General features: G+C 72.3%; 43 protein-coding genes, 3 pseudogenes and 1 riboswitch (2 of these 47 running past the window's edge). Of the genes and pseudogenes, 13 read left to right on the forward strand and 33 right to left on the reverse strand.

Features of this window, described 5'->3' with window-relative positions; all coding sequences use genetic code 11:
* The 8 genes from ABZ154_RS00665 to ABZ154_RS00700 form a co-directional block, all read right to left on the reverse strand.
* Positions 1-973: the 5' portion of an ABC transporter ATP-binding protein gene (locus tag ABZ154_RS00665; RefSeq protein WP_356827658.1), read on the reverse strand. It extends 731 nt beyond the left edge of the window; only the first 973 of its 1,704 coding nucleotides appear in the window; the start codon lies at positions 971-973; its stop codon lies off the left edge, out of view.
* Entirely contained in the window at positions 973-11,910 is a 10,938-nt protein-coding gene (locus tag ABZ154_RS00670) for an amino acid adenylation domain-containing protein (RefSeq protein ID WP_356827660.1), read from the reverse strand. The genes ABZ154_RS00665 and ABZ154_RS00670 overlap by 1 nt, the downstream gene beginning before the upstream one ends.
* A gap of 57 nt (positions 11,911-11,967) precedes the next feature.
* Entirely contained in the window at positions 11,968-13,755 is a 1,788-nt protein-coding gene (locus ABZ154_RS00675; RefSeq protein WP_356827662.1) for an ABC transporter ATP-binding protein, read from the reverse strand.
* A gap of 46 nt (positions 13,756-13,801) precedes the next feature.
* Positions 13,802-14,857, reverse strand: a complete 1,056-nt coding sequence (locus tag ABZ154_RS00680) for an iron-siderophore ABC transporter substrate-binding protein (protein ID WP_356827664.1) — start codon at positions 14,855-14,857, stop codon at positions 13,802-13,804.
* A gap of 152 nt (positions 14,858-15,009) precedes the next feature.
* Positions 15,010-15,873, reverse strand: coding sequence for an ABC transporter ATP-binding protein (locus ABZ154_RS00685; protein WP_356827877.1), 864 nt, complete (start codon positions 15,871-15,873; stop codon positions 15,010-15,012).
* Between the two features lie 64 nt (positions 15,874-15,937).
* Complete coding sequence (locus tag ABZ154_RS00690; protein ID WP_356827666.1) at positions 15,938-17,041, reverse strand: iron chelate uptake ABC transporter family permease subunit; 1,104 nt, start codon at positions 17,039-17,041, stop codon at positions 15,938-15,940.
* A 32-nt stretch (positions 17,042-17,073) separates the two neighbouring features.
* Positions 17,074-18,132: an iron ABC transporter permease gene (locus ABZ154_RS00695; protein ID WP_356827668.1), complete on the reverse strand. Its 1,059-nt coding sequence runs from the start codon at positions 18,130-18,132 to the stop codon at positions 17,074-17,076.
* 88 nt (positions 18,133-18,220) lie between these two features.
* Positions 18,221-19,576, reverse strand: coding sequence for a lysine N(6)-hydroxylase/L-ornithine N(5)-oxygenase family protein (locus tag ABZ154_RS00700; RefSeq protein WP_356827670.1), 1,356 nt, complete (start codon positions 19,574-19,576; stop codon positions 18,221-18,223).
* A gap of 845 nt (positions 19,577-20,421) precedes the next feature.
* On the opposite strand from ABZ154_RS00700, the gene ABZ154_RS00705 reads away from it, so the two are divergent.
* Both ABZ154_RS00705 and ABZ154_RS00710 read left to right on the forward strand, forming a co-directional pair.
* Entirely contained in the window at positions 20,422-20,814 is a 393-nt protein-coding gene (locus ABZ154_RS00705; protein ID WP_356827672.1) for a tyrosinase cofactor, read from the forward strand.
* 52 nt (positions 20,815-20,866) lie between these two features.
* Entirely contained in the window at positions 20,867-21,694 is an 828-nt protein-coding gene (locus tag ABZ154_RS00710; protein ID WP_356827674.1) for a tyrosinase family protein, read from the forward strand.
* A 291-nt stretch (positions 21,695-21,985) separates the two neighbouring features.
* On the opposite strand, the gene ABZ154_RS00715 is transcribed toward ABZ154_RS00710, so the two are convergent.
* On the reverse strand, positions 21,986-23,467 hold the full coding sequence (locus tag ABZ154_RS00715) for an amidase family protein (RefSeq protein WP_356827676.1): 1,482 nt from the start codon (positions 23,465-23,467) through the stop codon (positions 21,986-21,988).
* A gap of 264 nt (positions 23,468-23,731) precedes the next feature.
* Here ABZ154_RS00715 and dhaK point away from each other — a divergent pair, with 264 nt between their 5' ends.
* From dhaK to ABZ154_RS00735, 4 genes are all read left to right on the forward strand, one after another.
* Positions 23,732-24,724, forward strand: a complete 993-nt coding sequence (dhaK, locus tag ABZ154_RS00720; RefSeq protein ID WP_356827678.1) for a dihydroxyacetone kinase subunit DhaK — start codon at positions 23,732-23,734, stop codon at positions 24,722-24,724.
* Positions 24,725-24,785: 61 nt separating this feature from the next.
* Positions 24,786-25,400: a dihydroxyacetone kinase subunit DhaL gene (dhaL, locus tag ABZ154_RS00725; RefSeq protein WP_356827680.1), complete on the forward strand. Its 615-nt coding sequence runs from the start codon at positions 24,786-24,788 to the stop codon at positions 25,398-25,400.
* Positions 25,397-25,807 (forward strand): PTS fructose transporter subunit IIA, encoded by a 411-nt coding sequence (locus ABZ154_RS00730; RefSeq protein ID WP_356827682.1) that lies wholly within the window; start codon positions 25,397-25,399, stop codon positions 25,805-25,807. The genes dhaL and ABZ154_RS00730 overlap by 4 nt, the downstream gene beginning before the upstream one ends.
* Before the next feature lie 108 nt (positions 25,808-25,915).
* Positions 25,916-26,419: an NUDIX domain-containing protein gene (locus tag ABZ154_RS00735; protein ID WP_356827684.1), complete on the forward strand. Its 504-nt coding sequence runs from the start codon at positions 25,916-25,918 to the stop codon at positions 26,417-26,419.
* 34 nt (positions 26,420-26,453) lie between these two features.
* Here ABZ154_RS00735 and ABZ154_RS00740 read toward each other — a convergent pair whose 3' ends face one another.
* The 4 genes and pseudogenes from ABZ154_RS00740 to ABZ154_RS00755 all read right to left on the reverse strand — a co-directional run.
* Positions 26,454-27,227 (reverse strand): SDR family NAD(P)-dependent oxidoreductase, encoded by a 774-nt coding sequence (locus tag ABZ154_RS00740; RefSeq protein ID WP_356827686.1) that lies wholly within the window; start codon positions 27,225-27,227, stop codon positions 26,454-26,456.
* Complete coding sequence (locus ABZ154_RS00745) at positions 27,224-27,922, reverse strand: TetR family transcriptional regulator (protein ID WP_356827688.1); 699 nt, start codon at positions 27,920-27,922, stop codon at positions 27,224-27,226. Before ABZ154_RS00745 ends, ABZ154_RS00740 begins: the two co-directional genes overlap by 4 nt.
* An 86-nt stretch (positions 27,923-28,008) precedes the next feature.
* Positions 28,009-29,208, reverse strand: a complete 1,200-nt coding sequence (locus tag ABZ154_RS00750) for a SpoIIE family protein phosphatase (RefSeq protein ID WP_356827690.1) — start codon at positions 29,206-29,208, stop codon at positions 28,009-28,011.
* Between the two features lie 211 nt (positions 29,209-29,419).
* Positions 29,420-29,700: pseudogene (locus ABZ154_RS00755) on the reverse strand (GNAT family N-acetyltransferase); the annotation flags it as partial.
* Between the two features lie 621 nt (positions 29,701-30,321).
* On the opposite strand from ABZ154_RS00755, the gene ABZ154_RS00760 reads away from it, so the two are divergent.
* Together ABZ154_RS00760 and ABZ154_RS00765 are read left to right on the forward strand one after the other, a co-directional pair.
* A complete protein-coding gene (locus ABZ154_RS00760) occupies positions 30,322-31,197 on the forward strand; it encodes an RNA polymerase sigma factor SigF (protein WP_356827692.1) in 876 nt (291 codons plus the stop codon).
* Between the two features lie 4 nt (positions 31,198-31,201).
* Positions 31,202-31,768: pseudogene (locus ABZ154_RS00765) on the forward strand (TetR/AcrR family transcriptional regulator); the annotation flags it as partial.
* Between the two features lie 69 nt (positions 31,769-31,837).
* Here the strand turns inward: ABZ154_RS00765 and ABZ154_RS00770 are convergent.
* Complete coding sequence (locus tag ABZ154_RS00770) at positions 31,838-32,518, reverse strand: adenosylcobinamide amidohydrolase (protein WP_356827879.1); 681 nt, start codon at positions 32,516-32,518, stop codon at positions 31,838-31,840.
* Positions 32,519-32,850: 332 nt separating this feature from the next.
* On the opposite strand from ABZ154_RS00770, the gene ABZ154_RS00775 reads away from it, so the two are divergent.
* Positions 32,851-33,861: a PRC and DUF2382 domain-containing protein gene (locus tag ABZ154_RS00775; RefSeq protein WP_356827694.1), complete on the forward strand. Its 1,011-nt coding sequence runs from the start codon at positions 32,851-32,853 to the stop codon at positions 33,859-33,861.
* A gap of 115 nt (positions 33,862-33,976) precedes the next feature.
* On the opposite strand, the gene ABZ154_RS00780 is transcribed toward ABZ154_RS00775, so the two are convergent.
* The 12 genes from ABZ154_RS00780 to ABZ154_RS00835 all read right to left on the reverse strand — a co-directional run bounded on the left by ABZ154_RS00780 (position 33,977) and on the right by ABZ154_RS00835 (position 47,068).
* A complete protein-coding gene (locus tag ABZ154_RS00780) occupies positions 33,977-34,756 on the reverse strand; it encodes an ABC transporter ATP-binding protein (protein WP_356827696.1) in 780 nt (259 codons plus the stop codon).
* Positions 34,753-35,796, reverse strand: a complete 1,044-nt coding sequence (locus ABZ154_RS00785) for an iron chelate uptake ABC transporter family permease subunit (protein WP_356827881.1) — start codon at positions 35,794-35,796, stop codon at positions 34,753-34,755. Before ABZ154_RS00785 ends, ABZ154_RS00780 begins: the two co-directional genes overlap by 4 nt.
* 17 nt (positions 35,797-35,813) lie before the next feature.
* Positions 35,814-36,866, reverse strand: coding sequence for an ABC transporter substrate-binding protein (locus ABZ154_RS00790; RefSeq protein ID WP_356827698.1), 1,053 nt, complete (start codon positions 36,864-36,866; stop codon positions 35,814-35,816).
* 60 nt (positions 36,867-36,926) lie between these two features.
* Positions 36,927-37,114: riboswitch (cobalamin riboswitch) on the reverse strand.
* A gap of 97 nt (positions 37,115-37,211) precedes the next feature.
* Positions 37,212-38,435 carry a beta-ketoacyl-[acyl-carrier-protein] synthase family protein gene (locus ABZ154_RS00795; RefSeq protein WP_356827700.1) on the reverse strand — a complete coding sequence of 408 codons (1,224 nt, stop codon included), beginning with the start codon at positions 38,433-38,435 and terminating at the stop codon, positions 37,212-37,214.
* A complete protein-coding gene (locus tag ABZ154_RS00800; protein WP_356827702.1) occupies positions 38,432-38,713 on the reverse strand; it encodes an acyl carrier protein in 282 nt (93 codons plus the stop codon). Before ABZ154_RS00800 ends, ABZ154_RS00795 begins: the two co-directional genes overlap by 4 nt.
* An 88-nt stretch (positions 38,714-38,801) precedes the next feature.
* Positions 38,802-40,829 (reverse strand): acyl-CoA dehydrogenase, encoded by a 2,028-nt coding sequence (locus ABZ154_RS00805; RefSeq protein ID WP_356827704.1) that lies wholly within the window; start codon positions 40,827-40,829, stop codon positions 38,802-38,804.
* Between the two features lie 63 nt (positions 40,830-40,892).
* Complete coding sequence (locus ABZ154_RS00810; RefSeq protein ID WP_356827706.1) at positions 40,893-42,149, reverse strand: beta-ketoacyl-[acyl-carrier-protein] synthase family protein; 1,257 nt, start codon at positions 42,147-42,149, stop codon at positions 40,893-40,895.
* A complete protein-coding gene (locus ABZ154_RS00815; protein ID WP_356827883.1) occupies positions 42,133-43,167 on the reverse strand; it encodes a beta-ketoacyl-ACP synthase 3 in 1,035 nt (344 codons plus the stop codon). The genes ABZ154_RS00810 and ABZ154_RS00815 overlap by 17 nt, the downstream gene beginning before the upstream one ends.
* 193 nt (positions 43,168-43,360) lie before the next feature.
* The gene (locus ABZ154_RS00820) at positions 43,361-44,293 is read right to left on the reverse strand and encodes a carbohydrate kinase (protein WP_356827708.1); all 933 of its coding nucleotides are present in this window, start codon (positions 44,291-44,293) and stop codon (positions 43,361-43,363) included.
* Between the two features lie 112 nt (positions 44,294-44,405).
* The gene (locus ABZ154_RS00825) at positions 44,406-45,821 is read right to left on the reverse strand and encodes an MFS transporter (protein WP_356827710.1); all 1,416 of its coding nucleotides are present in this window, start codon (positions 45,819-45,821) and stop codon (positions 44,406-44,408) included.
* Positions 45,818-46,432, reverse strand: coding sequence for a helix-turn-helix domain-containing protein (locus ABZ154_RS00830; protein ID WP_356827712.1), 615 nt, complete (start codon positions 46,430-46,432; stop codon positions 45,818-45,820). The genes ABZ154_RS00825 and ABZ154_RS00830 overlap by 4 nt, the downstream gene beginning before the upstream one ends.
* Positions 46,433-46,513: 81 nt before the next feature.
* Complete coding sequence (locus ABZ154_RS00835) at positions 46,514-47,068, reverse strand: PadR family transcriptional regulator (RefSeq protein WP_356827714.1); 555 nt, start codon at positions 47,066-47,068, stop codon at positions 46,514-46,516.
* Positions 47,069-47,191: 123 nt separating this feature from the next.
* On the opposite strand from ABZ154_RS00835, the gene ABZ154_RS00840 reads away from it, so the two are divergent.
* Entirely contained in the window at positions 47,192-47,617 is a 426-nt protein-coding gene (locus ABZ154_RS00840; protein WP_356827716.1) for a nuclear transport factor 2 family protein, read from the forward strand.
* Between the two features lie 7 nt (positions 47,618-47,624).
* Here the strand turns inward: ABZ154_RS00840 and ABZ154_RS00845 are convergent, their stop codons facing one another.
* Positions 47,625-48,479 carry an ABC transporter substrate-binding protein gene (locus ABZ154_RS00845; RefSeq protein ID WP_356827718.1) on the reverse strand — a complete coding sequence of 285 codons (855 nt, stop codon included), beginning with the start codon at positions 48,477-48,479 and terminating at the stop codon, positions 47,625-47,627.
* A 226-nt stretch (positions 48,480-48,705) separates the two neighbouring features.
* Here ABZ154_RS00845 and ABZ154_RS00850 point away from each other — a divergent pair, with 226 nt between their 5' ends.
* Both ABZ154_RS00850 and ABZ154_RS00855 read left to right on the forward strand, forming a co-directional pair.
* Entirely contained in the window at positions 48,706-49,551 is an 846-nt protein-coding gene (locus ABZ154_RS00850) for a M12 family metallo-peptidase (protein ID WP_356827720.1), read from the forward strand.
* A 60-nt stretch (positions 49,552-49,611) separates the two neighbouring features.
* Positions 49,612-50,622 carry a zinc-binding dehydrogenase gene (locus tag ABZ154_RS00855; RefSeq protein ID WP_356827722.1) on the forward strand — a complete coding sequence of 337 codons (1,011 nt, stop codon included), beginning with the start codon at positions 49,612-49,614 and terminating at the stop codon, positions 50,620-50,622.
* Here the strand turns inward: ABZ154_RS00855 and ABZ154_RS00860 are convergent.
* The 6 genes and pseudogenes from ABZ154_RS00860 to ABZ154_RS00885 all read right to left on the reverse strand — a co-directional run bounded on the left by ABZ154_RS00860 (position 50,606) and on the right by ABZ154_RS00885 (position 56,560).
* On the reverse strand, positions 50,606-51,526 hold the full coding sequence (locus tag ABZ154_RS00860; RefSeq protein ID WP_356827724.1) for a YihY/virulence factor BrkB family protein: 921 nt from the start codon (positions 51,524-51,526) through the stop codon (positions 50,606-50,608). The genes ABZ154_RS00855 and ABZ154_RS00860 overlap by 17 nt on opposite strands.
* Positions 51,527-51,711: 185 nt before the next feature.
* Positions 51,712-52,029, reverse strand: a complete 318-nt coding sequence (locus ABZ154_RS00865) for a cupin (RefSeq protein WP_356827726.1) — start codon at positions 52,027-52,029, stop codon at positions 51,712-51,714.
* 172 nt (positions 52,030-52,201) lie between these two features.
* A pseudogene (locus ABZ154_RS00870) lies at positions 52,202-52,729 on the reverse strand (substrate-binding domain-containing protein); the annotation flags it as partial.
* Between the two features lie 160 nt (positions 52,730-52,889).
* The gene (locus ABZ154_RS00875) at positions 52,890-54,080 is read right to left on the reverse strand and encodes a S8 family peptidase (RefSeq protein ID WP_356827728.1); all 1,191 of its coding nucleotides are present in this window, start codon (positions 54,078-54,080) and stop codon (positions 52,890-52,892) included.
* A 106-nt stretch (positions 54,081-54,186) separates the two neighbouring features.
* On the reverse strand, positions 54,187-55,320 hold the full coding sequence (locus ABZ154_RS00880; RefSeq protein ID WP_356827885.1) for a type III polyketide synthase: 1,134 nt from the start codon (positions 55,318-55,320) through the stop codon (positions 54,187-54,189).
* 19 nt (positions 55,321-55,339) lie between these two features.
* A complete protein-coding gene (locus tag ABZ154_RS00885; protein ID WP_356827887.1) occupies positions 55,340-56,560 on the reverse strand; it encodes a cytochrome P450 in 1,221 nt (406 codons plus the stop codon).
* 309 nt (positions 56,561-56,869) lie between these two features.
* On the opposite strand from ABZ154_RS00885, the gene ABZ154_RS00890 reads away from it, so the two are divergent.
* Positions 56,870-57,671 carry the 5' portion of a Dyp-type peroxidase gene (locus ABZ154_RS00890; RefSeq protein WP_356827730.1) on the forward strand. The gene runs 416 nt beyond the window's last position, so only the first 802 of its 1,218 coding nucleotides appear in the window; its start codon is at positions 56,870-56,872; its stop codon lies beyond the right edge, outside the window.

A 57,671-nucleotide genomic window follows, 5' to 3' on the forward strand; every position in this document is an offset into this window, starting at 1 on the left:
GCGGGGCCGAGAGCACCAGCGCCATGCGCTCGGCGGAGGCGCGGGCGATCATCACGTACTTGGGCATCTCCGAGAACATCTTCAGCGGTTCCATGATGAACTGCGCGAGGCCCACGGCCATCACCAGTTCACCGATGGAGATCTGGCCGCCGAACGCCAGCCAGCCCGCCGTCAGGGAGACGGCGGCGGCGAGGACGGCGTTCAGGGCCAGAGCGGTGCCCGCGTACGCGCCGTTCACCCGGGCTACGGTGATCGCCTGACGCTTGGCGTCGGTGCTGACCCTGCGGTAGGAGCCGAACGCCGCGTGGTTGCCGCCGAAGCCGTGGAGCGGGCGCAGACCGATGATGAGGTCGGCGACCTTGGCGCCGGCCCGCGCCACCTTGGCCTGCTGCTCCTGGGTGCTGGAGCCGATCCGTTTGGACATCACCGCCAGGATCGACAGGATGCCGACGGTCCCGACGATCACCAGCAGGCCGAGCCGCAGGTCGGCCAGGCTCAGCGCGACCGCCGCGACGACCACGGCGACCAGGGAGCTGATCAGCAGCGGCACCACCTCGATGATGTCCGCTGTCTGGTCGGCGTCCTCGGTGGCGATGGTGAGGATCTCGCCGGACTTCAGGCCGTCCACATCGTCCCTGGCCACCGGCTGGAGCCCGCAGGCGGCCACCTGGACCCGCCAGCGGTGTGCCTCGGTCGTGTTGGCCTTCTGGAGCACCCGCATGCCGAACCGCCACGACAGGGAGACCGTCGTGATGATCACGGCGAGCGAGCCGATCGACACCCCGAGCGAGCCGAGGCTGCGGTCCTGCATCGTGTGTTCGACGATCAGCCCGAGCGCGATGGGGAACGCGGTCTCCGCCGCCTGGTACAGGCCCATCAGGACGGTGCCCGCGATCATGGCGCCGATGTTGCGGCGAAGGGCGGTCCGCAGGATGGCGGCTCCCGGGCGGGGCCGCTGCGTGTCAGTTTTCATCAGTCGTGTCGGTTCTCATCAAGATGGCGGGCGATCGCTTCCGGGGTTCGCAGGGTGAACAGATCACGGATCGTGATCACAGGACCGTACGCGCGGCGGAGCAGCCCGATCAGCCGGACCGCCAGCATGGAGTGTCCTCCGAGGGACACGAAGTCGCTCACCGCGCTCACCTCGTCGTCGTCCAGGTCCAGTGCCTCGGCGAAGAACTCGCAGACCACGGTCTCGGTCTCCGTGGCCGGGCCGCGCTCCCCCGCGGTGGTCAGCGCGCCGAGCGGCCGGGCCTCCGGCAGCGCCTTGGTGTCAGCCTTCCCGTTCACGGTCAGCGGGATGCTGTCGACCTGCGCGAAGTGTGTCGGGCGCAGGAAGTCCGGCAGCGCTGCGCTGACTTCACCAGCCACCGTCGCCAACTCCGCTCCTTCCAGCACGAGATAGGCGGCCAGCCGGTAGGCGCCGTCGACCTGCGGGTCCGGCTGGGCGACGGCGGCGACGAACCGCACCGCCGGGTGGGCCGCGAACACGGATTCCACCTCGCCCAGTTCCACCCGGTGGCCACGGATCTTGACCTGCTGGTCGGTGCGGCCGAGGTAGGTGATGTTCCCGTCGGGCCGGCGGGCCACCAGGTCCCCGGTGCGGTACATGCGTTCGCCGGGCGCGCCGAACGGGCAGGCGACGAAGCGGTGCGCGGTCTGGGCGCTCTGGCCCAGGTAGCCGCGGGCGATGCCGATGCCCGCCACGTACAGCTCGCCGGGGGCCCCGTCGGGCAGCGGCCGCAGCCAGGGGTCGAGGACGTACACCTCGGTGTTGTCGATCGCCACGCCCACCACCGGGTCAAGGCATTCGAAGGTGCCGACGCCCAGGGTGTTGATGGTGTACTCGGTGGGCCCGTACAGGTTGTAGCCGACCGTGCCCTCGGTCCCGGCGAGCCGCTGCCACAGCGCCGGGGTGACGGCCTCACCGCCCAGCAGCACGAGTGGGGGCCGCCGTTGCGGGTTGTCCAGCAGTCCTTCGGCGATCAGCTGCTGTGCGTAGGTCGGGGTCACGTTGATGACGTCGATCGCGTGCTCGCCGCAGTATTCGACGAGCCGGGGTGCGTCGCGGCGCAACTCCTCATCACAGATGTGGACTTCGTGTCCGTCCGCGAGCCAGAGCAGCTCCTCCCACGACATGTCGAACGCGAACGACACGGTGTGTGCGATTCGGAAGGTGCGGTGGCCGTGCTCGGCGAGGACCGGCTCGAAGATCCGGCGCTGATGGTTGATCAGCATGTTGGTGAGCCCCGCGTACTCGGTCACCACGCCCTTGGGCCTGCCGGTCGATCCGGAGGTGTAGATCGTGTACGCGGGGTGCCTCAGCCGGCCCGGATCGTCCGGGGCGAACGTCACGTACGGCTCGGCGGCCGGCAGCGGACGGTCCAGCTCGATCAGCTCGCCGGTCAGCCGGGGCGACACGCCGCTGACGGTGAGGATGACCTCGGGCTTCGCGTCCTCGACGATGGCCGCGATCCGCTCGTCCGGGTGGTCCAGCTCCAGCGGAACGTATGCGGCACCGACCCGCAGTACGGCGAACAGCGCCGCGATCCAGTCGAGCGAGCGTGGGATCGCCAGGCCCACGGTCGTCTCCGGGCCGATCCCCCGCTGGGCGAGCACACCCGCCACATCCCGGCTGCGGTCGCGGAGTTGGGCGAAGGTCATGGTCGCGCCGTCGGCGACGAGGGCGACGCGCTGCGGATGACGGTCGGCCGCGAGGTCGAAGCGGTCGACGACGGTGTCCGTACCGACCTCCGTACGCTCGACGGGCTCGGGGTCCGGTCCCAGGCCGCGCAACGCGCCCATCCGCCCCGTCGTCGAACGCGCCACGTCCTCCAGCACGCGCAGGTAGTCGTCCAGCAGCCGGCGGGCGGATTCGGAGTCGCCGTGGCGGTGTTCCAGCTTGACGGTGAGCCGGTCGCCGGGCGTGACGACCCAGGTGTACGGGTAGTGCGTGGAGTCGTCCGCCCGGACGGAGGTGATGCCGTGGCGGGCGTTCATCGCGGCGAAGGCGTCCAGGTCGAGGAAGTTCTGGAGCACGAAGAGGTTGTCGAACAGGGCGTCGTGGCCACTGGCCCGCTGGATCTCGCCGAGCCCCAGGTGCTCGTGCTCCATCGCCGCCACTCGGGCCGCCTGTACGGCGGACAGGTACGCGCCGACGCTTTCCTCGGGGCGGGCCCGCGTCCACATGGGCACGGTGTTGAGGAGTACGCCGACGATGTCGCCGTGTCCCTCGCCCTCCCGGCCCGAGACGGTGACGCCGAAGACGGCGTCGCTGCGGCCGGTCCGGGCGCCGAGCAGAAGGCCGAAGGCGCCGGTCAGCACCGAGTTCAGGGTGACGCCGTGGACGCGGGCAGCCTCTCGCAGCAGGTCCGTCAGCTCGGCGGAGAGCGTCTGCACGAGCGGCTCGGGCAGCTCCTCGCTGAGGGCCGGGGCGGGTCCCGCCAGCAGCGTCGGCCCCGGAAGGCCCGCCAGGTGGTCCGCCCAGAAGCGTTCCGATACGGCGGGGTCCTTGGCGGCGAGCGCCCGGGCGTACTCCTCGAAGCCCGGCACCGCCGGGGCCGCGTCCCACCGCTCGCCGGCGACGACGGCCTCGTACGCGTCGAACAGGTCGCGCAGCACGATCTCGCGGGACCAGCCGTCCCAGAGCAGCAGGTGGTAGCTGAGCAGCAGCCCGTCCCGGCCGTCCGGCAGCCGCACGACGGTCACCCGGATGAGTGGCGGCTCCCCGGGGTCGAAGCCGCTCTCACGGTCCCGGGTGCGCAGCTCTTCGACTTCGGCGTCCGTCGTCAGCTCGGCCGTGCGGACGTCGACCCGGCGGCCCGCCTTGAGGAGCTGGACCGGGTTTCCGTCGTCGTCGGTGGTGAACCCCGCGCCGACGACCGGGTGACGCGCGATGACGTACGCCATCGCCTCGGCCAGGGCGTCGGTGTCCAGGCGCCGGTCGAAGGTGAAGTAGCTCTGCGCGACATAGTGTCCGGCCGCGCCCGCCATCTGGGCCTGGAAGAAGAGGCCGCGCTGGAGGGGGGTGACCGGTGCCGTGCGCTCGGCGGTGGCGGAGGCGTCCACGATCTGCGCCAGGGCGGTGAGCCAGTGGTCGGTGAGCGCGTCGGGTATGCCCGCGGCGAGGGTGAAGGCGGCGTGCAGGCTGCCGGTGGCGTCGTCGGTCCAGGCGTTGACCTCGACGGCGTACGGGCTGTCGCTGTGGCCGCTGCCGGTGATGTTCAGGGCATTCGATTCGCCGCCCCGGCCGAGGTAGTTGAAGAGGACCTGGGGGCGGGCGGTGAGGAGGGGGGCCGTCTGCGGGTTGAGGTACCTGAGCCGCCCGTAGGCGGCGTGCCCCTCCTCGTCCGGCTGGCGGCCGGCGATCTCGCGGGCCGCGGCGACGGGGTCCGTCTGCGGGCTGAGCCGGACGGGGGCGATGGAGGTGAACCAGCCGACGGTACGGGCGTAGTCGTGGTGCTCCTCGGCCGGGACCCGGCCGTGGCGCTCCAGATCGACCGCCAGGTCGGTGGGGGCGGCCTGGATGTGGGTCAGCGCGGTGCGCAGGGCGCCGCAGAGCAGCTCGGTGAGGCCGACGCCGAGGGCGGCGGGGGCGGTGCGCGTCACGACGTCGCTGGCGTCGGGCGGGAAGACGACGGTGGTCTCGCGCAGGTCGGCGGGGGCGGTCGTGTCCGTGGAAGCGGTCGTGTCCGTGGGCGCGGGCAGCAGGAGCGGGGCCTGGAGGGTGGTGATCCAGTCGCCGAGGCCGTCGGCCGACTTTGCCGACCGTACGGCGAGGGCTTCGGCGTACTCGGCGTAGGGCGTGGTCGGCGGCGGGAGGGCGGATCCGCCCAGGGCGGTGGTCAGGTCGTCCAGGAGGATCAGCCAGGACACCGCGTCGACGGCGAGGTGGTGCACGGTGACGACCAGGGTGCGTCTCGCCGCCAGCCAGGAGAACGCGATGACCTCTCCGGCCTCGGGGGCGAGCCGCCCGGCCGCCTCGTTCGCCGCGGCCGATGCGTCGGCGGTGTCCGAAGTGACGACGGCGGCCTCGCGGGCGGGTTCGGTGCGCAGGGTCCAGACGCCGTGCTCGACGTGCAGCCGCAGCCGGAGGGCCGGGTGCGCGGCCACGACGGCGTTCGCGGCGCGCCGGACGTCGGCGAGGCCGGTGCCGTCGGCCACCACCAGTGTCCTGGCCTGGGCGAACCGGGTCAGCGAGCCGCCCAGCTCCCGTTGGCGCAGGATGATCGGCGTGAGCGGCAGCGGGCCGTCCTCGCGCCGGGTGGGCGGTGTCGGCGCGGCCTGCGGGGCGCGCGTGGCCAGGTGGGCGGCGAGGGCGCGCGGGGTCTTGAGGAGGAAGACGTCCCGGGGCGCGATCGGCAGGCCGAGTGCGCGGGCCCGGTTGATCAGGGTGATGGCGACGATGCTGTCGCCCCCGGCACCGAAGAAGTCGGTGCCGGCGTCCACGGCGGCGCCGGGCAGCGTCTCGGTGAAGATGTCGATGAGGGCGGTCAGGGCGTCGGAGCCGCTCGCGGCCACCGGAGCGTCCTGCTGTGCGGCGCGCTCGGTGAGGGCCTTGCGGTCCAGCTTGCCGTTGACCGTCAGCGGCAGCGCGTCGACCGGCAGCACCCGGCCCGGCACCATGTGGACGGGCAGCTTCGCCAAGAGCAGGGCGGTGAGGTCGGCCGGCGCCTCGCCCACGACGTGCGCGACGAGGTGGTCGCCGCTGTCCGCCACGGTGACGGCCACATCGACGACGCCGCCCAACCCTCGTATCGCTCCCTCGACTTCGCCGAGCTCGACCCGGAACCCCTTCAGCTGCACCTGGTCGTCGGCGCGCCCCGCGAATACCAGCTCCCCGTCGAGCGTCCGGCGGGCGAGGTCGCCCGTGTGGTACATCCGGGAGCCGTCGTCCGCGAACGGGTTCGCCACGAAGCGGCTCGCGGTGAGTCCGGGGCGCCCCAGGTAGCCGAGGGACACCTGATCGCCCGCGACGTAGATGGCGCCCGCCCGCCCCGGCGGCACCGGCCGGAGCCGGTCGTCGAGCAGATAGGTGGCCAGACCGGGGATCGGGCCGCCGATCGGGCTGATGTCCGTGGAGCGGGCGAAGTCCTCGTCGGTCAGCACCCGGTGGGTGACGTGGACGGTGGTCTCGGTGATGCCGTACATGTTGACCAGCTCGGGCGCACCGGTGCCGTGCCGCTCGACCCAGCCGCGCAGCCGCCCGAGGTCCAGCGCCTCGCCGCCGAAGATGACGCGGCGCAGTGCCGTGACCGGCCGCTCGGCGTGCAGGTCGGCCTCGATGAACTGGTAGAAGGCCGAGGGGGTCTGGTTGAGCACGGTGACGCCGCGCTCGCGGACCAGCCGGTGGAGGTCGACGGGCGAGCGGGTCAGCCCGTACTCCGGCACCAGCAGCTCGCCGCCGTGCGCGAGGGCGCCCCACAGCTCCCATACGGCGAAGTCGAAGGAGAAGGAGTGGAACTGGACCCATACGTCATGCGGCCCGAACGCCATGTCCGGCCGGGTGTTGGCGAGGAGCGTCACCACCGCGGAGTGCGGGACGACGACCCCCTTGGGCCGGCCGGTCGAGCCGGATGTGTAGATGACGTACGCGGGGTCCTGCGGGTTCACCACGGGCGCGGCGGTGTCGGCGGGGGGCGGGCCCTCCTCCCCCTGGACCAGCACCCGCGCCTGCACGCCCGCCCTCTCCAGCAGCCGGGTGAAGCGGTCGCGCTGCTCCCGGTCCACGAGGACGACCTGCGGGGCGGCGTCGCCGAGGATGTACTCCAGCCGTTCGTCCGGGTAGGCGAGGTCGAGCGGGACGTACGCGCCTGCGGCGGTGACGACGGCGACCAGCGCGACGACCTGCTCCAGGGAGCGCGGGACGGCGACGGCGACCCGCTGCCCGGAACGGACACCGGCCGCGCGCAGGGCGGCAGCCAGCGCGTCCTTGGCGGTGGCCAGTTCGCCGTACGTCAGGGACCGGTCGGTTCCGTCCAGAGCGCACTGGGTCACGGCCGTGGCCGCCGGGTCGCGGCGCGCGGCGGCGTCGAACAGCTCGCCCAGGGTGGTCGGGCCGGTCCGCTCCGCGACCCGGTCCGCTTCGCGGACCAGCTCGTCGACCCGGGCGTCCGGGCGGCTCAGCAGCTCGGTGAGGGCCCGGGTGAACGTGTGCAGGATCGCCTGGGCGCTCTCGCGGCGCAGCAACTCCCCGTCGTAGATCAGGTTGAAGCGGGGGCGGCCGTCGCGGGATCGCTCGACGACCAGCGTCAAAGGGTAGTGCGGGGCACCCTCGTTGACGATGTCGGTGATGGTGAGGGTGTCGTCCGGGCCACGCAGGGCCTCCACGTCGGTCGCGACGTCGAACACCACCAGGGTGTCGAAGAGCGAGCCCGCGCCGGCCTGCCGGCTGATCCTCGCCAGCGACACGTGCTGGTGTGCCAGCACCGCGCTCTGGTGCTCCTTCACTGCTGTGAGCAGGTCGTACGCGGTGTCGGCGACGCCCCAACGGGCGCGCACGGGAATGGTGTTGATGAACAGGCCCACCATGTCCCGGATGCCGGGGACCTCTGCGTCCCGCCCGGAGACGGTGGAGCCGAAAACGACGTCCCGGCCGTGCAGGACGCCTGCCAGTGTCACCGCCCACGCGCTGTGCACGGCCACGCTCACGGGTACGCCCGCCGACCGTGCGGCGATGCCGATGTCGTCGGCGGGCTCCACCGCGACGTCGGCGTACCGCTCGGAGGGGGTGTGCCCTTCGGCGACCAGCGAGGGGCCGGGCAGGTCCGCGAGCTCGTCGCGCCACACCCGGTCGCTCTCGTCCTGGTCCTGATCGGCCAGCCACCCGACGTAGTCGCGGTAGCCGCCGAGCGGGTGCACGGAGCCCGGTGCGTGGTACTCGGCCAGCAGGGCGCGGAGCATCGGCGGGACGGACCAGCCGTCGGCGATGATGTGGTGCACGGTCTGCACCAGGACCGCGCGGCCGGCTCCGGCGCGGATGAGGGTGTAGCGCATCAGGGGGCCGGTGGCGAGGTCGAACCCTGTGCGGCGGTCCCGTTCGGCCAGGTCGCGGATCTCGTCGTCGGTGATGGCGGGGCGGTCCAGTGTGGTGAAGGGCGCCCGGATGCCGCTCTCGACGACGGAGACGACCCGGCCGTCGGCGAGGGCCGTGAAGCGGGCGGCCAGGTTGGGGTAGAGCGTGAGCAGCCGGGTGGCAGCCGCCGCGAGCCGGCCGGCGTCCACCTCGCCCTCCAGCGTGAGCAGTTGCTGCTCAACGTAGCTGCCCGTGGCCTCGTCGTCGAAGACCGAGTGGAAGTAGAGGCCCTCCTGCAACGGCGTCAGCGGCAGGACGTCACGCAGGCCCGTACCGTCCAGGTCGTCGACGTCGGCCTGGGTGAGCGGCACCAGCGGGAAGTCGCTGGGGGTGTGGCCGCCCTCCTCCAGCTCGGCGAGGGCGGACAGGGCCGAGCCGAAGTACGCGCCGAGGGTGGCGATGTCCTCGTCGGTGAACACACCCTCGGGCCAGGAAAGGGTGGTGACCAGCTGGAACGCGCCGTTGGCGCCCGGTTCGGCGATCGCGTTGAACTCCAGGGCACGCGTAAGGCGCATTCTCGGGTCGCGCTTTTCGCCCAACTGCCCTGTGGAGGCGGCGAGCTGCCACTCCCCGGCGGCGTCGGCGTCGAAGCGGCCCAGGTAGTTGAAGAGCACCTGGGGTGCGGGCCCGGCCAGCTCGGTGTCGGTGAGGTAGCGCAGGGCGCCGTAGGAGACGCCGTTGCCCGGCACCCGGGCGAGGTCCTCCTTGACCGCCTTGAGGGCGGCGGCGAGATAGGCGGGTGCGGTGAGGTCGGATGCCGCGCCCGGGTCCACGGTCACCGGGAACAGGGTGGTGAACCATCCGACCGTACGCGACAGTTCGGGTTCGAACCCGGCCGCGTCCGCCACGAACCGCCCCTCGCGGCCGTGCCCTTCCAGCTCGATGTGGGCGAAGGTCTGCTCCTGCCCCCGGTCGCGGCGCCACCGGGCGAGGGCGACAGCCAGGGCGGTCAGCAGGACGTCGTTGACGCCCGCGTGGAACTTGGCGGGGATCTCCCCGAGCAGGGCGGCCGTCTCCTTCGGGCCGGCGGAGAAGGTCCGGGTCCGTTCCCGGGCCACGGTGTCGGCCTCGGTGAGGGCACGCCTGCCGATCGGGGCGTCCTCTCCGGGCAGGGCGCGCTGGAAGTACGTGCGGTCGGCGTCGAAGGGCGCGTGCGCCAGGAGCTGGGTCCAGCGCCTGAACGACGTACCGACGGGCGGGAGTTCGATGGGTGCGCCGGTGACGTGCTGCCGCCAGGCCGTGGCCAGGTCGTCCATCAGGATCCGCCAGGACACGCCGTCGATCACCACATGGTGGGCGACCAGGACCAGTTGGCGTGCCGCGCGCCGCCAGACGGCACGCAGCATCTCCCCGTTGTCCGGGTCGAGTCCCTCGGTGGCGCGTTGGACGCACTCCTGCACCGGCGCGTCACTCTCCTGCCATCCCACGGTGGCCTGCCCGGCCGGCGGGATGTCGAAGCTCCAGCGCTCGCCGCGTACCAGTCGGGCGCGGAGCATGTCGTGGCGGTCGAGGACGGCGGTGAGGACGGTGTCGAGAGCACCGGCGGTCAGCTCCGGCGGAGTGTTCAGGACGACCGACTGCACGAAGCCGTCGACCGCGTCGGTGGTCTCGCCGAGCCACTGCACGACGGGCGATCCCACGACGGTGCCGGTCGCGGTGTCCGCGTGGTCCACGGTGGAGACGTCGTCACGGCTCGCCACCGCCGCCAGTGCCCCGACGGCGCTGTGGGTGAAGATCTGACGTGCCGTCACATGGAGGCCCACCTCCCGCAGGGCGCTGAGCAGGGAGATCGCCAGGATGCTGTCGCCGCCGAGCTGGAAGAAGTCCTGGTCGACGCCGACGTCGGTCAGCCGCAGCACGGTGGCGACCGCCGCGCACACCAGGCGCTCGTTCTCGGTGGCGGGCGCCACGAGGCCGCCGGTGGGCCGGGAGGGTTCCGGCAGGGCGGCCCGGTCGATCTTGCCGTTCGCGGTGAGCGGGAACGCCGTCAGCACGACGAGGTGGGCGGGGACCATGTACTCGACCATATGGGCGGTGGCCCAGGCCGTGACCTCTTCTGCCGTGAGCTTGCCTCCGCCGGCGGAGGGGATGACGTACCCCACGAGGTAGGTGCCGCCCGCGCTGTTCTTCCGGGCGACGACGCAGGTGTGCCGGACGCGGGGGTGCTCGGCGAGTGAGGCCTCGACGTCCTCGAGCTCCAGGCGCATGCCGCGGATCTTGATCTGGTTGTCGGCGCGGCCGAGGAAGTCCAGCGATCCGTCGGGGGCGTACCGGGCCAGGTCGCCGGTCCGGTACAGCCGGGATCCGTCGGAGGCGAAGGGGTTGGCGACGAACCGCGAGGCGGTGAGGCCGGGGGCCCCGGCGTATCCGCGCCCCAGGAGGAGTCCGCCCACGTACAGTTCGCCGCCGACGCCGACCGGGACCGGGCGCAGTTCGTCGTCCAGCACGTAGAGCTGGGTGTTGGGGTTGGCCCTGCCGATCGAGGTCGACAGGCGTTCGGCCTCGCCCCGGTAGATGACGTGGGAGACGCCGATGGTCGTCTCGGCGGGGCCGTAGCCGTGGTACATGGGGATGTCGAGCCGGGTGCGGAACCGCTCGTACAACTCCGGGGTCAGGACCTCGCCGCCGCACCAGACATGGCGCAGGCTGTCGAGGCGGCCGGAGCCGGCCTCGATCTCCAGCAGGACGTCGAGCATGGAGGAGACCAGGTAGGTGAAGGTGACGCGCTGCTCGGCGATCACGCTGAGCAGGTGGTGGGGGTCGCGTTCGCCGCCGGGCCGCAGGATCACCAGCCTGCCGCCGGACACCAGCGGCAGGAAGATCTCGTTGATGGAGATGTCGAAGGACAGCGGCGCTTTGAACAGCGACGCGTCGTCGTGGCCGAACCGCAGGATCTCCTCCCGCTGCCACAGCAGGCGCTCACTGATCGCCTCGTGGCGGATCATGGCGCCCTTGGGCCGGCCGGTCGAACCGGAGGTGAAGATGACGTACGCCAGTGAGGTGGCGTGGACGGCCGTCTCGGGGGCCGCGACCGGGTAGGAGCCGAACCCCCAGTCGCCGAGGTCGACGGCGACGGCGTCCGGCTCGGCGGCGTCGGACCCGCCCGAGCCGTTGAGCTGGAGCACGACCGCCGCGTCCTCGATGACGACGGCCCGGCGGGCTGCGGGCCACTGCGGATCGAGCGGTACGAACGCGCACCTGGCCTGGAGTACGGCGAGGAGCCCGATGACCATGTCGGCGGAGCGGCCGAGCGAGATCCCGACGACCTGTTCGGCTCCGAGGCCGCGTTCGATCAGGTGGTGGGCCAGCTGGGCCGACCGCTCCGCGGCCTCACGGTACGTCAGGGTCCGGTGCTCGTCGACGATCGCGGCGGCGTCCGGCCGGGTGCGGGCCTGCTCGCGGAACATCTCCATGACGGTCGGGCGGACGCGGTCGGCCCGGTTGTCGTTCCACCGGGCCAGGGTCTCCATCCGTGCCACGATGCTGGAGGGGCCGATGGTGCCGACGGGCCGGTCCGGAAAGCCGGCCAGGTCGTCCAGGGCGAGCTGCGCTTCGGCCGGCCGGACCTCGTCGGGGACCGTGATGCTCAGCCCGTCCGCACCGACCTCCCAGCCCGGGCTTCCGCCGCCGCCGTTGTCGACCCAGCCGAGGACGTCGGCGAACGCGGTGCCGGGAGTGAGGTCGATGCCGTCGGGGCCGGCCCCTGTCGCCCAGTACGCCAGCCCGATGGCCGACGCCTCGGCGATGGTCCGGTCACCGTAGTCGCCGAGGCGTCGGCGCACATCGGTGAAGTGGGCGGGAGAGAGCAGTACATGAGGAGCGGTCGGTTCCGTCATCGAGGACTCAGCACCCTTCCAAGGCGTTCAAGTCAGCCTAACCTTACTGAGGTTGCCCTAACTTCCCTCGCGCCAAGCGCGCCACAAGCGTGCGTACATGCCCCCCAGGGCCACCAGCTCCTCGTGCGTTCCCTCCTCCACCACGCGCCCCGCGTCGAGCACGGCGATCCGGTCCGCCGCCATCGCCTGGGTCAGCCGGTGGGCCACGAAGAGCGTGGTACGGCCCGCGCAGGCGGCCAGTACGGCACGCTCCAGTTCGGCGGCGCCCTCACTGCCCGCCTCGGCGGTCGACTCGTCGAGGACGACCACCGGGGAGCGGCTCAACACCAGTCGGGCCAGGGCGATTTGTGCGATCTTGGTCACATCCAGGCGCTCGCCGCCCTCGCCCACCAGGGCGTGCAGTCCGCCGGGCAGCAGCTCGACCCACCCGTCGGCGCCGACGGTCCGCAGTGCCTCCATCAGCTGCTCGTCGCCGGCCTCGGGTGCGGCGAGACGCAGATCGTCGGCGAGCGGCCCTGAGAACACGTGCGTCTCCTGGGTCAGGATGCTCACCAGGGACCGCGCCGCGGCCTCGTCGAGACCGGCGAGGTCCCAGGAGCCGATGCGTACGGTCCCGGACCGCGGGGCCCCTATGCCGGCGATCAGGGCGGCCAGGGTCGACTTTCCGGCACCGGTCGCGCCCACCAGCGCCAGCGACCCGCCGGCCGGGATGACCAGATCCACGTTCCGCAGGACCGGCTCCTCGGTGTCCGGATAGCTGAACGTCAGCCCCTCCACGGTCACCGCGTACGGGACGGCCTCGGCCCGGGCGACGGACGCGTCGCCCACCAGCCGCTCCTCCGCCGGCTCCCCCAGCACCCCGACCAGCCGGGTGAGGCTGGCGCCGGACTTCTGCGCCTCGTCGAAGGTGAACATGATGGCGCCCAGCGGGGTGAACAGGCGGTGGAACATCAGCGGGGCGGCCGACACCTCGCCCAGGGTGGCGGCGTCGGCCTCCAGCAGGGCGTACCCCACCACCAGGATCAGGACGAGGCCGATGAACTCCGCCCGGTTCTCCCGACCGACGAACCGGCCGAAGAACCGGAAGACCTCGACGCCGAGGTTGCGCACCCGCCACGACTCGGCGGTGACCTTCTCGCGGACGTCGCCCTCCAGGCGGTACGCCCGTACGGTGTCGATCCCGTTGAGCCCGCTGATCAGCGCCTGAGCGCGGTCGGCCTGGGCGATGCGCTGCTTGCGGTAGAGGGGGGCGGACCGGGGCAGGTACCAGCGCAGGGCCAGCGCGTACGCCGGCAGGGCGCAGGCCCCGGCCAGGCCGAGCCGCCAGTCCAGGCCGAACATGCCGAGGGTGGCGATGGCCACCAGTACCCCCGCCGAGAACACCGTGGGGATGGCCTGCCGGATGCCCTTGGAGAGCACGGCCACGTCGTCACCGACCCGGGAGAGCACGTCGCCCCGGCCGACCTGCTCGACGCGCGCGCTCGGCATCCCCAGCACGGCCCGTACGGCGCTCTCCCGCAGCTGCGCCAGCAGCTCCGCCCCCAGCCGCCCGATCAGGTACGTGGACGCCGCGGTGGCCGCCGCACCGAACAGCGCGGCGGCCCCCATCAGCACTCCGACCGTGACGAGCACCGAGCGTGGTTCGCCACCGACCACCCCGTCGACCACCCGGCCCAGCAGGAGCACGGGGACCACTTGGAGGGCCGCTCCCGCCACGGTGGTGAGCACGGTGGAGAAGGTCAGCCACGGGGCTCGGCGGCAGTGTGCCGCGACCCACCCGGTGGCCTCCCTCCCCGTCGCCGTACGCAGCTTCGTGGGAGCCGCGGGGGTGTCGGTGACAGTCACGCGATCGCCAGTTCTCGGTGGGGGGAGGACGGTTCGGCCGCCATCGCTACTTGGCCGCCTTGACCAGCTCGTCGATCGCGTACGGCAGGGAGAGCAGCGTGCCCTGGGACATGGCGGCCCCGATCGCCGGGCCCTCGCTGTCCAGGAGGTAGGACACCTTGCCGTTCTTGACGGCGGGCAGGTTGGCGAAGAGCTCGAACTTCTTGAGGGCCGCCGTGTCCGCCTTGTCGTTGATGACGAAGATGCGGTCGACGTCGATCAGGTCGATGCGCTCGGGCGACAGCTCGGTGGAGAACTTGCCGTCGGCGATCTTGTCGATCTCGGTCTGGTAGCCGAAGCCGGAACCCGTGACCAGCTGCCCGCGCACATCGGTGGAGGTGAACGGGTACACCGCGCCCTTGTACCAGGAGAGCGCGACGGCCTTCTGGTCGGCGAAGGCGGGGTTGTCCTTCTTGGCCGCGTCGAGCTTGTCCTGGATGCCCTTCACCAGTGCGGTGCCCTCGACCTCCTTGCCGAGCGCCTTGGCGATGTGGACCGCGTTGTCCTGCCACGGAGCGCTGAAGGGCTCCTTCTCGGCCTTGGTGCGGCCGACGGTGGGCGCGATCTTGGAGAGCTTGTCGTAGGCGGCCTGGTCGACCTCGGAGTAGACCGCGATGATCAGGTCCGGCCGCAGGGAGGCGATCTTCTCGTAGTTGGGGCCCGCATCACCGTTGTTCATGATGACCTCGGGACGGGTGTCGCCCCACTTGTCCTTCACCCATGGCCACTGGGTGTTGATGTCGGGGGTCTGGCCCACCGGGTTCGGGTACTGGTCGACCATGCCGACCGGCTTGATGCCGAACGCCAGGACGGCCTGGTCGTCCGTGTAGCCGACGGAGACGACGCGCTTGGGCGCCTTCTCGACCTTCGTGGATCCGAACGCGTGCTCCACCGTGACCGGGAACGCGCCGGCGCCGGCGCCGGCGGCCGGGGCGTCGTCGCTCTTCTTCGCCTCCGTGTCGGAACCGCATCCCGCCAGGAGGCCGACGCCGAGGGTCGCGACGGAAAGTGCCGCGGCGAGCCGCCGCCACGGCTTCACAAGCGTCGTTCGATGGAGAAGCATCCTGAGATCCCTTGCGTTCGCACTGTCCACTGCGCCCCTGAGTGAAGGCGATCAAACCTTATCCCGCACAAGTGAGGCGAGCCTAGCCTTACTTGAAATTTCCCCTCGTCCGGGACGAGCCGGCCGGGCAGCCAAGTCCCCATGCGCAGAGCTCACTTCACCGACGCGCCGCTCACGGGTTCGAGCCGGACGTGCGTACGTCCGATCGGGACGATGAGCGGCCGGTCGCCCACCGGATCGTCGATCACCTTGGCCTGGAGCCCGAAGGCCTCGTGCAGCAGCTCGGCGGTGATCACGTCACGCGGGTGCCCCTGCGCCAGGATCGAGCCCGCCCGCATCACGATGAGGTTGTCGCTGTAGCGCGTGGCGAGGTTGAGGTCGTGCAGCACCATGACCACGGTGCACCCCGACTCGTGCAGGTCGTCCACCAGGTCGAGTACGTCGATCGCGTGCGCGAGGTCCAGATAGGTGGTCGGCTCGTCCAGGAGCAGCAGGTCGGTGCCCTGGGCCAGGGTCATCGAGATCCAGACACGTTGACGCTGGCCGCCGGAGAGCGAGTCGACCGGACGGTCGGCCAGGTCGGCCACCCCGGTCATGGCCAGGGCGCGCTCCACGACACCGGCGTCGTCCGAGGACCACTGCCGCAGCCAGCTCTGGTGCGGGTGACGCCCCCGGGCGACCAGGTCCCCCACCGTCAGGCCCTCGGGCGCCACGGGTGCCTGCGGCAGCAGGCCGAGCTTCTTCGCCACGTCCCGGGTCCTGAGCTTGACGATGTCCTCGCCGTCCAGCACGACCGTCCCGCTGGCCGGCTTGAGCAGACGGGTCAGGGTGCGCAACAGCGTCGACTTCCCGCAGCCGTTAGGGCCGATGATCGTGGTGACCACCCCCGAGGGGATCGCCACGTCGAGGTCGTCGATGACCGCCCGGCCGCCGTAGCCGACCGTGACGCCCCTCGCCGCCAGCCGGGGAGTGCCCTCGGCCTCGGTCCGGGTCTCGGTGATGAACTGCGCGACCACAACCACCCCTTGAATTTAGGCTCGCCTAACCTTATTACCTCCGGCGGAAGTTCGCCTCAGGGCGTCACGGACCGGTCCGGCGGAGGTTCGCCCGCACCAGCAGGTAGACCAGGAACGGGCCGCCGATCGCGGCGGTGACCACGCCGACCGGAAGGGTGATCGGCAGCGCCGTCCGCGCGATGAGGTCCGAACCGGTCAGCAGCAGTGCTCCCAGCACGCCGGAGGCCGCCATCGGCGGCGTCGGACACCTCGCCAGCCGCATCGCCACCTGGGGCGCCACCAGCGCGACGAACGGGACGGGGCCCGCCGCGCTGACCGCCACGGCGGCCAGCAGCACCGCGCACAGCAGGAGGACGGCCCGCACCCTGGTGTACCGGACGCCCAGGCCGGCGGCCACGTCGTCACCGAGGTGCATCGGCTTGAACTGGAACGCCGCGGCGGCCACCACGGCGAGAAGGACCAGTGCCCCCCAGAACGCGATGCGGACCTCGTCCCACGACCGGCCGTCCAGCGAGCCGACCAGCCACGCCTGGGCCCGGGCCACGTCCCTGATGTCGGCCGAGACCAGCAGCCAGGTCGTGATCGCCTGCATCACGGCGCTCACCGAGATGCCGATGAGGATGAGCCGGAAGCCGTCGATCCCGCGCCGCCACGCCAGGAAGTAGACCAGCAGTCCCGTGCCGAGGCCGCCCAGGAGCGCCGCCGCCGACAGACCCACCGAGCCGACGACCGCCGCGGCGGCCCCGCCCGACACCGTCACCAGGAAGACCGCGACCGCGCTGGCCCCGCTGGTGATCCCGAGGATGTCGGGGCTGGCGAGCGGATTGCGGGCGACGGACTGGGTGATCGCCCCGGACACACCCAGCGCGATGCCCACGATGGCGCCGGCCAGGGCACGCGGCATCCGCAGGTCCATCACGACGAACTCGTCGACCTGTTCGCCCTGGCCCAGCAGCGTGGCGATCACCCGCGACAGGCCGAGGGGGAAGTCCCCGACGGCGATGGAGAGGCAGAACACCAGGAAGGCGGAGGCCGCCAGCACCAGCGTGACCAGGACGAGCCAGGGCCGCCAGACGAACGACACCTGCCCGAACCGCACACCCGGCGACAGTGGTGGGTCCGTACCCGTCGGGTTCGTACCGGCCGGGTCGATGTCTGTCCTGCTCATACGTTCTTGTCTGTTCATGCGCTCTTGTCTCTTCATGCGCTCTTGAACTTCCCTCGCCACACCAGAACCGCGAAGAACGGAGCGCCGATGAGGGCGACCACGACCCCCGGTTCCAGCTCACCGGGCCGTACCACCAGGCGCCCCACGATGTCGCAGGCCAGCAGGATGACGGCACCGAGCAGACCCGCGTACGGCACCAGCCAGCGGTAGTCGGGTCCCGTCAGATACCGGGCCACATGGGCGACCATGAGCCCGAGAAAGGCGATGGGGCCGCACGCCGCCGTGGCCGCGCCCGCCAGCAGGGTGATGGCGACGATGCCGAGGGCCCGGCTCAGCACGATGTTCACGCCCAGCCCGCGCGCCACGTCATCGCCCAGGTTGAGCAGGTTGAGGGAGGGCAGGGCGCTCAGGGCCAGGAGGAGCCCGACGCCGATGAACCCGGTCACCGGCCAGATCACATCGAATCCCACCCCGGACACCGAGCCCGCGTTCCAGAACCGCAGCGCGTTCAGCGACTTCTGGTCGGTCAGCGCGACCGCGGTGGTCATCGCCATGAGGAAGACCGTGATCCCCTGCCCGGCCAGGGCGAGCGTCAGCGGGTTGCCCGCTCCCCTGCCGATGCTCGCCAGACCGAAGACGACGACGCCGGCGACGGCCGCCCCCACGAAGGCGAACCAGACGTAGTGGAACGGGTCGGTGAGGCCGAACACGGCGATCACCGACACCACGGCGAACGAGGCACCGCTGTTCACACCCAACAGGCCCGTGTCGGCTATGGGGTTACGTGTGTACCCCTGGATCAGCGCACCGCCGACGCCCAGGGCGGTGCCCGCCACGATCGCGAGGACGGTCCGGGGCACCCGGACGGTCTGCACGATGAGCCGGATCTCGGTGAGCCGCTGGTCGGAGTCCGCCGCCGCGAACAGCCCGTGCCAGACCTCGGCGGGGCTGAGCGCACGGGCTCCCACGGCCAACGATATGGCCGCGGCCAGCGCGAGGAGGGCCACCAGCGCGCCCAACCCCACAACCCGCCTGCGGCGGACCTCTGTCGCACCCCTGGGCACGGGGCGCTCAACTGCAGTCGTGCTCATATGGACGTACGCCATCCCTACTGATCCACTCCGAAGTGCCGGTCCACCGGAGAGAGCGCACCCGCGTCCGGGTGGACCCGTACGGCCGCTAAGCGACGGCGCTGCCGGTGCCGTCGGTGACCGGGCGGGCCTCGTCGGAGGTGGACTTGACGCTCCGGTCCAGCAGGGAGTCCAGGATCTCACCGACGCGTATCGCGGTGTTGGAGAGCAGGGACGTCGTGATGCCGTGCGTGTGCTCCGTACCGCCCTGCAGGTAGATTCCGCAGTGCAGGGCGGGGTCGGTGGCGATGCGGTAGTCGCGCTCGACCCGGACGCGGCCCTCGTCGTCCCGGAGGCAGCGGTCGGCGACCTCACCGAGGAGGCCGAGCGGGTCGGCGGGGCTGTAGCCGGTCGCGAACACCACGACGTCGGCGTCCAGCGGTGTTTCCTCGCCCGTGACGAGGTGTTTCACGGTGGTACGGACGCCGTCCGGCTTCTCCTCGACGTCGGTGACCCGGGACACGTTGAGGAAGCGCAGCCGTTCGGTGCCCAGAACCCTCTCCCGGTACATCTGCCGGTACAGGTCGTCGATCAGGTCGATGTCCACCACGGAGTAGTTGGTGTTCCCGTGGTAGGCCATCAGCTTGCTCTTGACGCTGTCGGGCGCGGCGAAGAACTCGTCGACCGCCCCGGGGTCGAAGATCCGGTTGGCGAAACTGCTGTCGTCGGCGGGGCTGTAGCCATAGCGGGAGAAGACCGCGCAGACCTCGGCCCCGGGAAAGCGACGATGCAGGTAGGCGACGTTCTCGGCGGCGCTCTGCCCGGCTCCCACGACGACGAACCGCGAGGGCGAGGTGCCCTCCAGGCCGTCGACCTTGCGCAGCAGATCCGAGTTGTGCCAGACGCGGTCGCCGCGCCGCACGCCTTCCGGCAGGAGAGGGCGCAGCCCGGTGCCGATGACGAGGTTGCGGGCCCGGTGCACTTCGAGGCCACCCCCGGACCGGACGGTGACGTCCAGGTACTCCACGGTGCCGTCGTGGGCGAAGGGCGTCACGGAGACGACCTCGTGCCCGTAGGAGACCATGTCGTCGACCTTGGCCGCGGCCCACTCGAAGTAGTCGTGGAACTCCACGCGCAGCGGGAAGAGGTTCTTGTGATTGATGAAGTCGATCAGCCGGTTCTTGCTCTGCAGGTAGCAGAGGAAGCTGTACTCGCTGGCTGGGTTGCGAAGTGTCACCAGGTCTTTGAGAAAGGACACTTGCATCGTGGCGTCGTCGATCAGCATGCCGCGGTGCCAGCCGAAGCTCTGCTGCTGCTCGAAGAAGTGAGCGGTGACCGGCTCCTGCCCGCCGACGCGTGTGTTGTGCTCTCTGAGCGCGATCGCCATGGCCACATTGGAAGGGCCGAAGCCGATCCCGATGAGGTCGTGGATCAGTGGTGCGTCGCCAGGATGAACCTGTGACATGTCACTCCCATCGTGCGGGAAAGCCGCCTGTCAGGCGCCGGGGGAAGGTGGGCGAGTTGGACACGCCGACAGAGCGGCCCAGCCCGACTTAGGTGAGCCTAAGCTAATCAGTTCGAGGCTGTCGATAGGGCGAAGCGGATACAGGGAGCCTGACACGCCGTCAATTAAAGTGTGAAGCCGCCTTGTTGACAGCCGCTGCGAGTGATGCGTCACATGACGTGACCACGGCGAGCCCCACACCAGGCCGCCGCTGGTCCGGAGTGCGGAGGCGCCTGAAACTGGTCGCCGGTGGGCGGACGGCGGTCACCTCGCGGTGGACCGGGGCGACTCGGGGAGCCGGCGAACGGCGGACGGGCGCCTGCCGGAGGCACCGACTCCGCATGCACCCGGCCGGTGATTTCCATCCGGTGACCGCGGAGGCCCTACGCGACGCCTCGGCCAGCCCGGCCGCCGCCTCGCGGGGCGGTGCGCAGCAAGGTTTCCGGACAGCTTCGGGATGTGAGCGAGGCCACGCTTTTGTCCGTTTGACGGGAACTCCTTCGCTAAATCAGCGCCTACACTGCAAAAACTTCCGACGCGGTCCCGTTTTGCCACTCGAACAGCAAGATCAACACCGTTGAACCCTGTACAGCTCGCTTCACCCTGTCCGTATGGCGGCCAACCCGCCCAACGCGACTACTGCCTCCCGCGCATGTGGCTGTAGGCATATTCCAGAACGGCATGCCGGACGCGCCGACCCTGACCGAGTCGAGCGCCCTGCCGGTGATGCTCCGTCACTTCAAGGGAGCTCGAGGGCGTCTGTCCTCGATTCCCGCCCACCACCGCCGCACTTGGGGGACTTTCCCATGTCTCAACTCACCCGTCGTCGCGCCCTGGGGGCTGCCGCGACCGCTCTGACCGGCCTCGTTCTGACCGGCTTCGCGCGGACGGCAGGAGGATCGACCGACCCTCGGACCGCAGACCCGAAGCACCACGAGGGGCACACGGGGCATGAAGGCCCGCACCCGTTCAGCGAGACCTTCCGGGGGCGCCGCATCGAGGGCGCCCCGTCGCACGCCGATGGGCATCACGGCGGCTACGCCGTGCAGGTCGACGGCGAGGAACTGCATGTCATGCGGAACGCGGACGGCACCTGGGTCAGCGTCATCAACCACTACGAGACGTTCGCCACCCCGCGCGCGGTGGCGCGGGCGGCCGTGATCGAGCTCCAGGGCTCCGAACTCGTACCCCTGGCCTGATCCCCCGCCCGCGCGATTCCGCTGACCATTTCCTGAACCGGGGAGCACCCTCATGACCGTACGCAAGAACCAGGCGAGCCTCACCGCCGCCGAGAAGCGAAGCTTTGTCGACGCGCTCCTGGAGCTCAAGCGCACCGGCCAGTACGACACGTTCGTCACCACCCACAACGCCTTCATCATGAGCGACACCGACAGCGGTGACCGGGTGGGTCACCGGTCACCGTCCTTTCTGCCCTGGCACCGCAGATTCCTCATACAGTTCGAGCAGGCGCTCCAAGCCGTCGACCCTGCGGTCGCACTGCCCTACTGGGACTGGACGGCGGACCGTACCGTCTCGTCCTCCCTGTGGGCACCCGGCTTCCTCGGAGGCACCGGCCGGAGCAGGGACGGGCAGGTCACCGAGGGGCCTTTCGCCGTCAGCGGGGGCAGGTGGCCGGTCACGGTGACGGTCGACGGGCGCGGCTTCCTGCGCCGCGCCCTCGGGTCCGGCGTACCGCAGTTGCCGACCCGCGCCGAGGTGGACTCCGTCCTCGCCATGCCCACCTACGACACCGCGCCCTGGAACAGCGCGTCGGACGGCTTCCGCAACCACGTCGAAGGCTGGCGCGGCGTCAATCTCCACAACCGCGTGCACGTGTGGGTGGGAGGCCAGATGACCACGGGCGCCTCACCCAACGACCCGGTCTTCTGGCTGCACCACGCGTTCATCGACCGGCTCTGGGCGCAGTGGCAGGCACGTCACCCCCGCTCCACCTACCTGCCAGCCGCGGGCACGAGGAACGTCGTGAGCCTCGACGACGTCATGCGTCCCTGGAACGACGTGACACCTGCCGACATGTTGGATCACACCAGGTACTACACCTTCGACACCCTGGCGTAGCGCAGCCGCGATGTCCTTGCCGGGGACCTCGTCGTCGATGGCCGGCACGGCCTTCCTGCTCACCTCCACCGCCTCAGCGAGGATTGCCGGGTCTCCCATGTCTGGAGCACGTCGACCGACTCGCGCAGGAAGCCGAGGCCGAACCGTGATCGTGGAGCCGGCTCAGCGCCGGCCCGAGGTTCCCGCCGTAGGTGTAGCGGTCCCGCCGGGGAGGCGGTGGCCCAGGTGGTACGTAACGGGTGGACGGCCCCCGCAAGTTGCACGGCATCACCGGTACGGTCGAGTCGTGCCTCACAGCTCGGGTTCGAGATGGGCCCACGGCCGTTCGGCCTCGATCTGGGTGGCGAGGGCGAGGAGGGTGGCCTCACCGCCGAGGGGACCCACGAACTGGACACCCAGGGGCAGGCCGTCCGGGGTGCGGTAGGTGGGAACGCTCATCGCCGGGCGTCCGGTGATGTTGGCCAGCTGGGTGAAGGGGACGGGGGCGAGGTTGGCGAGCACCGCCTGATCCCACGCCTTGGTCCCGGCCAGCGCGCCCAGCAGTCCGAGGCGCCGCAGGACACGGCCCACGGCGCGCACCGGGCCGGGCGTGTCCAGCTCGCCGATCCGTACGGGAGGGCGCGCCAGGGTCGGAGTCAGCAGCAGGTCGTAGCGACTGTGGAAGGCGGCCAGCTGCCGGCTGTAGGTGTTCCAGCGCTCGCGGGCAGCGTAATAGTCGGGTGCCTTGAGGGCACGCCCGGCGGCGGCGAGCATGTGGGTGTCGAGTTCGAAGTCGTCGGCACGGGCGCCGTGCAGGCGCCTGATCCCGTCGATGGTGTGGGCGAGCTGGGTGGTCCACATCGCCAGGAAGTCGAAAGCGAGCTGCCGTTGGTCGATGTCGGGCTCGGCGGGTTCGACATGGTGACCGAGGCGGGTGAGCAGTGCGACGGCGTCGTCCACCGCGGCGACGGCCCCCGGGTCGGCCCCTGAGCCGATCGGGGAACGGGAGGTGAAGCCGATCCGCAGGCGCTGCGGTGGGCGGCGGGCGAGTTCGGCGTACGGAGACGAGGGCCGGGCGTGCAGGTAGGGGCCGCCCGGGTCGGGCTGTCCGGTGAGAACGTCGAGCATCGCGGCGCTGTCGCGCACACTGCGCGAGAGCACACCGTCGGTGGCGGCACCCTCCAGATGTTCGGCGGCGGCCGGTCCGGCGGGGACGAGGCCGCGCCCGGGCTTGAGACCGAAGAGGCCGCAGCAGGCGGCGGGTATGCGGATGGATCCGCCGCCGTCGTTGGCGCCCGCCACGGGCACGATGCCGGCCGAGACCGCGGCGGCGGAGCCCCCGGAGGAGCCGCCCGGGGTCCGGGTGAGGTCCCAGGGGTTGCGGGTGGGGCCGTTCGCCTCGGGCTCGGTGACGCCCTTGGCGCCGAACTCCGGGGTGTTGGTCTTGCCGAAGACCACCAGCCCGGCGTCCAGCCAGCGGCTCACCACGGCGCTGTGCCGCTCGGCCGGCCGACGGTTCAGCGCCCGGTTGCCGCTTCCGGTGGGCACCCCTGCGTAGTCCTGCAACAGGTCCTTGACCAGGAACGGAACCCCGGCGAACGGCCCGGACAGCGATTCCTTCGCACGGGCACGGGCAAGGTCGTGCATCGGCCGGACGATGGCGTTCAGCTGTCCGTCGACGGCCTCGGCCCGGCAGATCGCGGCCTCGAGCAGTTCGCCCGGCGAGACCTCCCTCGCCGCGACCAACTCGGCCAGGCCCACGGCGTCGTGGCGACGGTATTCGGCGTAGTCCACTGGGAAACTCCCTCAAGAACGTGATCCCGACGTCTGCGGACTGTACGCCGCTGGTGCCCCGCCACCAGGGCCCGGGCCGGAACCTCGGCCCGGGCGGTGTATGCGACCCGGGTACACGTTCGACGAGGATCCCGACCGACGCGTGCACCATGGTGCGTCGCCGGGCTCCATGAGGGACGATCAGCAACTCATGAACGCTGCCGGAAGTCGCACCAGGAAAGACACAGGCTGACATCCCCCTGCTGGACTCAGAAGGAGACAGACATGAAGATGCTCATCAACGTGCCTGAGACCGTCGTCGCCGACGCCCTGCGGGGTATGGCCGCCGCGCACCCGGAACTGACCGTCGATGTGGACAACCGCGTCGTCGTACGGCGGGACGCCCCGGTGGCAGGGAAGGTCGGGCTCGTCTCTGGGGGCGGGTCGGGGCACGAGCCGTTGCACGCCGGGTTCGTCGGACCCGGGATGTTGTCGGCCGCCTGTGCCGGGGAGGTGTTCACCTCGCCCGTGCCGGACCAGATGGTGCGGGCGGCCGCGGCGGTGGACAGCGGGGCGGGGGTGCTCTTCGTCGTCAAGAACTACACCGGTGACGTGCTGAACTTCGAGATGGCCGCCGAGCTCGCCGAGGACGACGGCATCCAGGTCGCCCAGGTCGTCGTGGACGACGACGTGGCGGTGAGCGACAGCACCTTCACGGCCGGGCGGCGCGGCACGGGTGCGACGCTCTTCGTCGAGAAGATCGCCGGGGCGGCAGCGGACGAGGGCGCGCCCCTGGAGCAGGTGGCCTCGGTGGCCCGGCAGGTGAACGGGTCCTCCCGGAGCTTCGGGGTGGCCCTCAGCGCGGTCACCACCCCGGCGAAGGGCAGCCCGACCTTCGACCTGCCCGCCGGCGAGCTGGAGTTGGGCATCGGAATCCACGGCGAGCCCGGGCGGGAGCGGCGGCCGATGATGACCTCGGGCGAGATCGCCGACTTCGCGGTGAACGCGGTGCTGGAGGATCTCCGGCCGACCGGCCCCGTACTGGCGCTGGTGAACGGGATGGGGGCGACGCCCCTGCTGGAGCTGTACGGATTCAACGCCGAGGTCCAGCGCGTCCTCTCCGAACGGGGTGTGCCGGTGGCTCGTACGCTCGTGGGGAATTACGTGACCTCGCTCGACATGGCAGGCTGCTCGGTGACGCTGTGCCAGGTCGACGAGGAGCTGCTGCGGCTGTGGGACGCGCCCGTGGAGACGCCCGCGCTCCGCTGGGGCCGTTGAGCCCCGCGCCGACCGTACTCGTACGAACCGTGCCGGACAGGCCCGGGGAACAGGAGATCATGTGCTCGACGCCGACTTCTTCCGCCGCTGGATGGCGGCCACCGCGGCCGCCGTGGACCGTGAGGCGGACCAACTGACCGAGCTGGACTCGGCGATCGGGGACGCCGATCACGGCAGCAACCTCCAGCGCGGTTTCGCGGCGGTGGCGGCCGTGCTGGAGAAGGACGCGCCCGCGACTCCGGGTGCGGTGCTGACCCTGGCGGGGCGGCAGCTGATCTCCACCGTGGGCGGGGCGTCCGGACCGTTGTACGGGACGCTGCTGCGCCGTACGGGTAAGGCGCTCGACGAGGACGCCGAGGTGACGCAGGAGCAGCTCGCCCAGGCGTTCGCCGCGGGAGTCGCCGCGGTGGGGCAGCTCGGTGGGGCGCAGGCCGGGGACAAGACGATGCTGGACGCGCTGCTGCCGGCCGCGGAGGCGCTGGCCCTGTCGTTCCGGGGAGCCGCGGACGCGGCCCGCGCGGGCGCCGAGGCCACGGTTCCGCTGCAGGCTCGCAAGGGGCGGGCCAGCTATCTCGGCGAGCGCAGCATCGGGCACCAGGATCCGGGCGCGACGTCGGCGGCCCTGCTGGTCGAGGCCTTGGCCGAGGTGGCGCGGGACGGGGGTGTGGAGGCATGAGTGACGAGCCGCAGGTGGGCATCGTGCTGGTCTCGCACAGCGGTCCGGTCGCGGAATCGGTCGCCGAACTTGCCCGGGGCCTCGCCGCCGGGGGCGTGACGGCCCCGGTCGCGGCGGCGGGCGGCCTGCCGAACGGCGGGCTCGGCACCAGCGCCGAGCTGATCGGCCGGGCCGCCGCCTCGGTGGACCGGGGCGCCGGGGTCGCGGTTCTCGTGGATCTGGGGAGCGCGGTCCTCACGGTGAAGGCGATGCTCGCCGAGGGCGACGAGCTGCCGGGGAACACGCGGCTGGTCGACGCGCCGTTCGTGGAGGGCGCGGTCGCCGCCGTGGTGACCGCGTCGTCCGGCGGGGACATCGGCGCGGTTGAGGCGGCGGCCTCGGAAGCGTACGGCTACCGCAAGACGTAGCAGCCGCGCCACACGTGGAAGGGGACGGAGCCCGTGCGGCTCCGTCCCCTTCCGTGTGTGCGGCCCGTCGGTTGGCGTGCGGCACGCGGCGATTGCAGACTTGGCGATATGTCGGCAGCCGGACGCAGTGCGGGTCTTCTCCTCTTCCGGGTCACGGGCACCGGAGGCGAGCGGGACGTCGAGGTGCTGATCGGACACATGGGCGGGCCGTTCTGGGCGGGGCGGGAAGCGGCCGCCTGGTCGGTGCCGAAGGGTGAGTACGGTCCCGGCGAGGAACCGGCGGCGGCCGCGCGGCGGGAGTTCGAGGAGGAGTTGGGGCTTCCGGTGCCGGACGGGGTCTGGCTGCCGCTCGGCGAGTCGCGTCAGCGCAGCGGCAAGACGGTGATCGTGTGGGCGGTTCAGGCGGAGCTGGATGTGGCGTCCGTGGTGCCGGGGACGTTCACGATGGAGTGGCCACGCGGCTCCGGCGTGCAGCAGGAGTTCCCGGAGATGGACCGGTTCGCCTGGTCCACGCCGGAGCAGGCCGCCGAACTGCTGATCGTCGGCCAGCGCGTCTTCGTGAAGCGGCTGCGCGCTCAGGTGCGCGAGGAGACCGCGTCCCCGGAGGCGTAGGCCGGTACACCACCCGTCCGCCACCCGGGCGCCGTTACGGGGCGGAGTAGCCGCCGTCCACCAGGTGGTAGCTGCCGTGGATGAAGGAGGCCTTGTCGGAGAGGAGGAAGACGGTGAGCTCGGCGACTTCTGCGGCTGTGCCGAGGCGTCCGGCCGGGTGCAGGGAGATCAGGTGCTCGCGGGCCCGCGGGTCGGCGTTCCGCAGGAGCGGGGTGTCGATGAAGCCGGGGCCGACCGCGTTGATCCGGACGTTCTGTGCGGCGTATTCGAGGGCCGCCGTCTTGGTGAGGCCGACGACGCCGTGCTTGGCGGCGGCATAGGCCGGCGAGCCCGCGAAGCCGTTGGTTCCGAGGATCGAGGACATGTTGACGACGGCTCCGCCGCCCGATGCGACGATGGCGGGCAGTTCGTGGCGCATGGAGTAGAAGACGCCGCTGAGGTTGGTGGCGACGACCCGGTCCCAGTCCTCGACGGGGTACGCGCCGGTGGGGGCGGCCGGACCGGCGATGCCCGCGTTGTTCACGGCCAGGTGGAGGGCGCCGAAGGTCTCCACGGTGAACCGCACACCGGCTTCGACGGAGGCCGGGTCGGTGACGTCCATGCGTACGGCGGCCGCCTGCGCGCCGACGCTCTCCAGTTGGGCGGCGGCCTTGCGCGCGCTCTCCTCGTCGTAATCGGCGACGACCACGGCCGCACCGGCGGTGGCGAGCAGCCGGGCCACGGCGAGGCCGATCCCGGAGGCGCCGCCGGTGACGAGGGCGTTACGGCCGGCGAACTCGGCCGAGGGTGTGGTGGAGATGGTGCTCATGAGGTTGCCCCTTCTGCTGTGTGTCCTGTGGTGCTGTCCCGGCCCGGTGCCGTGAGCAGGTCCGCCGCCAGGGCGTCGAACGCCTCGGTGACCAGCGCGGGCAGGGCGTCAGGGCGTCCGCCGCGCACCCAGGCGGCCTGGGCGGCGAGCAGGGCGCCGGCCCCCGCTGCCACCGTGACGGCGGGGCGGATGTCGTGGCGCGGGTCGACGCCGAGCCGGTCCGCGACGATGGCGACCGAGTCCTCCTGGGCGTCCACCCGGATGTGGTGGAAGGCCGCGTAGAGGGCCGGCTCCTCCTCGGCGACGACCAGGAGGTCGAAGATCCGGGGGCGGCGGTGCCAGGGCTCCGCGTCGGGGTCGGCGAGCCAGGCGAGGACGGCGCGCCGGTAGGCGAGGAGCGGGGGCTCCTCGGCCGGGCGTGACCGCAGTGCCTGGTTGATCCGGTCGCCGTCGCCGCGCAGGGGATCGAGGGCGGCGGCTTCCTTGCTCGCGAAGTACCGGCTGAAGGTGCGGCGGTCGACGTCCGCGGCCGCCGCGATCTCCTCGACCGTGACGTTCCGCAGCCCTCGGTCCAGCACCAGCGCGAACGCGGCCTGCGCCAGGGTGTCGCGGGTTCGGCGGGCCTTGCGGCTACGCCGTTCCGGCGTCTTCCGCTCCGGTGTCCCAGGCTCCGGGACCTTCTCTTCCGGGCTCATACATGCACCCTGCACCTGAAAATGTCCCCACGCGACATCCGTCTCGTGGGGACATTCACTTGGTCCGTGCGGGGCCTCTCAGTCGCTCACGCCCCCGCGATCGGACGGGCGTCCTCGGCTGCGGCCGTGACCAGCCGCGGCTTTCCGTCGCCCGGCGCCCGGCACAGGGCGAGCGCGGCGACGTCGTCGCGCCGGATGCCTCCCGTGAACGTCGCCAGGTCGAGGTGGAGCGCGTCCAGGAGTTCGCGCGGACCGTGTCCGGCCCAGCCGTCCAGCCGCCGGTCCAGCGGGTAGAAGGCGCGGGCCGCGTCGCGGGCCTCGGTCACCCCGTCGGTGACGACGAGGAGGGTGGCCCCGGGCGGGAGGGCGAACGATTCCTCCCCACGGGTATCCCGGCTGAGGCCCGCGAGGCCGAGGGGCACATAGGTCCGCTCCAGCGGTACGGCCGAGGCCCGGCCCTCATGGAGCAGCCGCGGCGGCAGATGGCCGCAGTTCACCACCTGTACGCCGTCCTCCTCGTCGAACCCGAGGACCAGCGCGGTCACGAAGCGTTCGGCCTCACCGGTCTGGGCGGAGAACGCGTTGTGCCGGACGACGGCGCCCTCCATGGCCTCCACCACCCCGGTCAGCGTCGGCTCCCGGACCGCCGCCTCGCGGAACGCGGCGATCGCGGCGAACCCGGCCCCGATGGCCGCGAGTCCCTTGCCCTGGACGTCCCCGATGATCACCCGGGTCCCGTACGGCGATTCGACGACCTCGTAGATGTCACCGCCGACGAAGCGGTCCTCCTCCATCGGCTCGTAGAGGCCGTACGCGGAGACCTGACCGGTGATGACGGGGAGGGGGCGCAGGATCTGCCGCTGCAGGGCGACGGCGGCGGAGCGGAGCCGGTCCATCTCGGTGGCGTGGCGTATACGGGCCGCGCAGGCGGCGACGCCGAGGGCGCAGGCCAGCACCGTGAAGCCGATGCCGAACACGAAGTCCCAGAAGGTGCCGTCCCCGCCGAGCCCGGAGCCGGCGACGACCACCGTGATCCAGACCGCCACCCAGACGGTCTGCCGGAGGGTGCAGAAGACGGAGGCCAGGGCCGGGGCGACCACGAGGAGGGGGATGACCCGGAGGTCCTCGCCCACGGCCACGTCGAGGAGGACGACCAGCGCACTCAGCACCGACACCAGGCCGGCCAGCGCCCAGCTCCCGATGCGGCCCATGGCCGCCGTACCCGTATCCGTGCCGGCCAGGACCGCCGTACGGCCCTGTGCCCTGCGCCCGATCCCCAAGGACACGCGTTCTCCTCCCGCACACTCATCGATGCCGCCCGCCAGTTCGGAACGATCCCTTCCAGTTGACCTGGTCCCGGGCCCCGGCGCATGGGGGCATAGGGCCCGGAGGCGGTGCCGAAGGTCCCGGGCGGGACGCTCGGCCCGGGATTGCCGGCACCGGCTCGGGTGCCGAAGGTCCCACCCGCCGGCCCGGGTCACCGCAGGGCGGTCCGGGTCACCGCAGGGCGGCCCGGCGGGTCCCGTCGGCGGGCGGGAAGCGCACCGGGGCCCGGGCGGCGAGGAACTCGGGGTGGGCGCGGAGCTGGAAGCCGAGGGATTCGTAGAACCGGGTCGCCACCGTGCCGGCGGCTGAGGTATGCAGGAACGGCGTCTCGCCGCGCTCCCGGATCCCGTACGCGACCGCCCGGACCAGGCGGACGCCCTCCCCTGCCCCCGTCCGGACTCATCGGTGCAGACCCCGCTGATCCCTGTGGCGGGTGGAGGGCGCTCACCGGCCCGCCTCGGCGATCGGATCGGGCCTTTCGGCTGCACCCCGTGCCACCCCTCCGCGGCACTCTTCGTACGCGCGCGGCTTGCGCATGTACTCCCTCGTTCCGGTCCATCGCGCGGTTCCTCGAGGCGGGCACCCCGGTACCCTGGCGCCGCCCGCCCGCCGCCCGCGAAAAGCTGATGGACGCAGGGCGTACTCCCTGCCGGGAAACTGTTCACTATGCCGCACTCAGCCGGGGTGTCCGGCCGGCTCCACAACCCGGACGGAGAGGTTCCGGAGCACGTCGGGCAGTGGCGTGCGCCCACCCGGAGGAGCGACGAATTCGACTCATCCGTCGGCCAATCCGCGCCGGTCCGGTCCCAACTTCCTTTCAGCTGTGGCACTCTGGTGGCGACCGCCCCACCGGGCTCCCCCGTACCGGTGGGGCGGTTCTGTGCGCCCCCTGTGGCCCAGCCCGCCCCCATGACGGCGTTTCAGGGCCGAACTCCCCCAATTCCGGCTCTTTCCAGCCGTTTCCGGCCAACTCGCGACGGTCGGCCAGATCGAATTCCTCCCGTACGCATGAGGTCCGGACGGCCGGGCAGGCGAGTAGACCTCATGGCCTACGACCAGGGGAGCGTGACGAGATGACGGCGCACACTGCGCAGACCACCGGTACGGAGCGGCGGACGGGCACCACGGAGGACCTCCCGTGGATCGAGGACGCCGGAAAGATCGCCCCCATGGACGCGCGGCGGCTGTCGCGGCTCTTCTTCGACCGCCTCCAGGTCCTGGAGGAGGGCACGCACGAGTACCAGTACGCGCGCAACACCCTCATCGAGATGAACCTGTCGCTGGTCCGGTTCGCCGCCAACCGCTTCCGCAACCGGGGCAGCGGCGACATGGAGGACATCATCCAGGTCGGCACGATCGGGCTGATCAAGGCGATCGACCGCTTCGACCTCTCCCGCGAGGTCGAGTTCACCTCCTTCGCCGTCCCGTACATCGTCGGGGAGATCAAGCGGTTCTTCCGGGACACCAGCTGGGCCGTCCACGTGCCCCGGCGCCTCCAGGAACTGCGGGTCGACCTCGCCAAGGCGAAGGAGTCCCTCGCTGGCGACCTCGACCGGGATCCCACGGTGCGGGAACTGGCCGAGCACCTGGGGATGGACGAGGCGGAGATCACCGAGGGGATAGTCGCCTCCAACGGCTACACCGCGGGCTCGCTGGACATGCCGACCGACTCCTCGGAGTCGGGCCCGCAGAACACCGTCGGGCGGACCTTCGCCGATGTCCTGGGCGAGCCGGATCCCGCCATGGAGAGCGTGGAGAACCTGCACACCCTCGCACCCCTGCTGAGCGAACTGGACGAGCGGGAGCGCCGGATCATCGACATGCGGTTCGGCCAGGAGCTGACGCAGGCCCAGATCGGCGCCGAGCTCGGGATCTCCCAGATGCATGTCTCGCGGCTGCTGAGCCGGATGCTGGGCAAGCTGCGCAGCGGGATGCTCACCCAGGAGTGACCCGGAGACCGTCCGGCTGATCGCCGAGCGCGGGTTCCACGCCGTCCGGGTCTCGGACATCGCCACGGCCTGCCGCACCAGCACCGCCGCGATCCACTACCACTTCCCCGGCCGCGACGAGCTGCTCGAGGCGGCGGTGCGGTGGTGCATGGACGAGGACACCCGTCGCCGCGGAGCGGCCACCGAAGGAACCGATCATGCGGGAGACGAGCTGCGTCTCCTGCTCGAACTCCAGACGCCCCGCACCGAGCAGCAGCGCCGTCAGTGGAGTGTCTGGCTCGACCTCTGGGCCGAGGCGGCCCGCTCCACCCCCGTCGGGCAGCTCCACCGCGACTACTACCGCCAGTGGCGGACGACCGTTTCCGACGCCATCCGTCGCGGCGTCGAGCAGGGTGTGTTCCGTCCCGTCGACCCGGACAGCGCGGCCCTCACTCTCACCGCCCTGATCGACGGACTGGCCTCCCAGGTCCTGGCCGGCGAGCCCGGCAACCCCGGCACGGGCACCGGCGCCCAGGCCATGCACGACGCCCTGATCGCCCATGTGGACACCTGCCTCACCGCATCGGCCTGACCGGGCGCCGGCCGGCTCAGGGCCGCACCCACACCGCCCATCACCGCGGTGCCGGCGAGCTGAAGCCCGTCACCGGGCCGGCCGGGCGCCCGCCAGTACGGCGGTGTGCACAGCGCGGGCGATCCGTGCGCCCCAGGTGGAGCGGGGTCCCGCGAAGGGCTCACCGCCGTCGGGCCCCGGTTCGGGGGCGGCGACGCACACGGCGTCCGTGGGGGTGCCCGAGCAGTCGAGTCCGGCGTCCAGGAGCGCCTGCACCTTGGCTTCGGTGGCAGTGGCGACGGCGTTGATCAGGGCGGCGTCGGAGAGCGCTGCGGGGAGCGTGAGGACGATGTTGACCGTGCCCGGCCGGTGCGGGGCGCGGACGGCGGGGCCGGGGGTGGCCGTTTCGGGCGCGGCCGTGTCAGGGGCCGCCGCCCAGCCCCGTACGCCGAGGCCGGTGGTGACGGTCGCGGTGACGCCGTCGTCGTGGCAGGTCGTGTACGCGGCGACGTCCGCGGCGGTCATCAGCCCGGCGCCGGGGCCGGTGAGCCCCTCCGCGGCGGCGATCTCGGCGAGGTGGCGGTCCGGGTCGAGGCGCGGGTAGCCGCCGGGGACCTGGGCGTTGAGGATCCAGGCACGGGGGCCGATGCCGCCGCCGAGCACCGCGCTGCTGCAGACCCGCACGCCGGGCCCCAGCCGCCACACGAGGTGGTGGAGGGGGTGGCCGTCCTCGCGCCGGTCGCGAAGTTCCGCGTGCGGTTCGCCGCGCAGTTCACGGTGCGGGGCGGGCCGCTGAGCGCGTACGGAACGGATGGCGCACTCCTGGTGGCTCGGCGGGACCGGCGGTGGCCCGTCCTGCCGGGCTGCCGTGCTCAGCCGATCATATGCGGGCTCGGCACCCGCTCACTCGATTGGCCTAACGGATCCGGAGGCCGCTCAGCAGCGTCGTACGGGGCCAGCAGGGACCGCCGGGCCTCCGGGACATCTCCGGCCGGATGACCGGGCGGTTGCAGCGTCCAACGGGGTGGGGCGCGATGGAAGCCGGACGTGCCTACATCTGGTGGAGCCACCCACAGGGCGCGCCCAGCGAGGAGGGTTCGGTTATGGGAGCCGCTGACGGTTTCACGGATTCTGGAGAGCTCGACGGTCTGACCGTGTACGACAACGAAGGCGAGAAGGTCGGCAGCGTGGGCCGGGTGTACATCGACGACGACACCGGCAAGCCCGACTGGGTCACGGTCAAGACCGGCCTGTTCGGCATGAAGGAGAGCTTCGTACCGCTCGCCGGAGCCCGTCGAGTGGGCTCCGACCTGCACGTCTCGCATTCCAAGGACACGGTCAAGGAAGCACCTCGCGTGGACGCGGACGCGCACCTGTCCGTCGCCGAGGAGGAGGAGCTCTACCGGCACTACGGCCTGACCAGGAAGTCCGGCAACCTCGGTGACACCAAGGGCACGGGCGGCGACGCCCGGACCGTCGCCGGAACGGGCGCCATGGGCGCGGCCGGGGCGGGCGCGGCCCGTGGCACACCGCCGAACGCCAAGGCGGCCGGCAGGACCACCGCGGGCGCCGGAGCCGCGGGCACGACCGGAGCGGCCGGCACGGCCGGTACGGGCAAGCACCGCGACACGGACATGTCCGCCACGTCCCGCCCGCTGGCGGGCGCCGGAGCAGGTACGTCCCGGGCCGCGGACATGAGCGGCAAGGAGGAGATGATCCGCTCGGAGGAGCAGCTGCACGTCGGTACGGAGGAGTACGAGAGCGGCCGGGCGCGGCTGCACAAGTACGTGGTGACCGAGGAGGTCACCCGGTCCGTGCCCGTCTCCCACGAGGAGGTGCGGGTCATCCGCGAACCGCTGCGGCCCGGTGAGAAGGTGACCGGGACCACGGACCTCGGCGAGCAGGACGTGGAGGTCACCCTGCACGCGGAGCGCGCCACCGTCCGCAAGGAGGCCGTTCCGGTGGAGCGGGTCCGCCTGGAGACCAACAAGGTCACCGAGCAGAAGGAAGTCTCCGCCGAGGTCCGCAAGGAGAAGATCGACTACGGCGACGGAAAGGACATGGACACCGGCAAGGACACCGGTGGCGAGTTCGGCCGGGGACGCCGCCGCTGACGGCGCATACCCTGCGGCGGCCGGAAGGCCGCTCCCATGTCCTCGGCCTCCGGGCGGGTCCGTGCCAACGGGTCCGCCCGGAGGGCTGTCCGGGACGGGACCCCGCCGCCGTCGGTCAGCGGCGCGGCAGGAACCGTATCGAAGGACGTCCGTCCGGCCCGTCCGGGGTGACGACCGCCCGGACCCCGTAGACGTCCTCGATGAGGTCCTCGGTGATGACCTCGGCCGGGGTGCCACCCGCGACCACCCGACCCGCCTTCATGACGGTGATCCGGTCGCAGAACATCGCCGCCAGGTTGAGGTCGTGCAGGGCGATGACGCTGGTGAGGGGCAGTTCGGCCACCAGGGCGAGCAGTTCCAGCTGGTGCTGGATGTCGAGGTGGTTGGTCGGCTCGTCCAGGAGGAGTTCGCGGGGCTGCTGGGCCAGCGCCCGGGCGATCTGGACGCGCTGGCGTTCGCCGCCGGACAGGGTGTGCCAGGACTGTGCGGCCCGGTCGGTGAGGCCGGTGCGCCGCAGGGCGTCGGTGACGGCTTCCTCGTCCGCGCGGTCCGGGGCGGACCAGGCGCGGCGGTGCGGGATGCGGCCGAGGCGTACGACGTCCAGGACGCTGAGGTCGACCTGGGTGACGGCGTGCTGGTCGACCACGGCGATCCGGCGGGCCACGGTGCGGCGGCCGAGGCCGGCGAGGGGGTCGCCGTCCAGGGTGACGGTGCCGGTGTCCGGGGCGAGGAGGCCCGCGAGGATCCGCAGCAGGGTGGACTTGCCGGAGCCGTTGGGACCGAGCAGCCCGACGGTGGCGCCGGGAGGCGGGGTGATGTCGACCCCGTCGAGGATGAGCCGGCCGCCGGCCGCCCGGCCGACCCGCTCGGCGCGCAGGCCGGTGGAAGCGCTCATGGCGTGCTCCGGGTGCGGTACAGGACGAGAACGAAGGCGGGGACGCCGATCAGCGCGGTGACCACACCGACGGGCACCTCCTGCGGGTCCAGGACCGTGCGGGCGAGCGTGTCGACCCAGACGAGGAAGACCGCCCCGGCGAGTGCGGTGACCGGCAGCAGGCGCCGGTGCCCGGAGCCGGTGAGCGCGCGGGCCGCGTGTGGGAGGACCAGACCGACGAAGCCGATCGCCCCGGCCGAGCTGACGAGGGCGGCGGTCAGCAGGGCGGTGGTGCACAGCAGCACGATCCGGGTGCGGGCGACGTTCACGCCGAGCGCGGCGGCCGCGTCCTGCCCGAAGGCGAAGGCGTCCAGCGTACGGGCGTGGGCCAGGCAGGTCACCAGGCAGACGGCGAGGACGGCGGTGCACAGGGCCACCTCGCTCCAGCCGACGCCGCTGAGCGAGCCGAGCAGCCAGAACAGCACCCCGCGGGTCTGCTCGGCGTCGGCGGAGGTCATCACGACGAACGAGGTCAGGGCGGAGAAGAGCTGCATCGCCGCGACACCGGAGAGCACCACCCGGTCGGTGGTGGAGCCGAGGGTGTGGCTCAGGAGCAGCACCAGGGCGAAGGAGCAGATGGCTCCGACGAACGCCCCCGCCGACAGTGACACCGCTCCCCCGCCCACCCCGAGGACGACCACCACGACCGCCCCGGTGGAGGCCCCGGAGGAGACGCCGAGGACGAAGGGGTCGGCGAGCGGGTTGCGCAGCAGCGACTGCATCACCGTGCCGCACACCGCGAGCCCGGCACCGCACACGGCGGCGAGCAGGGTGCGCGGCATGCGCAGGTTCCAGATGATGCCGTCCCGGATCGGGCTCAGCTCCGAGGCGCCGAAGCCAAGATGGGAGGCGACGGCGGACCAGACGTCGGGGACGGAGATCCGGGCGGGCCCGATCGTGACGGCCACGGCGACGGAGAACAGCAGGAGCAGGAGTCCGCCGGTCCAGAGCAGCGCCTGGACCGGCGCGCCGGCCCGTCGTACCTCAGCGGGCCGCTCCACCGTCCGGCTGCCGCTGCTCACCCCGCGAGCCCGAAGTCGCGCAGCCCGGCGGCGACGCGCTCCAGGCCCTCGACCGTGCGGATGGTCGGGTTCATCGCCTGGCCGCTGAGCAGCACGTACCGCCGGTTCCTGACGGCGTCCATGGTCTTGGTGACCGGGTTGGACTCCAGGAACTCGATCTTCTTCTCGGCGCTCTCGGCCGTCTGCATCGTGCGGCTCAGGTCGCCGATGACCAGGACGTCGGGGTTGCGGTCGGCGACGGTCTCCCAGCTGATCTGGGGCCATTCGTCGTGGGTGTCGTCGAAGACGTTCCTCGCGCCGAGCTCCCGGGTGATGACACCGGGGGCACCGCAGCAGCCCGCGAGGTAGGGGGCCTTGGAGTCGGAGAACCAGTAGAGGAGGGAGGCCTTCGAGCCGTCGATGCCGTCGGTGGCCTTCGCCACCCGCGCCTGGAGCTTCTCCACCAGGGCGTCGCCTCGCTCGGGGACACCGAACACCTGGGAGAGCTCACGGACTTCGGTGTAGACGCTGTCCATGGTGAGGGGTGCGGTGCGGGCTCCGTCACCGCCGCCGCTGTTGTCCTTGCCGATGCAGTCGGCGGGCGAGATGTACGTGGGGACGCCCAGCTTCTCGAACTGTTCGCGGGGTGCGACGCCGCCCTTGGCGAGGGTGGAGGCGAAGGAGGCGCTGAGGAAGTCGGGCTCCTTGTCGAGGACCTTCTCCGATGAGGGCCGGTTCTCCGATATGCGCTCGACGCCCTCGGCGGCCTTCTCCAGGCCCTTCATGACGGGGTCGCTCCAGGTCGCGGTGCCCGCGAGCCGGTCGGCGAGGCCGAGCGAGAGGAGGATCTCCGTCGAGCCCTGGTCGACGGAGACGGCCCGCTGGGGCGGCGCCTTCACGGTGACGGTGCGCCCGCAGTTCTTGAGGGTGAGCGGGAAGCCGTCGGCCTGGTCGCCGCCGTCGGCGGACGAGGTGGTGCCTCCTCCGCCGCCGCAGGCGGTGAGAAGGACGACGCCGACCGCGAACAGGGCGGCGGTACGTATCGGGGCAGGGGTGGCCTTGGACAGCACGGAGGACCTCGGTGTCTCTGGGCTCAGCCGCGGAGCCCGTCGTACGGTTCCTGTGCCCCGGTGCGGGGCGCAGGTGCCAGCAGGTCTTCGGACTCGGGTTCGTCCGGGCGGGACGCCTTCCCGGAGCGCGTGTGTGCTCCAGTGGCCGTGGCCCCGCCCGTCCCCCTCACCGCTGCGCGTCAGTTCCGGTCTCGCACCGGATTCCCTGACCCCGTCGCTGGGGTTCGACTGGCCCCGGCAAGCTATCACGGGGCTTCGTGCAGCTCAGAGCCGGTGCGCGGACCACTCCCCGCACGCGGGCCGGTGCGGCGCGGGATCATCCCGCCGCACCGGCCCGGCCGCCCCTCACGGAGCCTGCAGCGCGATCACCGCGTTCTGTCCGCCGAAGCCGAAGGAGTGGCTGACGGCCCGTCGTACGGGCAGCTCACGCGGGACCTTGGTGACGCAGTCGATGGCGAACCCGGGGTCGGGGGCGTCCAGGTTCGCGATCGGCGGGACGATGCCGTGTTGGAGCGTCAGGACGGTCAGCCCCGCCTCGATGGCGCCGGCCGCCCCCATGCAGTGGCCCAGTACGCCCTTGGGGGCGGTGACGGGCGGCCGGTGCGGATAGGCCCGGCCGATGAGGGCGGCTTCCGTCGCGTCGTTCAGGGGGGTAGAGGTCCCGTGCGCGTTGACGTGGTCGACGTCCTCGGCCCGCCACCCTGCGTCGGCCAGCGCCGCGTCGACGGCGGCCTGGGCGACCGCCCCGGAGGGGTGCGGGCTGGTGGGGTGGTGGGCGTCGGTCGTGGCGCCGGTGCCGGCCAGTAGCGCCCGGGGTGCGGCTCCTCTGGCCCGGGCGTCCTCAGCCCGTTCCAGGACCATGATCGCGGCGCCTTCGCCCATGACGAGCCCGGCCCGGTCGGCGGCGAAGGGGCGGCAGAGGCGGGCGGGGTCCCCGTCCCGCAGGGCCGCCGCGCCCGAGCGGGCGAAGCCGGTCATGGCGACCGGGAAGACGATCGACTCGGTGGCTCCGGCGATCGCGATGTCGCACTGGCCCAGCGCCAGCATGTCGCGGGCCACGGAGAGGGCGGTCACCCCGGAGGAACAGGCCGTGCAGGGGGCCAGGCTGGGGCCCGTGGCCTTCATCTGGATGGCGATCTCGGCCGCGGGCATGCTCGGGATGGTGAGCAGGATGCCCGAAGGTGAGGTGGCCTCGGGGCCGCGCCGCTCCAGGGCGACGGCCTGTTCGGTGAGTCCGGCGGATCCCCCGCTGCTCGTGCCGACGACGACGGCGACGCGGGCGCCGTCCCAGTGGGCGGGGTCGAGCCCGGCGTCGGCCACCGCCTCCCGTGCGGCGAGGACGGCGAACTTCACGTACCGGCCCATGCGGAAGGCGCTGCGGCCGCCGACCGCCTCGTCCAGGTCGATGCCGGAGACCGTACAGGCGAAGTCGACGGCGCAGCCGTGCAGTTCGGGGACGGTGCGCGCGAAGGACTCCCCGCGGCAGACCCCGTCCCAGGTGGTGTCGGTGGTGTGGCCGGCCGGGGTGATCATCCCCAGGCCGGTGACGGCGATGGCGGGTCGGTTCATCGGGTGTTGCTCACCGGCACCGCACCGCCTGCCGCCTCGCCGCCGACGGCCGCGTCGATGAACGCGGAGATGTCGGCCAGCGTGGCGTCCTTGTAGAGCTTCTCGGAGTCGGCGGCGACCCCCAGGGTCTCCTTGATGATGACGGCGAACTCGGCGACCGCCAGGGAGTCCATCTCCAGGCTGTCCATCGTGGACTCCGGCAGGATTTCGGCTGCGGGCACCTTGAACGTCTCGGTCAGCACCTCGGTGATCTTCGGGTGGATGGTCTGGCTCTTCACGGTGTTTCCTCTCATCGGCGGCCTCTTGAACGGCGGGTGGCATGACGCACAGGCCCACCGCCGAAATAACTGGAGGACGATCTTCCGGTTACGCCCTGGGGTGAACCGATTCGTCTACGCCCACCTGCGGCTTCTCGAACCATCTCGAGAGCACCGACGTGGTTCCCCAGTAGGCCAGCAGCACCCCGCGGGTGCCGAGCGCCGCCACCGTTTCGCGCAGCGGACGCCGCTTGCTGCCACAGGCGGGCCGCCGGAAACCCGCCGTGCGGGCCCCGGCTCCGCCCGTCCTGCGGCGCTGGTGCCAGGACCCGTCCGGATCGTCATAGGCGTCCGCGTAGCCGGCTCCGGCGATCGGCCAGTCCGACATCAGGCGCTCCGGCAGCGCGAACGACTTCACCAGGTCGGGGGCGTGCCGGGCCACGGTCGCGATGAGCCGCTCCACCGCTTCGGGCAACAGGGACACCTGTTCGACGGTCAGCCGTCCGGCCGCCAGCAGGTCACCGCTGTTGCCGGCGATCCACCGGAGGGCGAAGAGCCGGTGCAGCTCGGTCAGCCGCTCGCGGGCCGGCCCCGCGGGCAGGGAGGCGGCGGCCTGCTCGTACGCCTCGCTCGCCTGCCGGTAGCCGTACGCCTCCACCCCGCGCAGCGCGGAACCCGAGGCAGCGTTCCACCGGCCGAGCGGGTCGCCGGGCGGGGCGGCGCTGATCCGCTCCCGGGCGCGGTCGAACCAGATGTCCTCCACCGCCGCGAGCAGCCGGCCCAGGAAGCGGGGGTCGTCCAGCTCGCCGGGCCGCTGCGCCTCCTCCTCGTCCCGGACCGCAACGCTGAACAGCATCTCGGCGGCGGCCTTGGCGTGGACGGCGAGGTTGTCACCCTCGGCGGTGATGGCGCCCTCGATGCCGGTGAACAGCTCGGTCATGCCGTTGTTCTCCAGCAACCCCTGCGCCCCGCACCGCTCCCGGCACTCGACGATGACGCCCCGCGCCTGCCAGGTGATCCACCCCTTGGCGACGGCGACCAGGCGCTCCGCCTCGTCCCGGTCGGCGGCGGGTGCGGACTCCCAGCGGTCCAGTGCCCTGCGGTGGAGCAGGCTCATCGCGAAGACGGTGGCCATCGCCGCGGCGAGGGGGCCGTGGTGGGTGCGGTGCGCGTAGACGGGCACCCGTCGCGAGCCCCGCGATCCGGAGACCAGCCGGTGGCCGGCGTACCGGATCGCGATGGCGAGGGTGACCCGGGCGGACCCCACCGCGCAGGCGCTCATGGAGAGCTTGCCGGGGGTGACCCTCCCGATGGAGAGGAGGAACCGCCTTCTGCGGTTGGCCAGTTCGCTGGTGAACCGCCCGTCCGCGCCGATCCGCCCCTGCCCCCCGGCGAGCAGGGCCTCGCGCGGGACGAAGTACCGGTCGAAGGAGGTGAGGCAGTGGTCGACCGGGGAGCCCATGCGGGCGGGCAGCCGACGCACCCGTACGCCGGGCAGGGCGCTCACGGCGTCGGTGAGCGGGGCGAGGAAGAGGAAGACCCCGTGGTCGGCACCGTCGGCGAGGAGCCGGGCGGCCACCACACCGGCCTTGGGGCCGCCGGCGGGACTGGTGTTGGGCATGAACTTCTGAGCCCCGGCGTGCGGGGTGTGCAGGACGAAGCCGTCGCGTTCGCGGTCGTACGTCGCGGTCGTCTCGACGGCCGCCGCGTCGTTGCCGTGGGCCACCTCCGTACAGAGGAAGGTGCCGATGGACCGCAGGTCCAGGAAGTCCGATAGGTCGCGCAGCGTACCCGTGTCGTGGTCGAGGAGGGAGCCGAGGAAGAGGTTGTAGTGGATGCCCGCGACGGTGGTCAGCGCCGGGTCGACCGGGCCGAGCCATTCGTGCAGGGCTGCCAGGGCACGAGGGTCGGCGGCCAGCCTCGCGCCGCTGTCCAGTGCGTCGTTGAGGATGCGGAGCCGGTGGTAGGAGAGCGCGAGCCGTTCGTCGGGGGTGCCACCACCGGAACGACGAAACGGTTCTGTTGTAAGCAGCCGTCGCCAGAACCCGTGCTCCCGGAGGAAGTTGTCGCCGTAGAGAACTCGGGTGAGCAGATCGTTCGTGTCGGGCTGTCGCGGTTTATGCGTGGATACGGTCACGACAGAGTAACGATCAAGGAACGGCGAGGACACCCCTCGCCGTTCCCGAACGGCCCTGCGGGGTCAGGTTCGTTGGAAGGCGAGCGCCACGTTGTGCCCGCCGAAGCCGAAGGAGTGGCTCACCGCGCGCTCGACCCGCTGGTGGCGCGGCTCCTTCACCACGCAGTCGAGCGGGAAGGCGTCGGGGAGCGAGTCCAGGTTGGCGATCGGCGGGATGAGGGAACGTTCCAGCGTCAGGACTGTGGCGACCGCCTCGATCGCGCCCGCCGCCGCGAGGGTATGGCCGAGGACACCCTTGGGCGCGGTGACCGGGGGGCGGTGCGGGAAGAGCCGGGAGATGAGGGTGGTCTCCATGGCGTCGTTGAGGGGGGTGGAGGTGCCGTGGGCGTTGATGTGGTCGACATCGCCCGGCTGCCAGCCCGCCTGGTCGAGGGCCGCCCGCACCGCGCGCTGGGCGCCGCGCCCGTCGGGGGCCGGGGCGGTGGGGTGGTGGGCGTCCGTGCTGGAGCCGGCCCCGGTGAGCAGGGCGCGGGCCCGGCCGCGCCGGGCGCGGGCCGCCTCCTCGCGCTCCAGGACGAGCATGGCGGCGCCCTCGCCGATCACGAACCCGTCCCGGTCGTCGGCGAACGGCCGCGACGCGCCCGCCGGATCGGCGGTACGGGTGGAGAGCGCGCCCATCCGGGCGAACGCGGTCACCACCAGCGGGGTCAGCACCGACTCGGCGCCCCCGGCCACCACCACATCGCAGGAGCCGCCGAGCAGCAGATCGCGGGCGACGGCGATCGCGGTGGCCCCGGAGGCGCAGGCGGTCGCGGGCGCGAGGGAAGGGCCGCCCGCCTTCAGGGCGATGGCGACCTCGCCGGCCGCGGCGTTGGGGATCATCATCGGGACGAGCAGCGGCGAGACCGCCTCCGGCCCCGAGGCGGCCAGCTTCGCGGCGTTGTCCACGAGGACGGAGACACCGCCGACGCCGACGCCCAGCACGACCCCGACCCGGCCGCCGTCCCACACCGCCGGGTCGAGACCGGCGTCGGCGACGGCCTGCCGGGCCGCGACGACGGCCAGTTTCACGAACCGGGCCATCCGCCACACCGAGCGGCCGCCGACCGCCTCGTCCAGGTCGATGGAGTCGACCGGGCAGGCGAAGTCGACCGGGAGACCGGCCAGTTCCTCGCATCGTCGGGCGGTGGAGTGCCCGGAGCACAGCCCCTCCCAGAAGCTGTGCTCGTCAGCCCCTGCGGGTGTCACCAGGCCGACCCCCGTCACCGCGATGGCGGCGCCGGTGGCGGCTCCGGTGCCCTGATCAGCGGACTGCGACATGCTGTGTTCCTTCCGTAGAATCCGTCGAGATGGTCTGCGGGGTCCCGGGCCACCGAAGTGCCGCGGAACCCCAGGTCAATCCGCCCCCGAACGCGGTGAGCAGCACCCGGTCCCCACCCCGGAGCACCCCCCGGCCCGCCGCGTCGGCCAGGGCGAGGGGGATGGAGGCGGCGCCGGTGTTGCCGACCCGCTCCAGATGGGTGACGCAGCGCTGCGGCCCGATGCCGACCCGGTCCGCGACTGCACGCAGGATCCGGGCGTTGGCCTGGTGCGGTACGAAGTGGTCGACCTCGGCCGGGTCCCAGCCCACCCGCTCCAGCAGCACGCGGCACGAGCCGGTCATCCGCTCCACGGCGTGCTGGTAGACGGTCCGGCCCTGCATGCGGAAGTACGCGTCCGACAGCGCGGGCGGTTTCCCGTCCGCCCGGGCCCGGGCGCCGCCGCCGGGGACGGTGATCAGGTCGTGGCCGGTACCGTCGCTGCCCAGGTCGAAGGCGAGCAGCTCACCGGGGTCACCGGTCCGCCCGGCCGCCACCAGGGCCGCGCCCGCCCCGTCACCGAAGACGACACCGGCCGAGCGGTCGGCGGGATCGAGCCAGGTGGAGTAGACGTCGGCGCCGACCAGCAGGACCCGCCCGTAGAGCCCGGAGGCGACCAGCCCGTGGCTCAGGGCGAGCCCGTAGACGAAGCCGCTGCACACGGCGGCGATGTCCAGCGCCGGTACGGTGCCGAGCCCGAGCCGGGCCGCGAGGGCGGGCGCGGTGCCGGGGCAGAGGTGGTCGGGGGTGGCGGTGGCGAGGACCACGGCGTCCACGGGGCCGTCCGCCGGGGAGCCCGCCAGCAGCCGGGAGGCCGCCTCGTAGGCGAGGTCGCCGGTGGCGGCCCCGGGTCCGGCGCGGTGCCGGCTGCCGATGCCGGTGCGGCGGCGGACCCATGCGTCGTCGACGCCCCAGCCGGCGGGGAGCAGGTCGTTGGAGACCGGCTCGCCCGGCACCCAGCCCGCCACGCTCTCCAGCACCGCCGTGCGCCCGCCACCACCGCCTGCTGAGGCACGCTCCTGCTCCTGCGCTCGCAGCCCCGCCCCGCTGCCCACTGCCCGTCTGCTCGCCACCCGCTGCCCCGATCCCGTTGTCATACTGCGAACGGTTGACGAACGGCGGAACGCCTGGCGAGGGTGCGTTCGACTGGGCCGAACGGGTCATGACGGTTTGTCAGTTACGGGCGAGCGCCTCCCGGAGCTCCTTCGCGTCGGGCGGGTTGGCGCCGGCCCGGGAGACGGTGACGGCGGCGGAGGCCACCGCGTGGCGCAGCACGTCGGTGACGGTGTCCCGGTCCACGGCGTGCAGCCGCTCCCGCGCCGCCGCGCCGAGGAGGCCGTGCGCGGCGAGCGCGTGGAGGGTTCCGGACATGAACGCGTCGCCCGCGCCCACGGTGTCCACGACGTCGACCGGCGCGGCCTCCACCGTGATCCGCCCGCCGGGCAGCACGGCCAGAGCCCCGTCGCCGCCCCGGGTCACGAGGACGACGGCGGGCCCGCCCCCCAGCCAGCGGGCGGCGACCTTCTCCGGGTCCTCCCCCGGGTACAGCCACGCCAGGTCCTCGTCGCTCGCCTTGACCAGGTCGCTCAGCCCCACGCACTCCTCGACCCGGGCCACGGCCGCCGCGTGGTCGCCCAGGAGGGCGGGCCGCACATTGGGGTCGTAGCTGACGGTCGCGGTGGCCCGGGCGGCCCGCACGATGTCCAGGACCGTGGCCGACCCCGGCTCCACCACCGCGCCGATCGACCCGGTGTGCACATGGCCCGGCGGGGGTTCCACGGCGACCGGGGCGAGGGTCCAGGCGATGTCGAACGCGTACGAGGCCTGCCCCGCCCCGTCCAGGGTGACGACGGCGGACGGGGTGGCGGTCGCGGAGCCGTCGGTGCGGACGGTGACTCCGGCGGAGGCAAGGTGGTCCCGGATGAGCCGCCCGTTCGCGTCGGGGCCGAGCTGGGTGAGGAGGGTGGCGCGGCGGCCGAGGCGGGCCAGGCCGTAGGCGACGTTGGCGGGACTGCCGCCGGGATGGACCCGGTCGTCCTGGTCCGGCAGCCGGACGATGTCGGCGACGCATTCACCGACGACCAGCAGTTCGCTGTGGTCGAGCATGGGGTGGATCTCCTCAACTGCTGTGACGTGGGTGTCCTCAGGTCCTCCGGACCCATTCAGCCCGATCCTGCCCCTTCGGCGGAAGCCACCCGGTCCATCGGGCACCGCCCGGTCACCGTTCAGGCGTCGATCCGGCCGGAACGGGCAACGCAGGTGCGGGCGCCACGGTGTCCGGGTACGGCTTCGCGGGGGCGGCCCGGCGGATCCAGAGCAGGGCTCCGGCCAGTACGACGCCGGCGGCCAGCAGCCAGGGGAGCGGGCCGGGCGGAAGGATCCCGACGGTCAGTCCGGCACCGGCGGCCACCAACTGGAGGGCGAGCGACTGGACGGAGAGGGCGGTGGCGCGGCCCGAGGCGTCGACCCTGCGGTGCAGGAGGTCGTTCGCGTTGGGGCCCGCGACTCCGAGCCCCAGGTACACCAGCCCGTACCCGGTGACGGCGGCCGTCGTGGCGAGGGGGCTCGTCGAGCCGGTGGTGATGCCGAGCAGGGTGAGCCCGAGCGTCACCACCCCGCCGCCGGCCAGCAGCGCGCGCTCGCTGCTGCGGGTCGACCTGGCCGCCAGTGGGGCGAGTTGACTGCCCAGGGCCGAGCACAGGAACCCGGCGCAGGCGAGCCCGGCGAAGAGCAGCGCCCCGGATTCGGCCGTGCCCATGAGGGCGGCGGCCCGGCCCGGGGTGAGCAGTTCCATGGCCGCCAGCGCGGCCCCGGCGGCGCTCGCGGTCAGCAGGATCCGCCGGATCAGGGCGTCCCGGGCACCGAGCCGCAGCCCGGCGCCGATGGCGGCGGGCACGCCGCTCACGGCCTCACGCAGGGTGGCCCGGGGCCGGGGCGGTTCGGACAGGGCGCTCAGCACGTAGAGCACGAAGACGGTCTCGACGAGCGCGCCGAGGAGGGCGGGCACGGAGAGCGGGATGACGAGCCCGCCGGTCGCGTCGGTCAGCCACTCCCCCACGCCGGGGCCCAGGCGGAGCAGCCAGGGCAGCCCGCCGCCGAGCAGGGTGCCGAGCGCGAGTGCGGCCGACGTGGCGGAGCTGCCGCGCGCCAGACCCGTACGGAGGTCGGCGTCGGGGCCCGCGTGGGCGTGGACGGTGTCGACGTACCAGGCCTCGGCCGGCCCGCTGGACAGGGCGCGGGCGCAGCCCATCAGGGCCATGCCGAGCGTGATGGCCCAGGCCGCTCCGGCGAGGCCGAAGAGGGTGAAGGCGATGGCGTTGAGCAGCCCGGCGGCGGCCAGGACGGCGCGGCGGCCGATAACGTCGGAGAGGCCGCCGGTGGGCAGCTCCATCGCGGCGGCGGTGAGGGAGTGCACGGCGAAGAAGCCGGCGATGGCGGCGAGGCCCATGCCCCGGTCGGTGAAGAGGAGCACCCCGGTCGCGATGGACATGCCGATGGGGAGCCAGAAGAGGAACGAGACCGTGACGAACCGGCGGCGCGCGGTAAGCGGGTCGAGGCCGCGCCCGGTGGGTGCGGGCGGGTGCGGTATCGACGCGCCGCCGCCGGGCTGCGGGGCTTCGGTTCCACCGCTCATGAGCCGTTCCCCTCCGCGGCGGGGGCGGGTTCCGGTGCCAGCGGCAGCCCGGCCGTGAACACCACGACCTGCTCGGCGCGGGGGTCGCCTGCGTCACGGGCGGCCAGTTCGGCCGTCTTCGCCTCGACCGCCTCCCACAGCTCGGCCAGCGACTCGGGGGTCAGCCGGGGCAGCGTGTCGCCCATACCGGCCGGCTCCTGCCAGGCGCTGTCGAGCCGGCCGCTCTCCAGGTCGGCCTCGTGCCGGGCCAGCGAGCGCTCCAGGTGTTCGAGCTGACGGCGGCGGAGCGCGCTGAGGGCGGCCCGGCCGCCGGGGGCGCGGTGCATGGCCTCGTTGCTCCACGAGGTGACGGTGTGCACCGACTTCCAGCGGCGTTCGCGGCTGTCGCGATGGTCGGCCTCGGCGACGAACGCGTACTTGGCGAGCACCCGCAGGTGGTAGCTGGTGGAGGCCGAGGACTCGCCCGTCCGCGCGGCCAGCTCGCTGGCGGTGGCCGGGCCGTGCTGTCGCAGCAGCCCGAGCAACTCGATCCGCAGGGGGTGGGTGAGCGCCTTGAGCGCGGCTCCGTCGCGGTCGGGATCGAGTACGCGGCGGGAGGGTTCGCTGTCCATGGCCGCAGCGTAGGACGGTCGTCCGTTTTCCCAAAGTATTTTTGCAGAATATTTTCTGGAGAGTTGCGGCGGACCGTGCCGTCAGGCGGCCCGCGTCCGCAGGACCGCGATGACCTCCCGGCACCAGTCCCGGTTGGCGCGTTCGAAGTCCCGTCCGCGGCGGCACGTGAGATAGGGCCCGATCCGCTCGCCGTACCGCAGGAACTCCCCCTCCGGCCGGTCGCCGCGCATCCCCTTCAGCAGCGCCTCGAACCGCGCGGCCTTGGCCTCGGCGAACTCCGCCCGCTCGGTGAGCCGTGCGATCAGCTCAGCGCCGTCGAGATGGTCCGCCGCCTGGACCTTGACCAGCAGATCGTCCCGGATGAACGAGGGCTTGGCGGCGACCGCCGCGAACCGCTCCAGCTCGGCGAGGCCGTCGCCGGTGACCCGGAAGAGGCGCTTGTTGGGCCGGGTGTCCTGCACGACCTCGCGCCCGGCGACCAGGCCTTCCTTCTCCAGCTTGGCGAGCTCGGCGTACAGCTGCTGGGGCAGCGCGTGCCAGAAGTTCGCGACGCCCATGTCGAACGCCTTGGCGAGCTGGTACCCGCTCAGCTCCTCGTCGAGCAGCGCCGCCAGCACGGCGTGGCGCAGAGCCATCGGACCGCCTCCCTCTCATGTGCACCGGCCCCTGCCCAGCAGCACACGGCCCATGATAGTCATGAAAGCGACTACTCACCTTTATGAGTAGTCGCTTTCATGAACAGCCTTCGAGGAGACGCTATGACCACCGCAGTGGACCGCTTCCGCACGGCCGTCGACACCCGCGACCTCGGCGCCCTGGACGATCTGTTCACCGAGGACGTCCGGCTCTACAGCCCGGTGAAGTTCACCCCGTTCGAAGGCCGGCCCATGGTGCTGGGCCTCTTCGGCGTCCTCCTGCGCACCTTCGAGGACTTCCGTTACGTCGGAGAGTTCGCCGGCACGGCACAGACCGGTGCGGACGGCGCCGAGGCGCCGGCAGCCGTCCTGCTCTTCCGGGCGACCGTGAACGGCAAGGAGATCCACGGCATCGACCTGGTCCACCTCGCCGAGGACGGGCGGATCAAGGAGTTCACCGTGATGGTCCGCCCGCAGTCCGCCGTCCACGCCCTCGGCGAGGCGGTCCTCGCCGGGCTCGTGGCCGACGGGCTGATCCCGGCGGAGTAGGTGCCGCCTACCCCTCCAGCGCGTCCGCGACCAGGCCGAGGAAGCGGGCGTGGTCGCGGGGCCCGTACAGCGGCTCCGGGTTCCAGGGCACGACCGGCTCCCGACCGTCCCGGCCCAACTCGTCCAGGGAGGCGGCGTGGGCGCGGATGTCGGTGAGGATCACGTCCGGGCGCAGCGCGAAGGTCTCCGCCCGGTCGAGGGTGGACCAGTTGGCCCCGGGGCCCGGGGCCGGCTCGACGAGGTGGACGCCGAGTGCGGCGAGGACGCGCAACTCGGGCCACATCTGGGGGCGCGCGACGTGGGCCTGGTCGGGTCCGGCCGGGGAGAGGGCGAGAACGCGGGGCACGTCGGCCGGTCCTGCGGCGGCGATCGTCCGGAGCCGCTCCCGGGCGGCGTCGAGGTCGGCGTCCGCGTCCGCGCGGTGCTCGGCGCCGAGCGAGCGGGCCAGCTCGGCGAACCGGTCGCCGATCTCCTCGAACGTCCGGGCCTGGCTCACATCGATGACGACGACCGGGACCCGCTCCTCCAGAGGCTTGGCGGTCTCCGGCGCCAGTCCGTAGACATGGCCGCCGCCGTAACTCACCGCGACGACCAGATCCGGCCGATCACTCAGCAGCCGCTCCACGTCCAGCGCGCTCCCGGCGCCGACGTACGCGACCTGATCCAGCGGGAGCGTCCCGGTCTTGGCGCGGTCGGGGCCGGGGCCGTCGTGGTCGGAGCCGAAGATCCCCTGCGGCCGGATACCCAGGCCCCACAGCGTCGCCCCGGCCTGGACGTAGGCGAGCACCCGCTCGGGCCGCCGGGGTGCCGTCGACAGCTGACCCCGGTCGTCGGAGAAACGCCATTCGCTCTGTTCCGTCACGCCACACACGCCCCTCTGCCACCGACTGCCATACCGCTTGTGCGAGTTCGTACAGGTGTACCTGCCCACCTCTGCGCTGCCACACCCCTCGGCCCGGTCGCCACCTTCGTACCACCCCGCAGCCGGCGCGACGGGCGGCCAAGTTCACCGAATGTTAGAAAGGAGACACGCTCGGTAATCCGAGTGGATCCCTCCGCCCGCCCCCTCCGGATGGAGACAACTCCCCATGCGCGCAACCCTCTTGAAAACGACTCTGGCCGTCGGCATCGCCGCGTCCCTCTGTGCCGCCCCGTTCCTCACCGATACGTCGGCGAGCGCCCCGGCCACTCCGGCGGCGGCTTCGGGGGCGATGCGCTGCCCCGTCGTCGATGTGCTGGTGGTCTACACGCCCAAGGCCGCGGCGCGGCTCGGCGGCGAGCACCGGGTTCCGGCGTCCGCCCAGCGGATCGCGACCCGGATGAACCGCTCGCTGGCCGCGGACGGGCTCTGCGGGATCATCCGGGCCGTCCACCCGTACACGGCGAAGGGCTACGACGGTTCGGAGGAGTTCCGCGCCGCGCACGCCGTGCTGAAGGACCACAGTTCGGGGCTCGGGCGCCAGGTGCACGAGCAGCGCGAGCGGTACGGCGCCGATCTGGTGACGCTCGTCGTCGAGCGGGACGAACGCGGTGGCGGCACCGCGGACTACACGTCCGCCCTCGACAGCTCGTCGCACGAGTACGCGTACGCGGTCGTCGAGGTCGACGGCATCGAGCTGGATTCGGCGAGCCACGAGATCGGCCACAACCTGGGCCTGGCCCACGACCGTACGACGCTGGCATCGGACACCGGCGGGTCGATGAACGTGAGCCGCACCCGCCCGTACAACACCGGCTGGATCACCGAGGACCGGCGGCACTACACGATCATGGCCTACCGCGCCTCGTGCGGCACCCACTGCAAGCGCATCAGCCGGTTCTCCAGCGCGGAGGGGAGCTGGAAGGGGCTTCGGCTCGGCGACGCGTCGAACGACAGTGTGCGGGTGCTGCGCGAGACGATGCCGATCGTGGCCGGATACCGTTCGAAGGCCTGACCGGCCGGGTCCCGCCCGCGACCGGATCGAACGTCACGCCGTCACGACAAGGACCCCGCCATGGACCGCATGCGCGCCGTGCGCCTGCACCTGCCCACCCGCACGCTCTCCGTCGAGGAGGTGGCGAAGCCGGTGCCGGGGCCGGGCGAGGTGCTGGTGAAGGTGGGCGCGGCCGGGGTCTGCCTCTCCGATGTGCATCTGGTGGACGGCACACTCACGCCCCTGCATCTGGAGGGCGACTTTGTCACTCTGGGCCACGAGGTCGCCGGGACGGTCGAGGGGCTGGGGCCCGGTGTCAGCGGCTGGAGCGCCGGGCAACGGGTGGTCCTCCAGGCGGGCGAGCGGCGCGGGGGCCGGACCCACACGCGAGGTGTCGACTACGACGGCGGGTGGGCCGAGTACGCCCTCGCCTCCGCCGCCACCCTCGTCGCCCTGCCGCTCACGCTCCCCCTCGACCAGGCGGCGATCATCCCGGACGCGGTCTCCACCCCCTGGGCGGCGGTGACCGTCACCGGTGACGTGCGCCCGGCGCAGGCCGTCGGGGTCTGGGGCGCGGGCGGGCTCGGGGCGCACGCCGTGCAGCTGCTGCGGGCCGTGGGCGCGTACCCGGTGATCGCGGTGGACCCGGCGCCCGCCGCCCGCGACCGGGCCCTGCACTTCGGGGCCGACCTGGCGCTGGACTCCGGCGATCCGCTGCTGCACGAGCAGGTGCTCGGGGCGACGGGGGGCGGCGGCCTGGAGGCGGCCTTCGACTTCGCGGGCGCTCCCGCCGTCCGGGAGCAGGCGTTGAGCGTGCTGGCGCCGAAGGGGCGCCTGGTGCTGGTCGGGCTGAGCGACCAGCCGCTGACGGTGGCCCACTCCACCCGGTTCAGCTACCTCCAGCACCGGATCCTGGGGCACTACGGCTCCGAGGAGCACCATGTGGCGCAGCTCGTCCGGCTCGCCGAGGGCGGGCGCCTGGACTTCTCCCGGTCGATCACCGGCGTGCTGCCGCTGGAGGAGGCGGCGACGGCGGTGCGGCGGATGGAGACCAAGGAGGGCGACCCGGTCCGCCTCATCCTGCGGCCGTAGCGGGCTCCCGCTCCCGTTCCGCCTCCGGGCGGTCCAGCTCCACGTTGAACTGGGCGCCGGCGAGCAGGGAGAGGTTGGCGAACCAGACCCAGATCAGGAAGACCACCAGGCCGGCCAGGGAGCCGTAGAGCCTGCTGTAGCTGCCGACCTGGGTGGCGTAGAGGGCGAAGAGCGCCGATGCGGACAGCCACAGGAACGCGGCCAGCACCCCGCCGGGCAGGCCCCGGCGGACACCGCGCGCGGAGCGGGGACCGGTACTGAAGAGCACCATGATCAAGCACGCGACGAGGCAGAGCAGCAACGGCCACTTCAGGACCACCCACAGGGTCTCGCCCTCATGGGGCAGGCCGACGCGGCGGCCGAGCCAGCGGGCCAGGGGGCCGGTCAGCACGAGGGCGCAGGCGCTGGTCATCAGGAGGACGAGCAGACCGATCGCCGACACGACGATGATGTGCGCCTGCCGCAGGGGAGGGCGGTTGTCCCGCACGCCGTGCATGGCGTGCATCGCGCGGCGGAAGACCGCGAGGTAGCTGCACGCGGACCACACGGCGCTGACGGATCCGGTCGCGACGAGCAGCCAGACGGCGGAGCGCTGCTCGGTGGCCGCCTCCAGCGGGCGGCGGAGCGCCTCCCCGGACTCGGCGGGAGCGAAGGCGGTGATGTCGGCGATCAGGGCGGTGGTCGCGTCGGGGTTGGCGAGGCCGATCACGGAGACGGTGACGAGGAGGGCCGGGAGCAGCGCGAGGATGGCGTAGTAGGTGAGGGCGGCGGCCCAGTCGGTGATGTCGTCGTTCCACAGCGAGACGGGGGTGCGGCGCAGCCCGGCGAGCCAGTTGCGCGGCGGGCGGGGGCGTCCGGCGGCGGGGTCGGTGCGTTCCGCGGCTGCGGCGGTCTGGGTGGGCAAGCTGGGCAAGCTGGTACTCCGGGGACGTGATCGGACGCGGCGGGCGGGGGGGGCTCGTCCGTCGGACGCCCCGGCTTTCCTCGATCCTCTCCTGCCACGCCTCCGCCCGGACACACCTGCCCGGGCCCTGCGGCCTTACCGGATGCGCGGGGCCCCCGGGCCGTACGTGCCTCCCCGATGTCCCGTCAGTCGTTGACGGCCGTGAGGAGGACCACCGCGTCCTGGAGTGCCAGCAGCCCGTGCCGCTCCTGCGGGATCGGGTGGAGCGTGCCGGCTGGGAGATCGGCGTCGCCGGAGTCGGCGGTGAGGCGGACCGTGCCGCGCAGCACCAGGAGGGAGGCGGCGGGCGGGGCGTTGTGTTCGTCGAGCGCCGAGCCGGAGGTGAGGGCGATCACGGTCTGGCGCAGGGGCGGTTCCTGGATGAGCAGATGCGCGCTGCGACCGTGCGCGGAGGCGCGGGCGGCGGTCAGGTGCTCCTCGGCGAGTGCGTTGAGGTCGTCCATGCTGCCCACTCTGCCGCAGCGCCTGCCGTCCCGCGATCGTGCCGGACGCGGGGTGACCGGGCGGATGGCGGTGCCTGGAATGGAACCGCCGGATGACTGCAGGATTTCCCTCATGCCGCGCAATTGGACAACAGTTGTACGTACAAGTCGGCGATCCCGGGGGCGCTGCGCTTCAGCGGGGCGCTTGCGCGGTCGAGCCGCGCACCACGAGCTCCGGCTCGAACAGCAACTCCCCGGGCGGTGCCGCGCCGCCCGGGATACCTGCGCGGAGCAGCTCGGCGGCGGCCCGGCCCATGGCCTCGATGGGCTGGCGGATCGTAGTGAGCGGGGGTTCGGCGCAGCTCATGAAGTCCGAGTCGTCGAAGCCCACGACCGAGACATCCGACGGCACCCCGAGGCCGCGCCTGCGGGCCGCCCGGACCGCGCCCATGGCCAGCGGGTCACTGGCGCAGATGATTCCGGTGACTCCCCGCCCCAGCAGCCGGGAGGCAGCGGCCTGGCCGCCCTCCAGGGAGAACATTCGAACGCTCGATGTCCTCCTCCGCCAGCTGCCCCCGGCGGCCTCGGCGACCGAGCGGGCCGCCGCCGGCTTGCGGCGGGAGGGCACATGGCCGGACGGGCCGATCACCACGCCGATGCGCTCGTGGCCGAGGGAGGCCAGGTGACGCCAGGCGCGCTCGATGGCGACGGCGTCGTCGCAGGGGGAGATGTCTGCCCGCGCCCCGGGCGCCGATGGCTGCGCTGACCTGGGCGGAGGCACCGGCGGCCAAGGCGCCGACGCCGGCAACAGCCGGAGGGTGCGGGCCGGTGAGCGGATCGCGTACCGCGATCACCGCCCACCGGCCCCGCCTGGCGGTGTGTCAGAGGCCGCCGGTGTGGAGCAGCAGGTCGGGCGAGCCCTGGCCGAGGCCGGAGAGCACGTCCGGGGTGGCGGTGTCGGTCAGCCAGCGCGTGACGGCGGCGGGCGTGGCCGAGGGATTGTCCTGCTTGTAGAGGGCGGCGACTCCCGCGACGTGCGGGCTGGCCATGGAGGTGCCGTTCAGGGAGACGGTGCCACCGCCGAGCTTCGCGGAGACGATGTCGGCGCCGGGGGCGTAGAGCGAGAGACAGGAGCCCCAGTTGCTGAACGAGGTCTCCCGGTCCTGGCGGTCGCTCGCTCCCACCGTGACCACGCCGTCGGCCGCGGCCGGGGATACGGCACAGGCGTCGCTGTCGTCGTTGCCCGCCGCCACCACGGGCAGCACGCCCGCGTCCGCGACGGCTTCGACGGCCGCGTCGACCGAATTGGACCGGGCTCCGCCGAGCGAGGCGTTCAGGACGGCGGGGGTGGAGCCGGCCGCCGCGTCCTTGGCCACCCAGTCGAACCCGGCGATGATGCCGGCCCAGGTGCCCCGGCCCTGGCAGTTCAGGACCCGCACGCTGACCAGGGACGCGTCCTTCGCCACCCCGGAGGTGGAGCCCCCGACGGTGCCGGCGACATGGGTGCCGTGGCCGTTGCAGTCCTGGCCGTCACGGCCGTCGCCGACGGCGTCGTAGCCCTTGACGACCCGGTCGCCGAACTCGGCGTGCGTGGCGTCGATCCCGGTGTCGACGACGTACACCTTCACGCCGTCACCCGTGGCCGTGGTGGTGAAGGTGTCGTCCAGCGGCAGGGCTCGCTGGTCGATCCGGTCGGTGCCCCAGGTGGCCGCGGGGGCCCGGAAGAGGCCGCCTGCCCGGGGCGCCTCGACGGCCACTTCGGCGTTCTCCTCGACGGCAAGCACCCCGGGGACGGCCCGCACGGCCTCCAGTTCGGTGGCGGTGAGCGTGACGGCGAACCCGTGCAGGACATTTCCGTACGTGAACAATGCCTGGAGCCCGAGGTCCTCCAGCACGGTGTCCGGGGAGAGTTCGGGCTCCAGGGTGACGATGTACTGCCCGGGTACGGCCCGGGCGGACCGCTCCACCGGGACCCTTTCCGGTCCGGTGTCCGCGGTGGCCGGGGTGGTGGTGCCGACCAGGGGGGCGATCAGCAGCAGGGCGGCCGGGGCCCAACGGGCGCGCAGGCGCATACGTGTCTCCTCGGGTGGGGGTCGTTCGTTCGCGGCGCGGGTGCGCAGCCGCGAAGCGCGAATACCCGGTCCTTCGTCCCCGCCCGTACGGCGCCTTAACACGGGTTCAGCCGGACAGCGCAACGCCCGTCCTGAGCTCCAGGTCGGCCAGTTCCCGGTCGGGGTCGGCCCCGGGGTCGTGGTTCGCCCAGCTGCCGACCGCCACCTCGGCGGTGATGCCTGGTCCGAATCCGGCGATCAGGCCCTGAGCGGATTCGGCCGCGCCCCCGTCGTCGAAGAGACGGGCGAGCGCGTCGAAGACGACGGAGCTGGCGATGTTGCCGCGTTCGGTGAGGGTGGCCCGGCTGTAGCGGAACATCTCCATCGGCAGGTCGAGGAAGTGGCAGAGGTCGTCGAGGATGCGCGGGCCGCCGGCGTGGACGATGAAGAAGTCCATGTCGGGCACCGACCAGCCGTGCAGGTCGACGAGGTCCTTCAGGACCGGCGCGAGCATCTCCATGGTGCCGGGCACACGCTTGTCGAGGAGGAAGTGGAATCCGGTGTCGCGGACGGCGTAGGAGATCCAGTCCTCGGTGTCGGGCACGAGGTGGGAGCCGTTGCGTTCCAGCCTCATGCCGGTGCCGCCCTGCCCCCGGACGACGGCGGCGGAGATGGCGTCCCCGAACAGGCCGTTGGAGAGCAGCGATCCCACTCCGATGTCGGTGGGCTGGTAGCAGAGGGAGCAGAACTCGCAGGAGACGATGAGGACGTTGGAGTCGGGGTAGGCCCGGCAGAAGTCGTGCGCCCGGTTGATCGCCGCACCGCCGGCCGCGCAGCCGAGCTGGGCGATGGGCAGCTGTCTGGTCTCGGGGCCGAACCCCATGGTGTTGATGATCCAGGCGGTCAGCGAGGGCATCATGAAGCCCGTGCAGGAGACGTAGACGATCAGGTCGATGTCGGCGGGGTCGGTCTCGGCGTTGGCGAGGGCCTGCCGCACCACCTCGGGGACCCGGGTCTTGGCCTCGGCCTCGTACACCTGGTTGCGGAGCTCGAAGCCGGGGTGCTTGAGAGTCTCCTCGATCGGCTGCACCAGGTGGCGGGTCTGGACACCGGTGTTCCGGATGAGCCTCAGGACGAGGTCGCGCTGGGGGTGCCCGTGGTGGGTCTCCCGGGCCAGCTCCAGGGTCTGCTGCATCGTGATGACGTGTTCGGGCACAGCGATGGCCGGTCGGCACAGGGTCGCCATGGGTTCTCCTCGTATCTGGGAGCGGAGGCTCTCGTCACCACGTGACGGGCAGGGCGAGCGGGTAACGCCAGATGGACGTCGTGTTCCACCGGATGTCCTCGGGCTCCGCGTCGAGACGCAGGGCCGGGAAGCGGGCCAGGAGCGTGGAGAAGGCCACCTCCAGCTCCATGGTGGCCAGCGGTGCGCCCAAGCAGTGGTGGGCTCCCCAGCCGAACGTCATGTGCGGGATGGACGGCCGGTCCGGGTCCAGCTCGTCGGGACGGTCGAACTTGGCGGGATCCCGGTTGGCCGTCAGGTACGACACGTGGACCACGTCGCCGGCCTTGATGGCGACGCCGCCGAGCTCCACGTCCTCGGTGGCGACGCGGGGGATGCCCACGCCCTTGCGGAAGGGGATGTACCGCAGCAGCTCCTCGATGGTGCGGGGCAGCCGCTCCGGTTCGGCCTGGAGCGTCTTCAGCAGCTGGGGCCGGGTGAGCAGGGTGTGGGCGATGTTGCCGAGCTCGTAGGTCGTGGTGTCCTGGCCGGTGATGAGCAGGACCATCGCCATGACGGCCAGTTCCTTGTCGTCGAGCAGTTCGGCGCCGTCCCGGGCGGTGGCCAGGGTGCTGATGAGGTCCTCGCCCGGGGAGCGGCGGCGCTCGGCGGTCAGCTCGGTGAAGTAGCCGCGCAGTTCGGCCTTGGCCCGTACCGCGTCCTCCTTGCCCGCCGCCCCGACGTTCATCATCGTCAGAGCGTGGGAGCGCAGCCAGGGACGGTCGGCCTCGGGGATGTCGAGCGCCTCGCAGATGGTGATCAGCGGCAGCGGCGAGGAGATGCCGGCGACGAAGTCGGCGGGTGAGCCTTCGCCCTCCATCCCGTCCAGCAGCCGGTCCACGACCCGCTGGGTCCCCTCGCGCATCTGCTCGACGCGGCGCGGGGTGAAGCTCTTGGCCACCAGGCTGCGCAGCCGGCTGCTGGCGGGCGGGTCCATGAGGTTGATGGACTCGGCCTGGACGATCGGCTCCGGGGTCATCCGGGGAAAGTCCCGCCCGAGCACGGCACTCCGGCTGAAGCGCCGGTCGGTGGTGACCGTCCGGACGTCCTCGTAGCGGGTGACGAGCCACGCCTCGCCCTCTCCGTACGCCATACGGATGCGGGAGACGGGTTCCTTGGTGAGCAGTTCCTTGAGCTGCGGGTCGAACTCCAGTTGCTGTGCGAAGTCGAACGGGCAGCTCCGTACGGTTTCCTTGTCGTGGACCGAGGCGTCGTGCACCGAGGCGTCGTGCACCGAGGCGTTCTGCACCGAGGCGTTCTGCACCGAGGTTTCTCCCAATGACCGGTTCGGGGTTTCAGGGCGTCCCGGCTCAGGGCCCGGGAACAGACCTCCCCTGTGTCCCCCGTGGTGCCGCGAAACATGTCACTCACCCTCCGCAGTCAGCCGATCAGGGGGCGCACGCCCCGGCGCTCAGCCGCCCGGCCCAAGCCACCCGCCCTGCCCGGGGAAACCGTGCTGAGCTGGCGTTCCGCGCGGTAGGGCCGATGAGCCGGAGCGGACCACCAAGATCCCGCAAGGAGAACGGCTATGACGGAAAGTGACCACCGCCGGGATGCGCGTCCCGGTCGACGTGTCTTCGTGCGGGGAGCCGCGAGTGTCGTAGGGGCTGCGGGTCTGACCGGCACGCTGGCGGCGGGGGCCGCTTCCGGCGCGCCGGCTGCCGCTTCCGGCGACGTGCGGGTGCCGTTCCACGGGGCGCACCAGGCGGGCATCCTCACCCGGCAGCAGCGGTTCGGCGGATTCGCCGCCTTCGACGTGCTCGCGCGCGACCGGGCCGAGCTGGCGGCGCTCCTGAAGAAGCTGACCGTGCGGTGCCGCACCCTGACGGCCGGGGTCACACCGCTGGACCCGGACGTGGCCGCGGTGCGGGGACCGGAGGACCGGCTGACCATCACCGTCGGAGTGGGTGCCTCGCTGTTCGACGGGCGGTACGGGCTGGCGGGGGCGCTGCCGCCCGGGCTCGTCCCGATGCCGGAGTTCCCCGGGGACCGGCTCGACCCGGGAAGCTGTCACGGCGATCTCTCGGTGCAGGTCTGCGCCCAGCACCCGGACGCCGTCCTCCATGTCGTACGGGATCTGGCGCGGGAGACCGCGGGGCTGCTGCGGACGCGGTGGCGGGCCGACGGCTTCCTCAATCCGCCGCGTCCCGAGGGCGCGCCGCGGTCGTTCGTCGGCTTCAAGGACGGCACCGCGCACCCGGACACAGGGTCAGCCCGGGAGATGGACCGGCTGGTCTGGGTCGGGCCGGAGGGGCCGGGCTGGGCGCGCGGCGGAAGCTACCAGGTGCTGCGCACGATCCGATTGCGGGCAGAGGCGTGGGACCGGGTCC

The sequence above is a fragment of the Streptomyces sp. NPDC006261 genome (assembly GCF_040613515.1).
Lineage (GTDB): Bacteria > Actinomycetota > Actinomycetes > Streptomycetales > Streptomycetaceae > Streptomyces.

Bases quoted from the DNA above. Each gene is read 5' to 3' on its own strand.
- ABZ154_RS00835 (WP_356827714.1), bottom strand. From the start codon at position 47,068: ATGGCTCTGCGCCACGCCGTGCTGGCGGCGCTGCTCGACGAGGAGCTG.
- ABZ154_RS00730 (WP_356827682.1), top strand. From the start codon at position 25,397: ATGAGTGACGAGCCGCAGGTGGGCATCGTGCTGGTCTCGCACAGCGGT.
- ABZ154_RS00740 (WP_356827686.1), bottom strand. From the start codon at position 27,227: ATGAGCACCATCTCCACCACACCCTCGGCCGAGTTCGCCGGCCGTAAC.
- ABZ154_RS00830 (WP_356827712.1), bottom strand. From the start codon at position 46,432: ATGGACAGCGAACCCTCCCGCCGCGTACTCGATCCCGACCGCGACGGA.
- ABZ154_RS00825 (WP_356827710.1), bottom strand. From the start codon at position 45,821: ATGAGCGGTGGAACCGAAGCCCCGCAGCCCGGCGGCGGCGCGTCGATA.
- ABZ154_RS00705 (WP_356827672.1), top strand. From the start codon at position 20,422: ATGTCTCAACTCACCCGTCGTCGCGCCCTGGGGGCTGCCGCGACCGCT.
- ABZ154_RS00695 (WP_356827668.1), bottom strand. From the start codon at position 18,132: ATGAGCACGACTGCAGTTGAGCGCCCCGTGCCCAGGGGTGCGACAGAG.
- ABZ154_RS00775 (WP_356827694.1), top strand. From the start codon at position 32,851: ATGGGAGCCGCTGACGGTTTCACGGATTCTGGAGAGCTCGACGGTCTG.
- ABZ154_RS00780 (WP_356827696.1), bottom strand. From the start codon at position 34,756: ATGAGCGCTTCCACCGGCCTGCGCGCCGAGCGGGTCGGCCGGGCGGCC.
- ABZ154_RS00670 (WP_356827660.1), bottom strand. From the start codon at position 11,910: ATGACGGAACCGACCGCTCCTCATGTACTGCTCTCTCCCGCCCACTTC.
- ABZ154_RS00735 (WP_356827684.1), top strand. From the start codon at position 25,916: ATGTCGGCAGCCGGACGCAGTGCGGGTCTTCTCCTCTTCCGGGTCACG.
- ABZ154_RS00795 (WP_356827700.1), bottom strand. From the start codon at position 38,435: ATGAACCGACCCGCCATCGCCGTCACCGGCCTGGGGATGATCACCCCG.
- ABZ154_RS00875 (WP_356827728.1), bottom strand. From the start codon at position 54,080: ATGCGCCTGCGCGCCCGTTGGGCCCCGGCCGCCCTGCTGCTGATCGCC.
- ABZ154_RS00865 (WP_356827726.1), bottom strand. From the start codon at position 52,029: ATGGACGACCTCAACGCACTCGCCGAGGAGCACCTGACCGCCGCCCGC.
- dhaK (WP_356827678.1), top strand. From the start codon at position 23,732: ATGAAGATGCTCATCAACGTGCCTGAGACCGTCGTCGCCGACGCCCTG.
- ABZ154_RS00810 (WP_356827706.1), bottom strand. From the start codon at position 42,149: ATGTCGCAGTCCGCTGATCAGGGCACCGGAGCCGCCACCGGCGCCGCC.
- ABZ154_RS00850 (WP_356827720.1), top strand. From the start codon at position 48,706: ATGCGCGCAACCCTCTTGAAAACGACTCTGGCCGTCGGCATCGCCGCG.
- ABZ154_RS00745 (WP_356827688.1), bottom strand. From the start codon at position 27,922: ATGAGCCCGGAAGAGAAGGTCCCGGAGCCTGGGACACCGGAGCGGAAG.
- ABZ154_RS00820 (WP_356827708.1), bottom strand. From the start codon at position 44,293: ATGCTCGACCACAGCGAACTGCTGGTCGTCGGTGAATGCGTCGCCGAC.
- ABZ154_RS00700 (WP_356827670.1), bottom strand. From the start codon at position 19,576: ATGTCACAGGTTCATCCTGGCGACGCACCACTGATCCACGACCTCATC.
- ABZ154_RS00840 (WP_356827716.1), top strand. From the start codon at position 47,192: ATGACCACCGCAGTGGACCGCTTCCGCACGGCCGTCGACACCCGCGAC.
- ABZ154_RS00690 (WP_356827666.1), bottom strand. From the start codon at position 17,041: ATGAGCAGGACAGACATCGACCCGGCCGGTACGAACCCGACGGGTACG.
- ABZ154_RS00680 (WP_356827664.1), bottom strand. From the start codon at position 14,857: ATGCTTCTCCATCGAACGACGCTTGTGAAGCCGTGGCGGCGGCTCGCC.
- ABZ154_RS00760 (WP_356827692.1), top strand. From the start codon at position 30,322: ATGACGGCGCACACTGCGCAGACCACCGGTACGGAGCGGCGGACGGGC.
- ABZ154_RS00710 (WP_356827674.1), top strand. From the start codon at position 20,867: ATGACCGTACGCAAGAACCAGGCGAGCCTCACCGCCGCCGAGAAGCGA.
- ABZ154_RS00855 (WP_356827722.1), top strand. From the start codon at position 49,612: ATGGACCGCATGCGCGCCGTGCGCCTGCACCTGCCCACCCGCACGCTC.